The 52,952-nt window shown below is 68.5% G+C and carries 59 protein-coding genes and 1 riboswitch (1 of these 60 cut by a window edge); of the genes, 17 read left to right on the top strand and 42 right to left on the bottom strand.

Translation table 11 applies throughout. The features are described 5' to 3' along the window. The 3 genes in view from SNE35_RS23005 to pcaH are tightly spaced (at most 9 nt apart) and all read right to left on the bottom strand, a layout consistent with a single transcriptional unit that may run on beyond the window. Positions 1 to 418, bottom strand: the 5' portion of a protein-coding gene (locus SNE35_RS23005) for a 3-oxoacid CoA-transferase subunit A (protein WP_320425365.1). It extends 287 nt beyond the left edge of the window; only the first 418 of its 705 coding nucleotides appear in the window; it begins with the start codon at positions 416 to 418; its stop codon lies off the left edge, out of view. 9 nt (positions 419 to 427) lie between these two features. Further along, positions 428 to 1,054 (bottom strand): protocatechuate 3,4-dioxygenase subunit alpha, encoded by a 627-nt coding sequence (gene pcaG / locus SNE35_RS23010; protein ID WP_320425366.1) that lies wholly within the window; start codon positions 1,052 to 1,054, stop codon positions 428 to 430. After that, entirely contained in the window at positions 1,051 to 1,812 is a 762-nt protein-coding gene (pcaH, locus tag SNE35_RS23015; RefSeq protein WP_320425367.1) for a protocatechuate 3,4-dioxygenase subunit beta, read from the bottom strand. The genes pcaG and pcaH overlap by 4 nt, the downstream gene beginning before the upstream one ends. A gap of 105 nt (positions 1,813 to 1,917) precedes the next feature. On the opposite strand from pcaH, the gene SNE35_RS23020 reads away from it, so the two are divergent. From SNE35_RS23020 to SNE35_RS23030, 3 genes are all read left to right on the top strand, one after another. Next, positions 1,918 to 2,736, top strand: a complete 819-nt coding sequence (locus tag SNE35_RS23020) for an IclR family transcriptional regulator domain-containing protein (protein WP_320425368.1) — start codon at positions 1,918 to 1,920, stop codon at positions 2,734 to 2,736. A 73-nt stretch (positions 2,737 to 2,809) separates the two neighbouring features. Further along, positions 2,810 to 3,577 carry a hypothetical protein gene (locus SNE35_RS23025; protein ID WP_320425369.1) on the top strand — a complete coding sequence of 256 codons (768 nt, stop codon included), beginning with the start codon at positions 2,810 to 2,812 and terminating at the stop codon, positions 3,575 to 3,577. Then, positions 3,574 to 3,906, top strand: coding sequence for a hypothetical protein (locus SNE35_RS23030; RefSeq protein ID WP_320425370.1), 333 nt, complete (start codon positions 3,574 to 3,576; stop codon positions 3,904 to 3,906). The genes SNE35_RS23025 and SNE35_RS23030 overlap by 4 nt, the downstream gene beginning before the upstream one ends. Before the next feature lie 3 nt (positions 3,907 to 3,909). Here the strand turns inward: SNE35_RS23030 and SNE35_RS23035 are convergent, their stop codons facing one another. The 5 genes from SNE35_RS23035 to SNE35_RS23055 form a co-directional block, all read right to left on the bottom strand. Further along, positions 3,910 to 5,394 carry an MmgE/PrpD family protein gene (locus tag SNE35_RS23035; protein ID WP_320425371.1) on the bottom strand — a complete coding sequence of 495 codons (1,485 nt, stop codon included), beginning with the start codon at positions 5,392 to 5,394 and terminating at the stop codon, positions 3,910 to 3,912. 107 nt (positions 5,395 to 5,501) lie between these two features. Further along, positions 5,502 to 6,320 carry a transporter substrate-binding domain-containing protein gene (locus SNE35_RS23040; RefSeq protein WP_320425372.1) on the bottom strand — a complete coding sequence of 273 codons (819 nt, stop codon included), beginning with the start codon at positions 6,318 to 6,320 and terminating at the stop codon, positions 5,502 to 5,504. Continuing rightward, complete coding sequence (locus tag SNE35_RS23045) at positions 6,317 to 6,763, bottom strand: SRPBCC family protein (protein ID WP_320425743.1); 447 nt, start codon at positions 6,761 to 6,763, stop codon at positions 6,317 to 6,319. Before SNE35_RS23045 ends, SNE35_RS23040 begins: the two co-directional genes overlap by 4 nt. 58 nt (positions 6,764 to 6,821) lie before the next feature. Beyond that, positions 6,822 to 8,231: an MFS transporter gene (locus SNE35_RS23050; protein ID WP_320425373.1), complete on the bottom strand. Its 1,410-nt coding sequence runs from the start codon at positions 8,229 to 8,231 to the stop codon at positions 6,822 to 6,824. 53 nt (positions 8,232 to 8,284) lie between these two features. Continuing rightward, positions 8,285 to 9,043, bottom strand: a complete 759-nt coding sequence (locus SNE35_RS23055; protein ID WP_320425374.1) for a sensor histidine kinase — start codon at positions 9,041 to 9,043, stop codon at positions 8,285 to 8,287. 149 nt (positions 9,044 to 9,192) lie between these two features. Here SNE35_RS23055 and SNE35_RS23060 point away from each other — a divergent pair, with 149 nt between their 5' ends. The 3 genes from SNE35_RS23060 (at position 9,193) to map (ending at position 13,755) form a co-directional block, all read left to right on the top strand. Next, complete coding sequence (locus tag SNE35_RS23060; protein WP_320425375.1) at positions 9,193 to 12,459, top strand: amidohydrolase family protein; 3,267 nt, start codon at positions 9,193 to 9,195, stop codon at positions 12,457 to 12,459. An 11-nt stretch (positions 12,460 to 12,470) separates the two neighbouring features. Further along, complete coding sequence (locus SNE35_RS23065; RefSeq protein ID WP_320425376.1) at positions 12,471 to 12,878, top strand: DUF6869 domain-containing protein; 408 nt, start codon at positions 12,471 to 12,473, stop codon at positions 12,876 to 12,878. Between the two features lie 130 nt (positions 12,879 to 13,008). Next, on the top strand, positions 13,009 to 13,755 hold the full coding sequence (gene map / locus SNE35_RS23070; RefSeq protein WP_320425377.1) for a type I methionyl aminopeptidase: 747 nt from the start codon (positions 13,009 to 13,011) through the stop codon (positions 13,753 to 13,755). A gap of 191 nt (positions 13,756 to 13,946) precedes the next feature. On the opposite strand, the gene SNE35_RS23075 is transcribed toward map, so the two are convergent. Next, positions 13,947 to 14,990 carry an AI-2E family transporter gene (locus tag SNE35_RS23075; RefSeq protein ID WP_320425378.1) on the bottom strand — a complete coding sequence of 348 codons (1,044 nt, stop codon included), beginning with the start codon at positions 14,988 to 14,990 and terminating at the stop codon, positions 13,947 to 13,949. Positions 14,991 to 15,059: 69 nt separating this feature from the next. Here SNE35_RS23075 and SNE35_RS23080 point away from each other — a divergent pair, with 69 nt between their 5' ends. Then, positions 15,060 to 16,469 (top strand): DUF3943 domain-containing protein, encoded by a 1,410-nt coding sequence (locus SNE35_RS23080; protein ID WP_320425379.1) that lies wholly within the window; start codon positions 15,060 to 15,062, stop codon positions 16,467 to 16,469. A gap of 3 nt (positions 16,470 to 16,472) precedes the next feature. On the opposite strand, the gene SNE35_RS23085 is transcribed toward SNE35_RS23080, so the two are convergent. Genes SNE35_RS23085 through flgB form a run of 14 tightly spaced genes read right to left on the bottom strand, consistent with a single transcriptional unit; the run spans position 16,473 to position 26,878 of the window. Then, positions 16,473 to 17,516 carry a hypothetical protein gene (locus SNE35_RS23085; RefSeq protein ID WP_320425380.1) on the bottom strand — a complete coding sequence of 348 codons (1,044 nt, stop codon included), beginning with the start codon at positions 17,514 to 17,516 and terminating at the stop codon, positions 16,473 to 16,475. Between the two features lie 32 nt (positions 17,517 to 17,548). Next, on the bottom strand, positions 17,549 to 18,427 hold the full coding sequence (gene flgL, locus SNE35_RS23090) for a flagellar hook-associated protein FlgL (protein ID WP_320425381.1): 879 nt from the start codon (positions 18,425 to 18,427) through the stop codon (positions 17,549 to 17,551). 11 nt (positions 18,428 to 18,438) lie between these two features. Continuing rightward, positions 18,439 to 19,854, bottom strand: a complete 1,416-nt coding sequence (gene flgK / locus SNE35_RS23095) for a flagellar hook-associated protein FlgK (RefSeq protein WP_320425382.1) — start codon at positions 19,852 to 19,854, stop codon at positions 18,439 to 18,441. A gap of 58 nt (positions 19,855 to 19,912) precedes the next feature. Further along, the gene (locus SNE35_RS23100; RefSeq protein ID WP_320425383.1) at positions 19,913 to 20,266 is read right to left on the bottom strand and encodes a HepT-like ribonuclease domain-containing protein; all 354 of its coding nucleotides are present in this window, start codon (positions 20,264 to 20,266) and stop codon (positions 19,913 to 19,915) included. Further along, positions 20,263 to 20,553, bottom strand: coding sequence for a nucleotidyltransferase family protein (locus SNE35_RS23105; protein WP_320425384.1), 291 nt, complete (start codon positions 20,551 to 20,553; stop codon positions 20,263 to 20,265). The genes SNE35_RS23100 and SNE35_RS23105 overlap by 4 nt, the downstream gene beginning before the upstream one ends. A 26-nt stretch (positions 20,554 to 20,579) precedes the next feature. Next, positions 20,580 to 20,879 (bottom strand): rod-binding protein, encoded by a 300-nt coding sequence (locus tag SNE35_RS23110; RefSeq protein WP_320425385.1) that lies wholly within the window; start codon positions 20,877 to 20,879, stop codon positions 20,580 to 20,582. Then, positions 20,879 to 21,994, bottom strand: a complete 1,116-nt coding sequence (locus SNE35_RS23115) for a flagellar basal body P-ring protein FlgI (protein WP_320425386.1) — start codon at positions 21,992 to 21,994, stop codon at positions 20,879 to 20,881. The genes SNE35_RS23110 and SNE35_RS23115 overlap by 1 nt, the downstream gene beginning before the upstream one ends. 10 nt (positions 21,995 to 22,004) lie before the next feature. After that, complete coding sequence (gene flgH / locus SNE35_RS23120; RefSeq protein WP_320425387.1) at positions 22,005 to 22,655, bottom strand: flagellar basal body L-ring protein FlgH; 651 nt, start codon at positions 22,653 to 22,655, stop codon at positions 22,005 to 22,007. A 1-nt stretch (position 22,656) separates the two neighbouring features. Then, the gene (gene flgG, locus SNE35_RS23125) at positions 22,657 to 23,445 is read right to left on the bottom strand and encodes a flagellar basal-body rod protein FlgG (protein WP_320425388.1); all 789 of its coding nucleotides are present in this window, start codon (positions 23,443 to 23,445) and stop codon (positions 22,657 to 22,659) included. A 23-nt stretch (positions 23,446 to 23,468) separates the two neighbouring features. Next, positions 23,469 to 24,206 carry a flagellar basal body rod protein FlgF gene (locus SNE35_RS23130; protein ID WP_320425389.1) on the bottom strand — a complete coding sequence of 246 codons (738 nt, stop codon included), beginning with the start codon at positions 24,204 to 24,206 and terminating at the stop codon, positions 23,469 to 23,471. Between the two features lie 12 nt (positions 24,207 to 24,218). Next, positions 24,219 to 25,433, bottom strand: coding sequence for a flagellar hook protein FlgE (locus tag SNE35_RS23135; protein ID WP_320425390.1), 1,215 nt, complete (start codon positions 25,431 to 25,433; stop codon positions 24,219 to 24,221). A 13-nt stretch (positions 25,434 to 25,446) separates the two neighbouring features. Beyond that, on the bottom strand, positions 25,447 to 26,100 hold the full coding sequence (locus SNE35_RS23140) for a flagellar hook capping FlgD N-terminal domain-containing protein (protein WP_320425391.1): 654 nt from the start codon (positions 26,098 to 26,100) through the stop codon (positions 25,447 to 25,449). Between the two features lie 2 nt (positions 26,101 to 26,102). Next, a complete protein-coding gene (gene flgC, locus SNE35_RS23145) occupies positions 26,103 to 26,510 on the bottom strand; it encodes a flagellar basal body rod protein FlgC (protein WP_320425392.1) in 408 nt (135 codons plus the stop codon). Next, entirely contained in the window at positions 26,507 to 26,878 is a 372-nt protein-coding gene (flgB, locus tag SNE35_RS23150) for a flagellar basal body rod protein FlgB (RefSeq protein WP_320425393.1), read from the bottom strand. The genes flgC and flgB overlap by 4 nt, the downstream gene beginning before the upstream one ends. Before the next feature lie 82 nt (positions 26,879 to 26,960). Between flgB and flgA the strand changes: the two genes are divergently transcribed. Further along, the gene (gene flgA, locus SNE35_RS23155; protein ID WP_320425394.1) at positions 26,961 to 27,599 is read left to right on the top strand and encodes a flagellar basal body P-ring formation chaperone FlgA; all 639 of its coding nucleotides are present in this window, start codon (positions 26,961 to 26,963) and stop codon (positions 27,597 to 27,599) included. A 14-nt stretch (positions 27,600 to 27,613) separates the two neighbouring features. On the opposite strand, the gene SNE35_RS23160 is transcribed toward flgA, so the two are convergent. From SNE35_RS23160 to fliE, 17 genes are all read right to left on the bottom strand, one after another. Next, a complete protein-coding gene (locus SNE35_RS23160; RefSeq protein ID WP_320425395.1) occupies positions 27,614 to 28,255 on the bottom strand; it encodes a glycoside hydrolase family 73 protein in 642 nt (213 codons plus the stop codon). Beyond that, positions 28,242 to 28,667 (bottom strand): flagellar protein FlgN, encoded by a 426-nt coding sequence (locus SNE35_RS23165; protein ID WP_320425396.1) that lies wholly within the window; start codon positions 28,665 to 28,667, stop codon positions 28,242 to 28,244. The genes SNE35_RS23160 and SNE35_RS23165 overlap by 14 nt, the downstream gene beginning before the upstream one ends. Then, positions 28,664 to 28,963: a flagellar biosynthesis anti-sigma factor FlgM gene (locus SNE35_RS23170; protein WP_320425397.1), complete on the bottom strand. Its 300-nt coding sequence runs from the start codon at positions 28,961 to 28,963 to the stop codon at positions 28,664 to 28,666. The genes SNE35_RS23165 and SNE35_RS23170 overlap by 4 nt, the downstream gene beginning before the upstream one ends. Continuing rightward, positions 28,960 to 29,943 (bottom strand): flagellar motor protein MotB, encoded by a 984-nt coding sequence (locus tag SNE35_RS23175; RefSeq protein ID WP_320425398.1) that lies wholly within the window; start codon positions 29,941 to 29,943, stop codon positions 28,960 to 28,962. The genes SNE35_RS23170 and SNE35_RS23175 overlap by 4 nt, the downstream gene beginning before the upstream one ends. After that, positions 29,933 to 30,865, bottom strand: coding sequence for a flagellar motor stator protein MotA (gene motA / locus SNE35_RS23180; protein ID WP_320425399.1), 933 nt, complete (start codon positions 30,863 to 30,865; stop codon positions 29,933 to 29,935). Before motA ends, SNE35_RS23175 begins: the two co-directional genes overlap by 11 nt. A gap of 17 nt (positions 30,866 to 30,882) precedes the next feature. Beyond that, positions 30,883 to 31,590: a FliA/WhiG family RNA polymerase sigma factor gene (fliA, locus tag SNE35_RS23185; RefSeq protein ID WP_320425400.1), complete on the bottom strand. Its 708-nt coding sequence runs from the start codon at positions 31,588 to 31,590 to the stop codon at positions 30,883 to 30,885. Positions 31,591 to 31,611: 21 nt separating this feature from the next. After that, on the bottom strand, positions 31,612 to 32,079 hold the full coding sequence (locus SNE35_RS23190) for a flagellar basal body-associated FliL family protein (protein WP_320425401.1): 468 nt from the start codon (positions 32,077 to 32,079) through the stop codon (positions 31,612 to 31,614). Between the two features lie 4 nt (positions 32,080 to 32,083). Then, the gene (locus SNE35_RS23195; protein WP_320425402.1) at positions 32,084 to 33,181 is read right to left on the bottom strand and encodes a flagellar hook-length control protein FliK; all 1,098 of its coding nucleotides are present in this window, start codon (positions 33,179 to 33,181) and stop codon (positions 32,084 to 32,086) included. Between the two features lie 11 nt (positions 33,182 to 33,192). Then, on the bottom strand, positions 33,193 to 33,504 hold the full coding sequence (gene fliT, locus SNE35_RS23200) for a flagellar protein FliT (RefSeq protein ID WP_320425403.1): 312 nt from the start codon (positions 33,502 to 33,504) through the stop codon (positions 33,193 to 33,195). Beyond that, the gene (gene fliS / locus SNE35_RS23205) at positions 33,497 to 33,889 is read right to left on the bottom strand and encodes a flagellar export chaperone FliS (protein WP_320425404.1); all 393 of its coding nucleotides are present in this window, start codon (positions 33,887 to 33,889) and stop codon (positions 33,497 to 33,499) included. Before fliS ends, fliT begins: the two co-directional genes overlap by 8 nt. A 7-nt stretch (positions 33,890 to 33,896) precedes the next feature. Continuing rightward, the gene (gene fliD, locus SNE35_RS23210; RefSeq protein WP_320425405.1) at positions 33,897 to 35,291 is read right to left on the bottom strand and encodes a flagellar filament capping protein FliD; all 1,395 of its coding nucleotides are present in this window, start codon (positions 35,289 to 35,291) and stop codon (positions 33,897 to 33,899) included. 70 nt (positions 35,292 to 35,361) lie between these two features. Next, positions 35,362 to 35,775 (bottom strand): flagellar FliJ family protein, encoded by a 414-nt coding sequence (locus SNE35_RS23215; protein WP_320425406.1) that lies wholly within the window; start codon positions 35,773 to 35,775, stop codon positions 35,362 to 35,364. Next, positions 35,772 to 37,085 carry a flagellar protein export ATPase FliI gene (gene fliI / locus SNE35_RS23220; RefSeq protein ID WP_320425407.1) on the bottom strand — a complete coding sequence of 438 codons (1,314 nt, stop codon included), beginning with the start codon at positions 37,083 to 37,085 and terminating at the stop codon, positions 35,772 to 35,774. The genes SNE35_RS23215 and fliI overlap by 4 nt, the downstream gene beginning before the upstream one ends. Then, the gene (gene fliH, locus SNE35_RS23225) at positions 37,082 to 37,747 is read right to left on the bottom strand and encodes a flagellar assembly protein FliH (protein ID WP_320425408.1); all 666 of its coding nucleotides are present in this window, start codon (positions 37,745 to 37,747) and stop codon (positions 37,082 to 37,084) included. Before fliH ends, fliI begins: the two co-directional genes overlap by 4 nt. Next, positions 37,747 to 38,751 (bottom strand): FliG C-terminal domain-containing protein, encoded by a 1,005-nt coding sequence (locus tag SNE35_RS23230; RefSeq protein ID WP_320425409.1) that lies wholly within the window; start codon positions 38,749 to 38,751, stop codon positions 37,747 to 37,749. The genes fliH and SNE35_RS23230 overlap by 1 nt, the downstream gene beginning before the upstream one ends. Further along, positions 38,748 to 40,442, bottom strand: a complete 1,695-nt coding sequence (gene fliF, locus SNE35_RS23235; protein ID WP_320425410.1) for a flagellar basal-body MS-ring/collar protein FliF — start codon at positions 40,440 to 40,442, stop codon at positions 38,748 to 38,750. Before fliF ends, SNE35_RS23230 begins: the two co-directional genes overlap by 4 nt. Before the next feature lie 50 nt (positions 40,443 to 40,492). After that, positions 40,493 to 40,810 carry a flagellar hook-basal body complex protein FliE gene (fliE, locus tag SNE35_RS23240; protein WP_320425411.1) on the bottom strand — a complete coding sequence of 106 codons (318 nt, stop codon included), beginning with the start codon at positions 40,808 to 40,810 and terminating at the stop codon, positions 40,493 to 40,495. A 594-nt stretch (positions 40,811 to 41,404) separates the two neighbouring features. Next, positions 41,405 to 41,517: riboswitch (cyclic di-GMP riboswitch) on the bottom strand. A 341-nt stretch (positions 41,518 to 41,858) separates the two neighbouring features. Between fliE and SNE35_RS23245 the strand changes: the two genes are divergently transcribed. The 9 genes from SNE35_RS23245 (at position 41,859) to SNE35_RS23285 (ending at position 49,856) form a co-directional block, all read left to right on the top strand. Further along, on the top strand, positions 41,859 to 42,725 hold the full coding sequence (locus SNE35_RS23245; RefSeq protein ID WP_320425412.1) for a FliM/FliN family flagellar motor switch protein: 867 nt from the start codon (positions 41,859 to 41,861) through the stop codon (positions 42,723 to 42,725). 26 nt (positions 42,726 to 42,751) lie between these two features. Then, positions 42,752 to 43,108: a FliM/FliN family flagellar motor switch protein gene (locus tag SNE35_RS23250; protein WP_431312779.1), complete on the top strand. Its 357-nt coding sequence runs from the start codon at positions 42,752 to 42,754 to the stop codon at positions 43,106 to 43,108. Between the two features lie 10 nt (positions 43,109 to 43,118). After that, the gene (fliP, locus tag SNE35_RS23255) at positions 43,119 to 43,862 is read left to right on the top strand and encodes a flagellar type III secretion system pore protein FliP (RefSeq protein WP_320425413.1); all 744 of its coding nucleotides are present in this window, start codon (positions 43,119 to 43,121) and stop codon (positions 43,860 to 43,862) included. 1 nt (position 43,863) lies between these two features. Then, complete coding sequence (fliQ, locus tag SNE35_RS23260; RefSeq protein ID WP_320425414.1) at positions 43,864 to 44,136, top strand: flagellar biosynthesis protein FliQ; 273 nt, start codon at positions 43,864 to 43,866, stop codon at positions 44,134 to 44,136. A gap of 3 nt (positions 44,137 to 44,139) precedes the next feature. Further along, positions 44,140 to 44,922 (top strand): flagellar biosynthetic protein FliR, encoded by a 783-nt coding sequence (locus SNE35_RS23265; RefSeq protein ID WP_320425415.1) that lies wholly within the window; start codon positions 44,140 to 44,142, stop codon positions 44,920 to 44,922. Next, a complete protein-coding gene (gene flhB, locus SNE35_RS23270) occupies positions 44,912 to 46,033 on the top strand; it encodes a flagellar type III secretion system protein FlhB (protein ID WP_320425416.1) in 1,122 nt (373 codons plus the stop codon). The genes SNE35_RS23265 and flhB overlap by 11 nt, the downstream gene beginning before the upstream one ends. 394 nt (positions 46,034 to 46,427) lie before the next feature. Next, positions 46,428 to 48,527 carry a flagellar biosynthesis protein FlhA gene (locus tag SNE35_RS23275; RefSeq protein ID WP_320425417.1) on the top strand — a complete coding sequence of 700 codons (2,100 nt, stop codon included), beginning with the start codon at positions 46,428 to 46,430 and terminating at the stop codon, positions 48,525 to 48,527. A 28-nt stretch (positions 48,528 to 48,555) separates the two neighbouring features. Beyond that, a complete protein-coding gene (locus tag SNE35_RS23280) occupies positions 48,556 to 49,203 on the top strand; it encodes a glycosyltransferase family 32 protein (RefSeq protein ID WP_320425418.1) in 648 nt (215 codons plus the stop codon). Beyond that, positions 49,200 to 49,856, top strand: a complete 657-nt coding sequence (locus tag SNE35_RS23285) for a class I SAM-dependent methyltransferase (protein ID WP_320425419.1) — start codon at positions 49,200 to 49,202, stop codon at positions 49,854 to 49,856. Before SNE35_RS23280 ends, SNE35_RS23285 begins: the two co-directional genes overlap by 4 nt. Positions 49,857 to 49,860: 4 nt before the next feature. Here the strand turns inward: SNE35_RS23285 and SNE35_RS23290 are convergent, their stop codons facing one another. Both SNE35_RS23290 and SNE35_RS23295 read right to left on the bottom strand, forming a co-directional pair. Further along, the gene (locus SNE35_RS23290; protein WP_320425420.1) at positions 49,861 to 51,813 is read right to left on the bottom strand and encodes an O-linked N-acetylglucosamine transferase, SPINDLY family protein; all 1,953 of its coding nucleotides are present in this window, start codon (positions 51,811 to 51,813) and stop codon (positions 49,861 to 49,863) included. Between the two features lie 75 nt (positions 51,814 to 51,888). Next, positions 51,889 to 52,794 carry a flagellin N-terminal helical domain-containing protein gene (locus SNE35_RS23295; RefSeq protein WP_320425421.1) on the bottom strand — a complete coding sequence of 302 codons (906 nt, stop codon included), beginning with the start codon at positions 52,792 to 52,794 and terminating at the stop codon, positions 51,889 to 51,891. Between the last annotated feature and the right edge of the window lie 158 nt (positions 52,795 to 52,952).

A 52,952-nucleotide genomic window follows, 5' to 3' on the forward strand; every position in this document is an offset into this window, starting at 1 on the left:
TCTCGCGCGTCTCCTTGCCCTCGGCGAGCTTGGTGCCGTAGCCGGTCGGCGTGAAGAAGCCGCCGATGCCGGCACCGGCGGCGCGGATGCGCTCGGCCAGATTGCCCTGCGGCACCAGCTCCAGCTCGATCTGGCCGCTGCGGTACAGGCCATCGAAATGATGGCTGTCCGCCTGGCGCGGGAAGGAGCAGATGATCTTCCTCACCCGCTTCTTGGCCAGCAGCGCGGCCAGGCCCGTGTCGCCGTTGCCGGCGTTGTTGTTGACGATGGTCAGGTCGCGCGCGCCCTGCTCGATCAGTGCCTCGGTCAGCTCATTGGGCAGGCCGGCGGTGCCGAAGCCGCCGATCATGACGGTGGCGCCGTCGGGTACGTCGGCAAGCGCGGCGTGGACGCTGTCGTGGATCTTGTTGATGGGCATATTGCGGCCTCAGATGTCGAAGAAGACGGTTTCGTTGTCGCCCTGGATGCGGATGTCGAAACGGTAGACCGTGCGGCCGTCCACGACTTCCCGTTGCGCGACCAGCGTTGCGCGGCGGGCTTCCCACTCGATCAGGTTCAGCACCGCGTCCTTCCTGTTCGCCTCGGCCTCGTCGCTGAAATAGATGCGCGTGTTCAGGCCCAGGTTGATGCCGCGGGCGACGATCCAGACGTTGATGTGCGGCGCCATGAAGCGGCCGTTCCGGCCGGCGACGGGACCGGGCTTGATCGTCTCGAAGTGATAGACACCGGTCTCGAAGTCGGTGCAGCCGCGGCCCCAGCCGCGGAAGTTCGGGTCGATCGCCTTGCCGGCCTGCAGGTCGCCGGGATGGTCGTACTTGCCCTCGGCATTGGCCTGCCAGATCTCGATCAGCACGTCCTTCAAGACTGTGCCGATGCCGTCGAACACACGACCCTCGATGCGGATGCGCTCGCCCTGGGTCTGGTCGTTGACCAGCACCGGGCCGAAGTTGCTCTCGAAGATGTCGAAGCCCGCGGCCTGCGGCGCCAGCCCGATGTGGACGTAAGGGCCGGCCGTCTGCGAGGCGGTCTCGCGCTTGATCTGCGGCGCGTTCATTTGGCACCTCCACCGTTCACGGCGTTCTCGAACAGCGTGGCGCGCTGGCCGCGCAGCACGATGTCGAAGCGGTAGGCGCGGCTGTCCAGTTGCACGAAGGCGCTGGTGTCCTGCAGCGCGACCAGGCCGCGGATCTGCTCCTCGTCGGGGATGGTGCGCAGGATCGGGCAGGTGGCGATCAGCGGATCGCCCTCGAAATACATCTGCGTGATCAGGCGCTGCACCCAGCCGCTGCCGCTGATCGCGTAGTGGATGTGGGCCGGGCGCCAGTCGTTGACACGGTTGCGCCAGGGGTAGGGGCCGGGCTTGATCGTGCGGTAGGCGTAGTAGCCGTTCTCATCGGTCAGCATGCGGCCGCAGCCGCCGAAGTTCGGGTCCAGCGCGCCGATGTAGCCGTCCTTCTTGTGACGGTAGCGGCCGCTGGCGTTGGCCTGCCAGACCTCCACCAGCGCGTTCTTCACCGGCCGGCCGAGTTGGTCCTGCACGAAGCCGTGGACGATCACGCGCTCGCCGACGGGCAGGCCGTCCTTGGCGTAGTTCATGATCAGGTCGTTGTCGAGCGGGCCCAGTTCCTCGGCGCGGAACTGCGGCGCGGTGACTTCGGACAGCGACTGCTGCAGCGAGATCAGCGCCAGCTTCGGCGAGCGCAGCACGCTGGTCTTGTAGCCCGGCGCATAAGCCGGCGGATGCGAGGTGGTGTCCCGCATCATGTATTCGGCGTCAGGCGCCGGGGCTCTGCCGGTCAGGCTCATCGTCATGTCTCCATCCGATCCACGACCAAAGTCTAGTGAGCCGCCATTCTTGCCACAAGTGCGATCATCGAATTACAGTTCGATAATCGAACATCAACCGAAGGACGAGAGATGGCCCAAAGCGACGGCGCGGCACCTGAAGCAGCCTCCGACGAAAGCCTGGCCAACGAGGGCGCTGGCGACCCGAACTTCATGACCTCGCTGGCCCGCGGCCTGCAGGTGCTGCGCGCCTTCTCGGAGTTCCGCCGCCAGCTGACGATCGCGCAGGTGAGCCAGGCCACCGGCATGTCGCGCGCGGCGGCGCGCCGCTGCCTCTACACCTTGCAGAAGCTCGGCTACGTGGCCGAGGACGACCGCCGCTTCTCGCTGCGGCCGCAGGTGCTCGCGCTGGGCCACGGCTACCTGTCGTCGACGCCGCTGGCGGTGGTCGCGCAGCCCTACCTCGACAGCGTCAGCCGCACGCTGCGCGAATCGTGCTCGATCGCGATCCTCGACGGCGAGGACATCGTCTACATCTGCCGCTCGGCCGAGACGCGGATCATGTCCATCAGCCTGATCGTCGGCACCCGGCTGCCGGCCTACTGCACATCCATGGGCCGCGTGCTGCTGGCCCAGCTGCCGCCGCCGGCGCTGGAGCAGTACCTGTCCACCGCGCAGTTGGTTGCGCGCACCGGCCAGACCAGTACCTCGCCGGCACGGCTGCGCAAGATCCTGGCGGAGACGCGTGCGCAAGGCTACGCGATGATCGACCAGGAACTGGAGGTGGGCCTGCGCTCGATCGCCGTGCCGATCCGCGACCTGCGCGGCCAGGTGATCGCCTCGATCAATGTCGGCGCGCATGCGGCGCGCGTGAGCCTGGAGGAGATGCAGACCCGCTTCCTGCCCGCGCTGCAGGGCTGCGCGGCAGAGCTGGGGCAACTGCTGGTGTAGCGGCCGGGCATCCGGCTTGCCGCATCGAAGGACGATGCTGAGCCTTGCCCTTCGTATGACGGCCCTGTTGACCATGGCGCTCTGGACCGCCAGCGCCGCCGCCGAGGACGCCCTGCCCGCCGTCACCGTCAGCGGCACGGCGACCGCCGCGGTCGAGAAGTCCTACCGCCGCATGCTGCGCGGCATGGACCTGTTCGAGCGCGAACGCGCCGCACTGGCCCCCCAGGCGACGCTGCGTTTCAAGCTGCTGCCCCGCAAGCCCGGCACCAACATGGACCACCTGACCTTGGAGATCGACGGCAAGAGCTTCGATGAGCAGTTGCCGGTCGCGCCGGACCACACCTTCACGCTGCCGCGCGATGCCCGCGCCGAGGCCGAGGACGCCGTGGTGACGCCGAACCGGCGCAAGCTCTCGATGACCTGGCGCACCGAGATCCGCACGCCGGGCCTGGCGGCGGGCGAACGCCGCCTGGGCGACCTGCGCCTGGAATGCCTGGTCGGGATCGAGGCGGGGCTGGTGTCGAACAGCGACCCGCTGGGCCGCATCGCGGACCTGTTCACGAGCCCGCGCAGCTACTGCGGCCAGGCCGATGCGCGCTATCTGTTCTTCGCCGAGCGGCCGCTGTTCGCCGTGACCCTGGTCAGCGGCGCGCGGCGCGAAACGCTGCCGATCGACAAGCTCTACGCGACGGCCAGCGACGACCCCGGCCTGAAGCACGACCTGCCCTATTGCGACTGCGAGGTGCTGGTCGACCGCAGCTACTTCCTGCCGCTGGGCGACAAGAGCTGGCCGGACGACACGCGGGTGGAGTTCGAATACATGGACGATCCGCCGCCATGAAGCGCCTGCTGCTTTCCCTCGTCCCGCTCGCTCTGGCGGCCGGCTGCGCAGGCCCCGTGACGACCGAAGCGCCCCGCGCGCCCGACGGCGAATCGCTGGCGCCCGAGGCCGCGCAGTCTCGCGTACCCCCCGGCGCCACCCAGGCCGAGGTGGCCGCCGCGCTGGGCCCCGCCCTACAGGTCGACTTCGACAACGGCCATGCCGTCTGGGCCTACCGCTGGCCCGATGCGGCCGAGCCACGCAACACGCGGGCGGCGAGCGAACTGGTGATCCTGTTCGACAGCGCGGGCCGCGTGCAGAAGCTGCGGCTGCGGCCCGGCTACCGCTGAGCGCTATCGCTGCAGTGCGCCCACACGCAGGATCTCGCCCGCGTCCTTCAGCTGCCAGCCGTTCCAGCACAGGTCCATCAGCTTGCGCGTCTGCGCGGCCGGCAGGATGTCCTCGGCCTGGCCGGAGAACTTGTCCTCCAGTTGCTTGTCCGACATCGGATGCAACTGGCTGCCCACCGCGTGCTCGATGAACAGATGCAGCTGGCGGCCGTCCTGCAGCAGCACGGTCATGTCCACCTGGTCGGCCTTGATCGCCGGGTCGACGATCGCCTCCACCTTCTTGCGCAGCGCGATGACGGTCGGGTCCTGCACCGTCTTGTCGCTGAAGGCCTGGTCGCCGCCACGGCCGGTCACCAGCGCTGCCGCCACCGCGTGGTAGACGCTGAACTTGCCTTCCAGGCCCATGCCGGGCTCGGTCTTGCCCATCAGGTTCAGCACCAGCGGATGGACCTTCAAGGTGACCGCCTTGATCTGCTCCGGCTTGAGCTGGTTCGCTTCGCGCAGCTGGATGGCCGCGTCGATGGCCGGGTGGGCGACGATGCCGCAGGCAAAGGGCTTGTAGGTGTTCAGCCCGATCTCGTAGCGCTCGCCGAGGCCGCGCGTCACTTCGCTCCAATCGTGGCGCGAGCTGGCAGCCTGGCCCCAGCCGTCGAAACCTTCGATGGCCACCTTCGAGGCCGTGTAGCCCTGCTCGGCCAGCAGCGCCGCGAGCATGCCGTTCTGCGCCGCCTTGCCGGGGTGGAAGCTCTTGGTGTCGGAGCCGAACTGCACCTTCAGGCCCACCGGCTGCGAAGCCGCGATGCCCAGCGCGTGGATCATCCGCTCCTCGTCCAGGCCCAGCACGCGGCCCACTGCTGCGGCGGCGCCGAACACGCCGGTGGTGCCGGTGATGTGCCAGCCCATCGCGTAGTGCTCGGGGAACACCGAGTTGCCCATGCGGCATTCGATCTCGCCGCCCAGCACCAGCGCGTGCATGAAGTCGGCGCCTGAGACCGGCCGGTATTCGGCGAAGGCCGTCAGCGCCGAGGCCACGGGGCCAGCCGGGTGGATGATGGTCTTCAGGTGCGTGTCGTCGAAGTCGAGCACATGCGAGCTGATGCCGTTGATCAGCGCGGCGTTCAGCGCGTCGAAGCGCTCGCTGCGGCCGAACAGGCCGGCCTGCGCCGGACCCGAGAAGGGCTTCAGCGCCTTGATCGCGCGCTGCGGCGCGTCCTGCCGCGAGCCACCGACGGCGCAGCCGACCCAGTTCATCAGGGTGCGCGCCGCTTCTTTGCGCACCGCATCGGGCAGCTGCTGCAGCGGTGCGGTGGCGGCGTAGTGGGCGAGGATGCGCGTCACCGGCTCGGGCGGCGGGCCCTTGGGCGCGGCGCCGGGCGGGGCGGCCTGCGTGGCAGTCTGGGCCAGCGCCTGGCCGGCGCCGAGGCCGGCAGCCAGTGCGCCGGCGGTGCCGCGCACCAGCATCTGGCGGCGGTCGAATGTGTTGCTCATGGGTCTCCTCCAGGGATCGGGTGCGAGCGATCATCCCTGGCACTCAGCGCCGCAGCGCTTGTGGAAACCCACAACGCGGAAGACCGCGTGCGCTCAGCGCCCTGCTCTCAACGCCCGGCAGCCGGCGCCACGGCCGCCCCTTCGATGCCATGGCGGCGCAGGCTCTCGGCGACGAAGCCGGAGCTCTTCATCGTCTCGATGAAGTCCGCCAGCCAGGCCTGCGCGGCATGCCGCCCCTTGGGCACGGCCACCGCCTGCTCGATGACCATGAAGCGGCCCGGCAGCAGGCGCAGCGCGGCCCGGTCCGCGAGGCGCCGCGCATCGGCCTCGAGCTGCTGGCGGACGCCCGCGGCCACCTCCAGCCCCTCGGCCAGGAACAGGTCGGTGACGGCCGGCGAGGTCGATGCGCGGACCAGCGCTGCCTGCTTCAGTTCGCGTGCCAGGTAGAGGTCGTAGGCGCTGCCGCGGCCGACGGCGACGCGGGTGCCGGCGCGATCCACCTCGCTCTTGTCCCGCAGCGGCGAATCGGCGCGCACGAGGTAGGCGCCTTCGATGATCACGTAGGGCGGCGTGTAGTCGAGCCCGGCGCCACGCACCGGATCGATCGCGACGAAGGCCATGTCCACGCGGGCCGCGGTGGCGGCCTCGACGACCAGGCCGGCCGAGGGGAACTCCACCAGCTCGAGCTCGACGCCCAGGCGCCGCGCCGCTTCGCGCGCCAGGTCCACCGACACGCCGACCGGCGCACCGGGCCGCTCGCCACGCGAGGCCAGGATCGGGTTGCCGAAGTTGATCGCCGCACGCAGGCGGCCGGTGCTGCCCAGCTCGGCCCGAGCGGCGGCCGCGTCCGGCCCGGCGGCGCAGGCGCCCAGCACGGTGGAAAGCCCGGCGGCGCAGAAGGCGCGGCGGCTGTTGAACGAACTCATCCCGGAATCGTCGGCTCGACCAGCTGGATCAGCAGCTGCAGCGACTCCTGCCAGCCGAGGTAGCACATCTCCGCCGGGATCATCTCCGGGATGCCTTCCTGCACGGCGCTGAACTCGGTGCCGCAGAAGACCTCGCGCAGGGTGATCGTGGTCTGCATCTGGCCGGGCAGGTTCGGGTCGTCGAAGACGGCGGTGTAGCGCAGCTTCTCGTTGGGCACCAGTTCCAGGTACTCGCCGCCGAACGAGTGGCCGTTGCCGCTCGTCAGGTTGGTGAACGACATCTTGTAATGCCCGCCGACCCGCGGCTCCATCTGGTGCACGGTGCCGAAGAAGCCATGCGGCGGCAGCCACTTGGCCAGGGCGTTCGGGTCCAGGAAGGCGCGGTAGATGCGCTCCGGCGGGGCCTTGATGACGCGGTGCAGGCGGACGGTGTTGGTCATGATCGGGGTCTCCTTCGGTGGTTGATGCAGGGACGACGAACGGCGAGCCCTGGAATCGACATCAGGCCTTGGCTGTCATGACGGCTCCGGCATCATGCGCGAGCCTCATCATCCAGATCGACGAGCCCGCCATCAGCGCGGCCGAGATCGCGAAGCCGATCTGGAAATCCACCAGCGACAAGGCCTCGCCGCCGCCCAGCCGCTGGGCCAGCGCCACCGCCAGCGTCGCGAAGGCCACGCTCAGCGCCGAGGCCACCTGGGCCGAGACGGCCGACAGCGTCGTCGCGCCGCCGCGCGCCGTGGCCGGGATGTCGGCGAAGGCGATCGTGTTCAGCGCGGTGAAGTGCATGGACCGCGTCATGCCCGCCAGTACCAGCAGCACGCAGATCGCCGGCAGCGGCCAGGCCGGCGCCAGCAGCGCGCAGCCCGCCAGCGTCGCGGCGTGGGCGAAGCCGTTGAACACCAGCACCTTGCGGAAGCCGTGCTGCTTGAGCATCCAGGTCGTGGCCGCCTTCATCGCGAGGTTGCCGCCCATGTAGACCAGCAGCATCAGCCCGGCCTTGAAGGCGCTGTCGGCAAAGCCGATCTGGAACATCAGCGGCAGCAGGAAAGGCGCTGTGTTGATGGCCACGCGGCCCCAGAAGCCGGCGCTGAGCGTCGAGAGGACGAAGGTCGGCTGGCGCGCCGACTGCAGGTTCAGGATCGGCGCCGGATGGCGGTTCGCATGGCGTACGGCGAGCCAGCCGATCACGAGACCTGCCCCCACCAGCGCCACGCCGGTGGCGCGCTGGCCCGGCGCATCGGCGATGAAGGCCAGGCCCTGCAGCAGGGTCACCAGCGCCGCCGAGGTGACGACGAAGCCGAACAGGTCGAAGCGCTGCCGCTCGCCCTGCGGCACGTGCGCCGGCACGTAGCGCAGCACCAGCCACAGGCCCAGGGCACCGATCGGCAGGTTGATGAAGAAGATCCAGTGCCAGCTCGCATAGGTGGCGATCAGCCCGCCGAGCGGCGGACCGACCACCGGGCCGATCAGCGCGGGCCAGACGATCAGGCCCAGCGATTCGATCAGCCGGTTCTTCGGCGTCTCGCGCAGCACGACGAGCCGCCCCACCGGCGACATGAAGGCCGCCGCCGAGCCCTGCAGCACGCGGCTGGCGATGAAGGTCCAGAAGCTCGGGCTCAGGCCGCACAGCAGCGAGGCGAAGGTGAACACGCCCACCGCGGTGGCGAAGACGCGGCGCGAGCCGTAGCGCTCGCTGGCCCAGCCGGCCATCGGCACGAACACCGCCAGCGCGATCATGTAGGCGCTGATCGCCACCGACAGCGCCAGCGTGGTCTCGCCGAAGCTCCGAGCGATGCTGGGCAGCGCGGTGACGATGATGCTGCCGTCCAGCGTCTCCATGAAGAAGGCGGCGGCGACGATCAGCGGGATGCGGTTCTCGGTGACGAAGGTCTTCAGGCGCTGGTACATCGGCGGCGGAGCTCGGACGGCGGAAAAACGGCGGATAGGACCGCGGCATTCTCCTACGCGCCGGAAAGCGGCAGCAGCAGCGTGACGCGGCAGCCTTCGCCCGGCGCGCTGTCTACCTCGATCTCGCCGCCCAGCGGCCCGGTGACGAGCTGGCGGACGATGTGCATGCCCAGGCCGCTGCCGCCCTGGCCGAGCGCGGTGGTGAAGAAGGGCTCGTAGATGCGCGCCAGCGTGGCGGCGCTCATGCCGGCGCCGTCGTCGCTGAATACCAGGCGGACCCGCTGGCCATCGCCATCCCATCCGGCGCTGAGCCGCATCAGCCCTTCGCTGCGGCCGGCGAAGGCATGCGTCAGCGCGTTGTTCACCAGGTTGCCGAGCACCTGCTCCAGCGCGCCGGGATGGCTGTCCACGCGGATGCCCTCGGGCACCTCAAGCTCGATGCGGAACGGCGTCTTCGCCAAGGTCGGCTGCAGGACGGCCAGCGTGTCTTCGATCGTTGTGCGCAGATCGAACACACGGCGGCCGGCGCTGCCCTGCTCCGTCGCGATGCGCTTGAAGTTGCCGATCAGCAGCGCCGCCTGCTGCAGCGCCCGCTCCAGCAAGGCCGTGCCGGACTGCATCGCCTGCAGGTACTCGTTGAAGCGCTGCTTACGCAGCGGGCCTTCGGCGGCCTCGCGCAGCAGCTTCTCGGTGTCGCCCTTCAGCGTGGTGGCGACGATGAGGCCGTTGCCGATCGGCGTGTTCAGCTCGTGCGCGATGCCCGCGACGATGCTTGCCAGGCCGTCCAGCCTTTCTTCAGAAGACTGCGCCATGCCTTGTTCCTCCTCGGGAAAGTACAGCATGCCATCGACATGCACGCAAGCTAAGCTCGCGCCTTCCGCCTGGCGACCAGGCCTAACGCCGATATTCCATGCCTTCCTTTCGCGCCGGTTCACACCTGACCCCTTCACTGACCGCCCTGATGGCCGCCCTCGCGCTGGCCCTTCCGGCGTACGCCGCCGACAAGCCGAGCTGGGACGTCAACCACCCGCCCGGCCCGGCGCGCACAGTGAACCTGGACACGCATAGCGGCACCTGGATGAGCGTGGACGTCAGCCCCGACGGCCGCACCCTCGTCTTCGACTTGCTGGGCGATCTCTACCTGCTGCCGATCGAAGGCGGCGAGGCCCGACCGCTGACGCACTCGATCGCCTGGGAGCAGCAGGCGCGCTTCTCGCCGGACGGCAAGACCATCGCCTTCCTGAGCGACGCCGGCGGCGGCGACAACGTCTGGCTGATGGATGCCGACGGCAGCCACCCGCGCGCACTGACCAAGGAAGACTTCCGCCTGCTCAACAACCCCGTGTGGCACCCGAGTGGCCAGTACATCCTGGCGCGCAAGCACTACACCGGCACCCGCTCGCTGGGCTCGGGCGAGATCTGGATGTACCACCTGGACGGCGCGGGTTCGGCCAAGGGCGTGCAGCTCAACGAGAAGCCGAACTGGCAGAAGGACCTGGGCGAGCCGGCCATCTCCCCGGACGGCAAGTACCTGTACTACTCGCAGGACACGACACCGGGCAAGTCCTTCGAATACAACAAGGACAGCAACGGCGAGATCTTCAAGATCATGCGCCAGGACCTGGGCAACGGCACGGTGGAGCCCTTCGTGCAAGGCCCCGGCGGCGCGATCCGGCCGACGCCCTCGCCCGACGGCAAGTACCTGGCCTTCGTGCGCCGCGTTCGCATGCCCGGCGGTAGTGGCGACGCCCAGCAGAGCACGCTGTTCCTGAAGGACCTGGTCACCGGCGCCGAGACGCCGGCCTGGGGCGGCCTGGAGCGCGACATGCAGGAAGCCTGGTCGGTCAACGGCGTCTACCCGGCCTTCGCCTGGACGCCGGACGCGAAGCAGATCGTCGTCTGGGCCCAGGGCAAGCTGTGGAGGGTCGACCCGTTCAAGGGCACGGCCGCCGACATTCCCTTCCACGTCAAGGACACGCGCGAGGTGCGCGAGGCGCTGCGCGTGCCGCAGGTGGTGGCGCCGGACCAGTTCGCCGTGCACCAGCTGCGCTGGGCCAGCGTGGCGCCTGACGGCAGCCGCGTCGTCTACTCGGCGCTGGGCCAGCTCTACCTGAAGAACCTGGCCAAGCCCGATGCCGCACCGCGCCGCCTGACCAAGAGCGAAGACAGCTTTGAGTTCTTCCCCAGCTTCTCGCGCGACGGCAAGCGCATCGTCTACGCCAGCTGGAACGACAAGAAACTCGGCGCGGTACGCGTGATCGACCTGGCCTCGGGCCGCGAGACCACCGTGACGAAGGCGCCCGGCAAGTACCTCGCGCCGCGCTTCTCGCCGGACGGCAAGAGCGTCGCCTACGTGAAGACCAAGGGCGGCTACCTGACGACGCCCTGGTTCGGGCTCGATACGGGCGTCTACCTCGCGTCGACGGACGGCAGCGGCACGCCGCTGCGCCTGTCCAAGGACGGCGAGGCGCCCCAGTTCGGCGCGCGCAACGATCAACTCTTCATCACCCGCCACGCCTCCACCAGCGAGGTGGATTCGCAGCACAAGCTGGTCCGCATCGACCTGGCCGACCGCAGCGAAACCGAGGTGGCCAAGAGCGAGTTCGCCAGCGAATACGCGGTCTCGCCGGACGGCCGCTGGCTCGGCTTCGTCGAGCGCTTCCACGCCTACGTGACGCCGCTGCCGGCGGCCGGCAAGCCGATCACCGTCGGCGCCAAGATGGACGCGCTGCCGCTGCGCCAGCTCGACGTCAATGCCGGCGAGTACATGCACTGGAGCGGCGACAGCCAGTCGCTGCACTTCATGCTGGGCGACGAGCTGTTCACCGCCGCGCTGAAGGACGCCTTCGAGCCCGGCAAGGCCGCCAAGGACTACAAGCCCGCGGAGCACGGTACCAAGATCGGCTTCATGCAGGCCAGCGACAAGCCGGCCGGCCGCATCGCCATCACCAGCGCGCGGATCGCCACGATGAACCCGACCGACGAGGTGATCGAGGACGGCGTCATCGTCGTCGACGGCAACCGCATTGCGGCCATCGGCAAGGCGGGCGAGGTGAAGGTGCCGGCCGACGCCAAGCGTGTCGACGCGAAAGGCAAGACCATCATCCCGGGCCTCATCGACGCGCACTGGCACGGCCCGATGGGCGAGGCCGATTTCATCCCGCAGCAGAGCTGGGTCAACTACGCCTCGCTCGCCTTCGGCCTGACGACCTTGCACGACCCGTCCAACCGCAACAGCGAGGTGTTCACCGCGTCGGAGATGCAGCGCGCGGGCGCCATCGTCGGGCCGCGCATCTACTCCACCGGCACCATCCTCTACGGCGCCAAGGCGCCGTTCACCGCGCTGATCGACAGCTACGACGACGCGCTGACGCACCTGAAGCGCCAGCAGGCCGAGGGCGCGATCAGCGTCAAGAGCTACAACCAGCCGCGCCGCGACCAGCGCCAGCAGATCATCGCGGCCGCGCGCGACACCGGCATGATGGTGGTGCCCGAGGGCGGCTCGCTGTTCGAGATGAACATGAGCATGGTCGTCGATGGCCACACCGGCATCGAACACGCCGTGCCCGTGCCCAAGGTCTACGACGACGTCAAGCAGCTGTGGGGCCAGACCGAGGTCGGCTACACCCCGACCCTGGTCGTCGCCTACGGCGGCCTCGACGGCGAGCACTACTGGTACGCCAAGACCGACGTCTGGCGCCACCCGCTGCTCAGCAAGTACGTGCCGCCCACGCTGCTGCAGGCCCGCAGCGTGCGCCGCGAAACCGCGCCGGACGAAGACTGGAACGTGATCCAGGTCGCCAAGACCGCCACCGAACTGTTCCGCGCCGGCGTGCGCGAAAACATCGGTGCCCACGGCATGCGCGAAGGCCTCGCCGCCCACTGGGAAATGTGGACCTTCGCCCTCGGCGGCATGACCCCGCTCGAAGCGCTGCGCACCGCCACCGCCAACCCGGCCCACTACCTGGGCCTGGACAAGGACATCGGCTCGCTGGAGGCCGGCAAGCTCGCCGACCTCGTCATCATCGACGGCGACGTGCTCAAGGACATCCGCCAAAGCGACCGGGTCAGCCAGGTGATGCTGAACGGCCGCCTCTATGACGCGAAGACGATGAACGAGACCGTGTCACGCGAACGGGCGCGGCAGCCGTTCTTCTTCGATGGGGCCGATGGCAAGAGCATGCCGCTGGATGCGGAGGGCTTGGGGAATACGCATGGGGATGATTGAGGGTAGTCGGAATGGAATCACCGCTGCCCGTTCATCGCGTCCTTGACGAGTGGATCACTTGGGCCACTTGGCAATGTGATCCGAAGAACGAAGGCAAGGCGAATTCCGAGTTGATCGGATTCGATGAGTTCGACTGGATTGTCCGAAAGCATCCCGAGCAAGCCTGGCAGTGCATCCTCGCTGTCGTCGCTGACGCCCGGTGCGAGCCGTTTCTTGGCTTGCTGGCCGCTGGACCCATGGAGGATTTGCTCGGCTACCATGGTCCCGCGTTCATTGACAGAGTAGAGAGCGAGGCTCGGGCGAATCAGCTATTTGCCTGGATGCTTGGCGGTGTCTGGCAGTGTCAAATTACAGATGAGATCTGGGCACGAGTGCAAAAAGTCTGGGACCGCCGAGGATGGGATGGCGTTCCGAAATGACCTCCAGCTTCAAGTCAATCATCTGGTTTTGCCAGCCACATTCCGCAGGTGAGTTTCGGTCTCCGTCTCCGAGTGACAGCAGTCGCAGAGCACCGCTCCTCCCATCTTCCTCAAATCCGAAAGCCGCCCCATGACCATCGAAACCCAAGACGACGTCATCGCCCTCCAGCGCATCGGCCGCATCGTTTCCCTGGTGCTGCAGCGGATGCTCGATGCCGCCGAGCCCGGCATGAGCACGCGCGAGCTGGACAGCATCGGCGCGCGGCTGCTGGAGGAGCACGGCGCACGCTCGGCGCCGCAACTGGCCTATAAGTTCCCGGGCGCGACCTGCATCAGCATCAATGAAGAGGCGGCGCACGGCATTCCCGGGGACCGGGTCATTCGCGCCGGCGACGTGCTGAACGTCGACGTCTCCGCGGAGCTGGACGGCTACTTCGCCGACACCGGCGGCACGACGGTGGTGCCGCCGACGACAGCGGTGAAGACCCGGCTGTGCCACGCGACGCGCACCGCGCTGGCCGAGGCGATGAAGGCCGCCCGGGCCGGACAGCCGATCAACGGCATCGGCGCCGCCATCGAGCGCACGGCCAAGGCCTATGGTTTCAAGGTCATCGAGAACCTGGGCAGCCACGGCGTCGGCCGCTCGCTGCACGAAGAGCCCGAGTACATCGCCGGCTACTTCGACCCCGCGGACCGGCGCGTGCTGCGGGAAGGCATGGTCATCACGATCGAGCCCTTCCTGTCGACCAAGAGCCGCATCGTCACCGAAGCGTCCGACGGCTGGACGCTGGCCGGCGTGCGCGGCAACCTGTCGGCGCAGTACGAGCACACGATGATCATCACCCAGGGTGCGCCGATTGTCGTGACGCAACATTGAACAGGAATCTACCGTCCAACAAGGCAAGCGCCTAAGCCGCTTGTCGGCGCCAAAGCTGCCAGCGCGATGTAGCCATAGGCAAAGGCCCGCCAGGGCCGCCAGGGCCGCCCCGCGCGACTTCCGCCGATCCGGCTCCGCCGGGCGGCCGGGAGTGCCCCCTTAAGGGGGCCGGCGAAGCCGATAGGAGTGGTTCAATCCAGCCAACCGACACGCCGCAACTCACCCTTGAAGAAGGCGTAGAGCACCGGCGCGAGCACCATCCCGGTCACGCCGAACAGCGCCTCGAAGGCGAACAGCACGATCAGCAGTTCCCAGGCCTGCGCGCCGATCTGCTGGCCCTGGATGCGGGCGTTCAGCAGGTACTCGAGCTTGTGGACGATCACGAGGAAGGCCAGCGCGGCGATGGCGGCGTTCGGCGACACGGTCAGCGCCAGCAGGCAGATCATCGTGTTGGTCACCAGGTTGCCGATCACCGGCAGCAGGCCGCAGACGAAGGTGGCCAGCACCAGGGTCTTCGAGTACGGGATGGGCCAGCCCGCCAGCGGCGCCACCACCAGCAGGAAGATGGCGCTGAGCACGGCGTTGACGCCCGCGATCTTGGCCTGCGCGGCGGCGACGCGCTCGAAGGCATTGCCCAGGCGCCGCCACAGGCCGAACCAGCAGGCGGCCAGCGGCGCGCCGCCCTCGGGCGGCGTGGTGGCGCTGCGCATCGCGGCCAGCACGCCGATCAGCCAGCCGATCAGGGTCATCAGCAGCAGGTGCAGCGCGTGGGTGCCGGCACCGGCCAGCACCTGCGCGTGCGTGCGCATCGTGCCGGAGATCGTGGCCTTCAGCAGCTCGACCGAATCGGGCAGGTGCTCGGCCAGCATGGCCGGCAAACGTTCGCGCAACTGCTTCAGCGCGACGTCCAGAGAATCCATCAGGCCCGAGATCGACTCGCTGCCCATCGCGCGGCGCGCGCCCTCGATCACGCCGCCGACGACGATCAGCGAGATCAGCGCCATCACCAGGCCGGCGAGCAGCTCGTGCCCTTCGTCGCGCCGGCGCAGGATCACGCGGCGCAGCCCGCGCAGCACGAAGCGCGTCAGCGAGTAGGCCAGCAGCCCGGCCAGAAGCGCGATCAGCGAGCGCGTGCAGGCCAGTACCGCCAGCGACAGCACGAAGCCCAGAGCCACGCCGGCCTCGGCCGCGCGCGGAGAGAGGGGGATGCGTGAGGGAAAGATGTCCTTGTCCATCGGGCCACTGTAGCTGCTGCGGGCAAGCCGCTTGCCGGGGCTGGCGTGTCGCCCCGATCCAGAACAAAAATGACGCCTCGACAACTGCTCCTGCCGGTCCTGCTGCTCTGCTGGCTGTCCGCGGCATGGGGCGAGGACAGCCCGCCGGCCGCCGAGGCCAGCAGCCTCTGGCTGCCGGCCGCCGAGATCTTCGGCTTCGACTTCGCGCTGAACCGCTACAACCACCGCTTCAGCGGCACGCAAGACTACGACGTCTCGCTCTCCACCATCCGCCGCAACCTGCACAGCGCCTGGGTCGTCGACAACGACCCGTTCCGCATGAACCAGCTGGGCCATCCCTACCAGGGTGCGATGTACCACGGCGCCGGGCGCGCCACCGGGCACGGCTACTGGACTTCCGCCGCCCTCACCTTCGCGGCCAGCGCCGGCTGGGAGATCGCCGGCGAGGCCACGCCACCGTCCAGGAACGACCAGGTGGCCAGCGGCATCGCCGGCAGCTTCCTCGGCGAGCCGCTGTTCCGCATCGCCCGCCTGGCGATGAAGCCCGGCAGCAGCGTGCCCGCCGGCTGGCGCGAATGGGTGGCCGGCGCGATCGATCCGCCCGTCGCGCTGAACCACGGTCTGTTCGGCAATCGCTACGACGACCTGTTCGACGATCACGATCCCGCCTACTACGGCCGCCTGCACATAGGTTTCGGCAGCATCACGACGCATCCGTCCGACACACTGGGTTCGTTCAAGACCCGCGTCGCCGAGCTGGATCTGGCCATCGACTACGGCCTGCCCGGCCAGCCCGGTTACACCTACAAGCGCCCGTTCGACTACTTCAACTTCCAGGCCAGCCTGGCCAGCGTCGGCGGCATCGAGAACCTGAGCACGCACGGACTGCTGCTGGGCACGGACTTCGCGGCCGGCGACAACTACCGGGGCCTGTGGGGTCTGTTCGGCAGCTACGACTACCTGGCGCCGCAGATCTTCCACGTGTCGACCACGGCGGTGTCCATCGGCACCGTCGGCCAATGGTGGGTGGGTCGCCATGTGGCGTTGCAGGGCTTCGGCCTGGCGGGCATCGGCTACGCGGCCGCCAGCACGACGAACGACCGCCAGCTCACCAACGACACCGACTACCACTACGGCATGGCGCCACGCGCGGCGCTGTCGCTGCGGGCGATCTTCGACGGCCGCGCCTCGCTGGACCTGGCGGCGCGCGAGGTGTCTCTGGGCCGCATCGCCAACCGCCGGGCCGGCAGCGACGACATCGCACGGATCGAGACGGCCTTCACCTGGCGACTGGCGGGCCAGCAGGCGATCAGCGTGGGCTATGTGCGCGATTGGCGCCACGCCCGCTACGCGCCGCCGACCGGGGATCGCCGCCAGGTGCTCGGCACCTGGAGCATCTACTACACGCTGCTGAGCCACCAGGGCTTCGGCGCGGTGGAGTGGCGTGACAGCGCGTCGGGTAACGCGTCGGCCGAATAGGAATCAGGGGCTCAACAGCGCGCGCACTTGGTCGCGGCGCAGGCCGCGCAGCGCGGGGGCCAGCTGGGCGTAGTTCTCGTAGGCCGGCTCGGCCGCCTTGGCCTCGAAGGCCTGGGCCATGCCGAGCAAGACCTGACCCTGGCCGGCAGCACCTGCCGGCTCGGCCAGCTTTGCCGCGGAGCGCTTGCGGTCCAGTGCATCGCCGGCGTCGCGCAGCAGGGCCTGCGCGGCGATCACGCGGCCAAGCGTCTGGCGCTGGGCCTGTGCGCCGTCCAGGCTCCAGGTGGCCGGCTGGATCGCATCGGGCGGGGTATCGAGCTTGACGCGCACGCGCTGGCCGCTCGGGAAGCGGCGGCCGTCGCCTTTCACGCTCAAGCCATCGCGCAGCGAGGGCCACTGTGACTCGGCGCTGCTCCATTGCAGCCGGCCGGCGACAATCGCCACGCGCAGCCCGGCGGGGGCAAGCGCCTGATCCAGCCGCTGGACGGTGGTGTCGGCGCTCTGGTCGGGGTCGATGGGCACCGCCACCGGCGAGCCGGTGCCGGGCACGGCAAAGCTCAGCGTCTCGTGGCCTTCCTGCGTGAGGTTCGCGAGATCCAGGCCGCGCAGCGTAAAGACCTGACGGGCCTGGCCGGGCTCGCGCACCTGCAGCTGCGCGTCCACCATGCCGCCGGCCTGCCCGCTGCGCTGGCGCCAGATGGTGCTGACCTGCTGAAGAGCCGCAGCCGCAGTTGCCGCTGCGGTGGGGTTGGCGCTACCGCCGCCCAGCAGGCCGGCCAGCGATTGCTTCAGGCCTTGCAGCTGCTGGCCGAGTTCGCCGAGCCAGGCCTGCGCCTGCTGGCCCGCGGACACGTCCTGCTGCAGCTCTGGGTCGAGAAAAGGACTGCCCGCCCCCGCCGACCCAACACGTACCGGGCTTGGCGAAGGCAGCGGCCCTTGCCGTGCGGCCACACCCCGCAGTGCCGACAGCGGCGCGACGGCAGCGACCACGCCACCGGTGCTGGTGCTGGTCGGAACCGTCGTCGGAGTTGTCGAGAGTGCGGCCACGGGGCGGGGTCAGATGTCCTGAAGAAAGTCGATCAAAGCACGTTGAACAGGCTCAGCCCGCTGACGCGGCCGTAGGCCTTCTGCGTCGCCTGCACGGCCAGCGTGTAGCTGTTCAGCCGCGTGGCGGCCTCGGCGTAGTCGAGCTGACCCAAGGTCAGCGCCGCCTGCTTGTTCGAGAGGCTGATCGCGTCCTGATTGTCCTGCAGCGTGGACAGCACATTCTGCAAACCGCCGAGGCTGCCGATCTTGCCCGTGACGGAGTTCATGGTGCCGTCGAGCAGATCGATCGTCGCCGCCACGGTCGGGTGCGCGGCATCGGCCGTCACGCCGGACTTCAGCAAGGTGGAGAGCTGGTCGAGCTGCTTCACCAGCGCCGCCATCTCGGGCAGCGGCACGTTGGCCGGCACCGTCACGCCAGTGCCGACGGCGACCTGCTGCGTTGCCGTGTTGCCCTGGTAATTGAAGCTGGCATCGATCGTCGGCTGGTCGGTCGCCGTGCCGGAGAAGACCGAGCGGCCCTCGCTGTCCTGGCTGTTGGCGGTGTGCAGCAGGCTGTCGCGCAGCGAGTCCAGCGAACCGGCCATCGCCTGCAGATCGGCCTGCGTGTTGCTGCCGTCGGCGGCCCAGACCAGCAGATCACGGGCCTGCAGCATGTCCTGCTTCATGCTGTCCAGCAGGGTCTCGTTGTTCGTCAGCCGCGACTTCAGCGCATCGATATTGCTCTGGTACTGAGTCATCGACGCCTCCTCGCGCGACAGACGCGACAGCCGCATGCTGGCGATCGTGTCGTCCGAGGGCTTCTGCACGCGCTGGCCCGAAGCCATCTGCTGCATCACCAGCGCGAGGCCCGAGTTGGCCGTCTGCAGGGCGCTGTTCATGGTGGCGTGGAACTGGGTGCTGGCGATACGCATGGTGTCTGGCCTTACATGATTTCAAGAGTGCTGTCGAAGAGCTGATTCGCCACGGCGATCACCTTCATATTGGCCTGGTACATCTGCTGGAACTGCACCAGGTTGACGGCCTCCTCGTCCTGGTTGACGCCGCTGGTGGACTTCCAGCTCTCCTCGGCCTGGTCGCGCACCGTCTGCGCCGTCTTCTGCGCGGCGATGTTCTGCTGGCTGGCCACGCCGAGCTTGCCGATCAGCTGCGTGTAGGCGTCGCCCAGCACCACCTGGCTGCTCGTGGGCAGCGGCTTGCCATTGCTGTCGAAGGTGGTCAGCGTGATCGGCTTGCCCTGCAGCGCGATCAGCTTGGTGAGGTTCTGGCTGTCGCCGGCGGCCGTGGGATCCAGCGAGAAGGCCAGCTCCGCCGGGCTGATGCCGGCCAGCTGCAGCTGACCACCGTTGGTGGCCGGGTCGACGAACAGCGGCTTGCCGGTGCCCAGGGTCACCGGCGTCTGCGTCGGGTCCGCGCCCTGCGCGAGCTGTGCGTTGAAGGCGTTGGCGATGCCGGTGGCCATCTCGCGCACCGTCGTCTGCAGCGGCACGAGAGTCTGGCTCTCGAAGTTCTCCAGGCCGCCGAGCTGGCCGCCGAAGTCGGTGCCCAGCACGGTGAACGAGGTGTTGGCGAACTTGAGGCTCAGCGAGTGCGTGCCGTTGCTCAGGTTGTTGACCGCGAGGCTCGCGGCATCGCCGCCGACGACCAGCGGCTGGCCGCTCTTCAGCGAGACATTGGTCGTGCCGTCGGCCTGGTTGACCACCTGGACGCCCACCAGCGCGGCGAGCGCATCGATGTTCTGGTCGCGCGTGTCCTGCAGGCCGGAGGGATCGATGCCCACCGCCTTGTTGGCGCCGATCTGCTTGTTCAGCTCGGCGATGCTGGCGGACAGCGTGTTGATCTGCGTGACCACCGCATCGCGCTGCGCCGCCACCGCCGACTGCTGGTTCTGCAGCAGCTGCTGCAGGCTGGAGAAGCGCTTGGCCAGCCCGTCGGCGGCCGTCAGCACCTGGGCGCGCAGCGGCGTCGAATCGGGCTCCACGCTGGCGGCGTTCAGCGCCGCGAAGAACTGGTCCATGCCGGCATTGACGTTGGACGTGTCGTCCGACATCACCTGCTCCAGCTGGTCCAGGTAGGGCTGCGACGCATCGGCCTTGCCCAGGTTGGACGCCGCCTGCCACATCTGCAGGTTCTTGAAGCCGTCCGAGAAGCGCTTCAGCGAGGACACGGTCACGCCGCCACCGGCGGCCGACGCGCTACTCGCGTTGCCGCCCACGCTGGTCAGCACGACACCCTGGCGCGAGTAGCCCGGCGTCATCACGTTGGCGATGTTCTGGCTGGACGTGCCGAGCGCCGCTTGCGCGGCCTGGGCACCCGACAGGGCGTTGAAGAGAAGGCTCATGGGAAGACGGTCTCGTAAGGGGCTTCAAGAGCCCAAGGCGACCGGGGCCGCCAGAAACTTAAATGGATGCGCGCAGCGCGGAGATCTGGGCGATCAGGGCCGGCAAGGCGGTCTCGACCGTGTTCCAGACGACGTCCAGATTCGTGTCGAAGTAGCCGTGGGCGATACGGTTGCGCATGCCGCGCATGCTGCGCCAGGGGATCTCCGGATGCGCCGCGACAATATCGGCATGGCCGTCCATCAGCTTCGTCGCAGCTTCGCCGACGATGATCAAGCTCATGATGACGGCCTGCTGTGTGCGCTTGTCGGCCAGGAAATCGGCCTTGGCCATGCCATCCACGAAGCTGCATGCATCGGCTGCCGCCTGCTGCATATGCGCCAGATAGTCGGCCACGCGCGGGGCCGTACTCATACGGGCAGCGCTTCCGCCAGAACCTGCTCGCGAAACTTGGGCGGCAGGTCGGCCGGCGTCAGCAGGTCGACCTTCAGGCCCAGCAGCGCTTCCAACTCATCCTGCAAACCGCCGAGATCGAACAGCGTCGCATCGGGAAGCGCATCGACCAGAAGGTCCAGATCACTGCCGTCCTGGTCCGTGCCATGGACGACCGACCCGAAGACGCGCGGGTTCACCGCACGGAAGCGGCGGGCCGCTTCTCGCACGGCACCACGCTTCGTTTCGAGGGCGTCCGAGGGTCGCATGCTTGCTGGTCTTGGCAGTGTGGCTGTCATGGTACGCGATTGCCCGGCAGCAGCTGCTTCAGGATCACGTCGGCGATGCCGAAGGCGTGCTGGCCGGCGATCGAGTCGGCCATCTGGTTGTCGGCGAAGTCCTGCATGTCTTCGTTGACCTTGTCCTTGAACGGGCTGTCGTCGCCGGCCAGCTCGCGGGTCGAGGCGCGCATCTTGTGCAGCATCTGGCCGATGAAGAAGGATTCGAACTTCTCGGCGGCCTGGGTCGCCTGCGCGCGGACCTTGGCATCGTCGCCGTCGGGTTTCGGCGTCAGGGAATCGTCGATCTTCATCATCAGATCACCTGCAACTCGCCTTCGATCGCCCCGGCCTGGTCCAGCGCCTGCAGGATCGACATGATGTCGTCCGGCGTCGCGCCGATGCTGTTGACCGTGTCGATGATGGCCTGCAGGCTGGTGCCGGCCTGCCACTTGAACATGCGCCCGCCGGCCTGCTCGACCTGCACCCGCGACTGCGGCGTGACCTGGGTCTTGCCCTGGCTGAAGGGCTGGGGCTGGCTGACCTGCGAGCTTTCGCTGATGACCACCTTCAGGCTGCCGTGCGAGACGGCCGCGGGCCGCACGCGCACGCCATCGGAGATGACCACGGTGCCGGTGCGCGAATTGAAGATCACGCGCGGGTTGTCTGCCCCCACGTCCACCGCGATGCCTTCCAGCTGCGCGACGAAGGCCACACGCTCGGTGGGGTTCGCCGGCGCCTGCACCTCGACGCTGGTGGCGTCGCGCGTGCTGGCGATCGATTCGCCCGAGCCCGTGAATCGCGAGTTGATCGCGTTGACGATGTTCGTCGCCGTCTGGAAGTTCGGGTGCCGCAGGCTCAGGCGCACACTCGGCGTGGTGTCGAAGTCGGTGGCGATCTCGCGCTCGATCGTCGCGCCGTTCGGGATGCGGCCCGCCGTCGGCGTGTTGACGGTGACGCTGGAGCCCGACTGGCCCTGCGCGCTGAGGCCGCCGACGACCAGGTTGCCCTGGGCCAGCGCATAGATTTCCCCGTCGGCAGCGCGCAGCTCGGTCAGCAGCAGCACGCCGCCGCGCAGGCTCTTCGCGTCGCCCATCGAAGACACGGTGATGTCGATCGCCTGGCCGCGCCGGTAGCCCGGCGGAAACATCGCGCTGACCATCACCGTCGCGACGTTCTTGGACTTCGCGTCCACCTTCTCCGGCAGCTTGAGCCCGAACTGCTTGAGCATGTTCGACACCGACTGGCCGGCGAACTTGACCTGCGTGCTGTCGCCACTGCCGTTGAGGCCGACGACCAGGCCGTAGCCCAGCAGCTGATTCTCGCGCACGCCCTCGACGCTGACGAGCTGGCGGAGCTGTTGGGCGGCATTGGCGACGTTCGCGGCGTTCAGGCACAGGGCCAGGCCCAGGAGGCAAAGCAGTTTTTTCATGAGGATCCGATCAGAACGGCATCCAGGCCGACGCAAAGAAGCGCGTCAGCCAACCCGGCGTGTTGGCCTCGGCCAAGGTGCCCTGCCCCGCGTAGACGATGCGCGCGTTGGCGATGCGCTGCGAGGACACGCGGTTTTCCGAGTCCACGTCCGCGCCGCGCACATAGCCCGACAGGCGGATCATTTCCTCGCCCTGGTTCAGGGTCAGGCTCTTGTCGCCGTTGACGCGCAAGAGGCCGTTCGGCAGCACCTCCAGCACGACGACGGTGATCGCGCCGGTGAGCGCGTTCTGCTGTGAGCTGGCCGAGCTGCCGTTGAAGTCGCGGTTGCCGCCGATGCCCAGGTCCAGCAGGCTCTTGCTCTTCAGCGAAGCGGTGAGACCGACGTTGCTGCCCTTGCCGAAGGTGGTGTCGGCCTTCTTGCTGGCCTGCGTGGTCTCTTCCAGCGTCACGGTCAGCACGTCGCCGGGGCGGAAGGCGCGGGCGTCGGAGGTCAAGGTCCAACCGCGCTGCGAGGCGAACACGCCGCCGGAGACGCCGCGTGCCATCTGCGGCACCGGCTGCGCGTCGAGCGGCTTCAGCTCGGCCTTGGGCGTCGGCGGCGGCTGGATCGCCGCGCAGCCGCTCAGCAGGGCAAGGACAAAGGCAAGAGCGGCCTTCATGTCAGCGCACAGCCTGGGACAGGTACTGCAGCATGTTGTCCGCCGCCGAGAGCACCTTGGTGTTCATCTCGTAGGTGCGCTGCGCGGCGATCATGTCGACCATTTCCTCGACGACCTGGACGTTCGAGCCCTCCAGCGCGCCCTGCTTGATCGTGCCGAGGCCGTCCACGCCGGCCGTGCCTTCGTTGGCGGCGCCGCTGGCGGCGGTCTCCTGGTAGAGGTTGTCGCCCAGCGCGAGCAGGCCGGTCGGGTTGGCGAAGTTGGCGAGCTTCAGCTGGCCCAGCTGCGACGGCGTCGAGCTGCCGGCCAGCGTGGCGGCGACGGTGCCGTCCTCGCTGATGTTGATCGAAGTTGCATTGGCGGGGATCGTGATCTCCGGCTGCAGCTTCTGGCCCTTGGCGTTGACGAGCTTGCCGTCGGCATTGATCTGCAGCTGGCCGGCGCGGGTGTAGGCCGGCTTGCCGTCCGGGCCTTCGACCTGCAGGAAGCCCTGGCCGACGATGGCCACGTCCAGGTTCTGGCCGGTCTGCTGCAGGCTGCCGGTCGTGAAGACCTTCTGCGTGCCGACCAGGCGCGTGCCGTTGCCGAGCTGCACGCCGGTGGGCGAGGCGCTGCCGTCTTCGGCCTGCGCGCCGGGCTGGCGCTCGACCTGGTAGAACAGGTCTTCGAACATCACGCGGTCGCGCTTGAAGCCGACCGTGTTGACGTTGGCCAGGTTGTTGGCGATCGCCTGCAGCTTCGCGTCCTGCGCCTGCACGCCGGTCTTGCTGATCCACATTGCGGGGTTCATGTCGATTCCTTGTCTTGCTTGCGTTATTCGCGGATGAGTCGGTTGCCCGCATCGGCCATCGAGTCGGCCTTGTTGAGCAGCTTCATCTGCACTTCGAAGTCGCGGTTCAGGCTCATCGTCGCCACCATCTCCTCGACGGCCGAGACGTTGCTGCCTTCCAGGTGTCCGCCCTTGACCTGCACACTGGCATCGGCCGACAGCGTGCCGCCGTCGCGCGAGACGAGCAGGCCGGCCGCGTTCTTGGTCATCTCGCTCATCGAAGGCTTGACGAGCTTGAGCTTGTCGACGACCTGCATGTCGGTCTGGCCCGGCACCTGCACGGAGATCGAGCCATCGGCGCCGACGACGACGGCCGTGTGCTCCGGCGGCAGGGTCACCGCGCCGCCGTCGCCCATCACCGCGCGTCCGCCCAGCAGCAGCCGGCCGTCCGCATCGGTCGTGAAGTTGCCGCTGCGGGTGTAGGCCTCGCCGCCGTCGCCGTTCGGGTCCTCCACGGCGAACAGGCCGTCGCCCTGGATCGCCACGTCCAGGTCGCGGCCCGTGGTCGTCTGCACGCCCGGCTTGGCGCTGACCGCATCGGCCTGCAGCTCGCTCATGTGGCGCGCGGCATAGCCGTAGCCCTTGACGGCCTGCGTGCCGGCCATCTCGAGGTTGGCGCGGAAGCCGCCGGTCTCGAGATTGGCGAGGTTGTTGGCGTGCACCTGCTGGGCGCGCATCGCGCGCTCAGCGCCGGACATCACGGTGTAGATCAGTGCGTCCATGTCAGCGGCTTATCAGTTGATGGCCTGCATCAGCGTCTGCATCATCTCGCTCTCGGCCGACAGCACCTTGGTATTGGCCTGGTAGCTGCGCTGGGCGGACATCAGGTCCACCAGCTCGCCGGTCATGTCCACGTTGGACTGCTCCAGCGCGCCGGCGCTGAGCTTGGACGATCCGCCCGCGCCCGGTGCGGCCATCAGCGGCGCGCCGCTGGCGCCGTTGGCGGCCCAGCTCGTGTTGTTGATCGCCTGCAGCGCGCTCTCGTTGGCGAAGGTGGCCAGCGCGACCGTGCCCACCGTCTGCGACTTGCCGTTGCTGTAAGTGGCGATGACGCTGCCGTCTTCCGACAGGCTGGTGCCGGTCAAGGTGCCCGAGGGGTAGCCGTTGGCATCGTTGGCCAGGGTCGTCGTGTCGCCGGCGAACTGGGTCGTGCCGGTGTAGTCGATGGCCACGTTCAGCGCGTTGGCGCCGCCCATGCTGCCGGCCGGGACGGCCAGCGTGCCCGTCGTCGCGCTGCTCAGCTGGCCCTGGCTGTCGAAGGTCAGCGTGGGGCCGGCGGTGGCGGCCGCACCGTCGAAGCTGTAGTGCACGTCGACCTGGTTCGCGCCGCTCTTGACGAAGTACTGCGTCACGCTGTGCTTGGCGCCCAGCGAGTCGTAGAGGGTCGAGGTGATCGAGCCGCTGAACGAGGTCGGATCGTTCTGATCGAAGGTGGCGGTGGCCGGCACGCTCCAGTCGGAGGACAGGTTGCCGGTGAACTTCAGCTTGTCGCTGGCCTGCGCGGCGATCTGGCCGTTGGGCACCTTCAGGTCGCCCAGGGCGCCGAGGCCGCCACCGGTGACCGGCTGGCCAGAGGCGTCCAGGATCGCGGCGTAGCCCTGCAGCTTGCGGCCCAGCGTGTCGACCACGAAGCCGTCCTTGTCGACGTTGAAGCTGCCGACGCGGGTGTAGACCTGCTGGCCCGAGTTGTCCTTGACGGCGAAGAAGCCGCGGCCCTGGATCACGGCGTCCATGCCGCTGCCGGTGTTCATCAGGCCGCCGCCCTTGCCGATCGACTGGGTCTGCGACGACGCCTCGGCGCCGTTCGCCGCGGTGCCGGCATAGACGGCCGAGAAGTTCGTGCGGCTGGACTTGAAGCCCACCGTGGCCGAGTTGGCGATGTTGTTGGAGATGGTTTCCAGGCTGGCGCTGACGGCGTTGATGCCGGACATGGCGATTTCGAAGCTCATGGCGATTCCTTGCTCAGTTGGGCTTGCCGTTGAATTGGGTCAGGGCGGAGGGGTCGACTTCGGCGAGGCCGGCACCCAGGGACAGCACGGCGCCGTTCGCGCCGAGCTTGACGTTGGTCAGCGTCGCCGACACCTCGATGCCGGCGGTCTCCTTCGCGCCGGTCTCCACGCGCACCGCGTAGTAGCCGGGCGCGATGCCCAGCTTGGCCGGGTCCAGCGTGTAGTCGTTCTGGCCGGAGACCAGCTTGCTCAGCGGCACGCGCTGCTCGACGCCGTCGACGCCGGTCAGCACCAGCGCGCCGGCATCGGCCGCCGTGGCCAGCGTGAAGTGGGTGGAGACCGGCGTGGTGCCGAGCTTCAGCGCATCGACCTGGGCCTGCACATTGGTGCCGACCTGGCCGCCCAGCGCCAGCATCTGCAGGCTCTGCATCATGCTGTTGCCGGCGCCGCCCTGGTCGGCCAGCTTCTGCAGCGCTTCCATCTGGCTCAGCTGCGTCAGCTGGTTGACGAAGGCACTCGGGTCGCTGGGCGACAGCGGGTCCTGGTTCTTGATCTGCGCCACCAGCAGCGTGGTGAACATGTTCTGGATGTCGTTGCCATTGCTGGCGATGGCACCGTTCGAGCTGCTGCCGCTGCCCGAGCTGTTGTTGTTGACGGCGGTCGTCATGATCAGTTATCTCCCAGGCGCAGAAGCGCCGTTTGCATGGACTTGACGCGGCCGAGCACCTCGACGTTGCTCTCGAAGGCGCGCGAGGCGGACAGCATGTCGGTCATCTCGGCCACCGAGTTGACGTTCGGGTAGAACACCATGCCCTGCTCGTTGGCGAGCGGATGACCCGGCTCGTAGACCTGGCGCAGCGGCTCGGTGCTGTCGATCACGTCCATCACCTGCACGCGGGAGCCGCTGCCGTCGCCGCTGGCGATCGCGGCGAAGACGGGCTTCTTCGCGTGGTACGCGTCGGCCTCGGTGCCGGCGGCGGAGGTGGCGTTGGCCAGGTTGCTGGCGATGGTGTTCAGGCGCGTGGTCTGGGCCGACATGGCCGAGCCCGCGATCTCGCTGATGGCTTTGAAACTCATTGCCCGTTGATGGCCTTGGCGAGGCCCTTCAGTTGGATGTTGATGAACTGCAGGCTGGTGGAGAAGTCCGACGCGTTCTGCGAGAACTGCGCCTGCTCGACACCCAGCTCCACGGTGGAGCCGTCCTGCGCCGGGTGGAAGGGCACGCGGTACTTGAGCGCGTCGTCGCCGGTGTCCAGCGAGAGGCCGCCGTCGGCGCCATCCGCATTCACGCGCTCGCTCAGCGCGGAGGCAAAATCCATGTCGCGCGCCTGGAAGCCGGGCGTGCTTTCGTTGGCGATGTTGGACGCCAGGATCTTGGTCCGTTCGGCGCGCAACTTCAGTGCCTCCGGATGGATGCCGACCGCTTTGGTGAAATCAATACTCATGCTTCTTGTTCCTTCTCGCGTGTCACTACTGCTTGCCTGTGTGCTGTGCTTCAACGCTCGTGCCGCAAGCCTTGAGGAACAGGTGGCCGACTTCGCGCGCCAGGCCCTGGTCGAGCAGGCGCAGCGCGAAGGCCTCGTCGAGCCGCAGGCGCAGGTGCGCGTACTGCCGGCCCTGGGATCGGCCGCCGCCCAGCGCCGTGCCGCGGCGCAGTGCAGCAAGCCCTGGAGCCTGCAGGCGCAGGATCTGCGCTCGCCGGCCCGCTTGCGTGTCAGCGCGAGCTGCGCGTCCAGCGCCGCTCCCGCCATCGATTTCGTCTTGAAGGGCGAGCTGAGCGCCGAGGTGCTCGTCGCCGCCGTCGCCCTGCCCTCCGGCCGCGTGCTGGCCGAGGCCGACCTGCTGCGTGAACGGCGCGACATCACGTCCAGTTCCGACGCCGTGTCGGATGCGGATACCGCCACCGGCCAGGCGCTGCGCAGCCCGCTGCGTGCCGGCCAGGCGCTGAGCCGCCGGCAGCTGGTGGAGGCCATCCTGGTCAAGCGCGGCGAGGCGGTGCGCATCGTTGCGCGCAACGGCGAGATCGAGGTGCAGGCCGCCGGCGAGGCGCTGGACGCCGGCGCCCGCGCCGCGACGATTCGCGTGCGCAACGTCAACACGGGCCGCATCATCAGCGCGCGCGTCGTGGGCCCCGGCGAGGTTGCCCCGGCGAGTCTCGGCCAGTAGCGTCGTCTTCATCATCACTTGCCGCCCTGGATCCGGGCCGCCACGCGGGCCAGCTTGTCCGCATAGGCGGGGTCGGTCGCATAGCCGCCGCGCTGCAGGCCCTGCGCGTAGGCCGCGGCGTTGTCGCCGCTGTGCAGCACGCCCTGATAGCGCGGGTTGCTCATCATCAGCGCGGTGAAGTCGCGGAAGGACGAGGCGGCATCGGGGTAGGCGCGGAAGGCCTCGCTGCGCTGCACGGCCTCGCCCTGCTCGTATTCGGTCGTCGTGGCCTGCGCGACATCGCCGCGCCAGCCGCCGGTGGCCTTGATGCCGAACAGGTTGCCGCCCGCGGTGGACTTGCCCCAGCCGGTTTCCAACGCCGCCTGCGCGGAGATCAGGTCCGGCGAGACGCCGAGCCGGGCGCCTGCCTCGCGGGCCAGCGGCGCGATGCGATCGAGGAAGGCCTGCTGGTCCGCGTCGGGCGTGCCGGCATCTGCGGCCGGTGCCGCATGCGGTGCCGGAGCAGCGAAGCCGGTGCCGGAGCCGTTCTCGATGAAGCTCGTGACCTCGGCGTGCAGCTCGCGGTAGAGGCCGCTGGTCGAACCATTGGCTGCCGGGCCGGTCGTTGTGCCGGGCTGCTTGTTCAGCGGCAGGAAGCCGAAGTCAGAGTTCAGCATAGGTGTCCTGGTTGCTGCCCAGCAGGCGTTGCATCAGCGCGTGCTGCTCGACGATCAGCTCGCAGTTGCGCGCGTTCAGCTGCTTGGCCAGTTGCACCGCCTGCTCCAGCGCCTGCCAGGCGTCGCGCAGCACGCTGGCGGCCTTGCTCGGCAGGCGCTCCAGCGCCTCGTTCATCGAAAGCTCGTGCTTGCGGCCCAGCATCGTCGCGACGAGCCGGCGGCGCTGATCGCGGCGGCCGTCGAGTTCGTCGACCAGCGCGGTGACCTGCGTGGCAATGCCCTGCAGCTCGTCGCCGCGCTGCTGGGTGATCGCGGCGAGCTGATCGTCGAGCAGGCCGTGGAGCCGCGCGTAGCTGCGCAGGTCGGCCTGCATGTCGGTCAGCAGCAGTCGCAGGATGTCGGCGAGGTTCACGCCTTGCCTCCGTGATAGCGCTGGATCAGCGCGGCCAGCCGGCCGGCGTCGAACTTGATCTCGCCGCGGGCCAGCGCGTCGCGCAGCTCGGCGACCTTGGCCGCGTCGATGTCGTCCGGCAGCGCCGCCAGCGCATCGCGGGCCGGCTTCAGCAGCGCCGATTCGGCGGCGCTGGCGCGGTCGATCTCCGCCGGCGCCGTCACGGGCGCGGCCGGTGCCGCCGCCGCCACGGGTGCAGCCGGATTGATGGGGTTGCTGCCGTTGATCTTCATGCGATCACCTCTCGTTGTCTTCATGGCCGCGCCGCTCCCTTCAGCAGCGCCTCGCTGCCGGGGCCGGTGGCGTCCAGGCCCTCGGTCACCGGGTAGGACTGCGCCGGCGTGCCGAACATCTGCGCGAAGGCGCGCGACTGGCCGGTGGTCAGCACCAGCAGCTCGATGCGACGGTTCACCGCCGCGTCCGGATGCACCGCGTCCAGCGGCGCGCGTTCGGCCATGCCGGCCACCTGCAGCACGCTGCCTTCGCGCATGCCGCCTTCCAGCAGGTGCAGACGCGCGGCCATCGCGCGGTGGCTGGACAGCGCCGAGTTCGAGAAGCCGGTGCTGCCGGCGTCGACGTAGGGCGTGGCATCGGTGTGGCCGATGATCATCAGCTGGTTGTCGATCTGCGCGAACACCGGGCCCAGCTGGCGCAGCAGGTGCTTGAAGCGCGCGTTGGGCATAGCGCTGCCGCGCTCGAACATGCCGTTCCGGTCGGTGTCGTGCAGCATCAGGCGCAGGCCCTGCGGCGTGATCACGCCTTGCACGTTCTGGCCCAGGCCCTCGCGCTCGGCCATGCGCTCGATCAGGTGCGACAGCTCCTTCATGTCGGCCGGCGTGTCGTAGCGCGACTTGCTCAGGCGCGGGTCGGCGTCGGGGTTGTCGGTGTCGCTGCTCTGCTGCGACTTGCCCTGCACCTGGCGCTCGCCGTGGGCCGGCACCGGGTTGCGCTCGATCATGCTGCCGCGCGAGCCGGCGGCCAGCGAGTTCGTCAGGCCGTTGCCCTCTTCCACCAGGTTGGCACCGGCCGAGCGCAGCACTTCGGTCAGGCGCTCGGAGTTGCGCGAGGCCAGCAGCCACAGCACCAGGAACAGGCACAGCAGCGCCAGGCAGAAGTCGGCGAACGCCACCTTCCAGGCGCCGCCATGGGCTTCTTCCTCGTGGCGGCGGCCGCCGCGCTTGACGATGGTGGCGTGGGCGTCGTGCCCACCCTTGGCCAGTTTCAGGTCAGGCTGCACGGCGCTCTCCAGGCTCGCGGTCCGTCGCGCGGCGGCGCGGCGTCGCTTCGGAATCGCCCGGGTTCTGCATCTTCTCGATCCAGCCCTCCAGCACCGCGAAGCTCGGCTTGATGTTGAGCTGCACCAGGCGGCGGCCCGCGTCGATGGCCAGCAGCGGCGGCTTGCCGGCCACGTGCGTCACCAGCACGACCTTCACCGACTCCAGCGTGGCCAGTTCCTCGTGGACGATCTGCTTCATCATGTTGGACAGCGGGTCCAGCACGGCATAGCAGAAGAAGATGCCGATGAAGGTGCCTACCATCGCGGCCGCCACCATCATCGCGATCTCACCGGAGCCCGCGCCTTCGGCCACCGAGCTCATCGCCATCACGATGCCCAGCACCGCGGCCAGGATGCCGAAGCCCGGCATCGCCTCGGCGATCTTGTGCAGGCTCTTGGCCGGCTGGCCCATCTCGTCGTGGATGGCTTCCAGTTCCTGCTCCAACACGCCTTCGAGCTCATGGGCGTTGATCTTGCCCATCGCCATCAGGCGGAAGTTGTCGACGATGAAGTGCAGCAGCTTGGGCTCCTCCAGCACCATCGGGTAGCGCTTGAACAGTACCGACTCGTGCGGTGCCTCGACGTGCGCGTCCAGCGCCTTCAGGCCGCCGGCCGCCGTCTGCAGCAGCTCGTACATCAGCAGCAGCAACTGGCGCTGGAATTCCTCGCCGCTCTTCTTCTTGGGCGTCAGCACCTTCTTCAGCTGCAGCAGCATCTCGGACAGTACGTGCTTGGGGTTGCCCAGCACGATGGCGCCCAGGCCAGCGCCGACGATGATGACCAGCTCGACCGGCTGCCAGATCACCGCGAAGCTGCCGCCGTGGAAGAAGAAGCCGCCGAAGATGCAGCCCAGGACGATGAAGATGCCGATGAACGGTTGCATGTTTGCTAACTTCCCATTCAAGCGGGCTGGAGAAAGACTTTCATCTTCCTCAGCGCGCCCTTGTTGATCTGCGAGACACGGGCCTCGGTGAGGTCCAGCACCGCGGCGATTTCCTTCAGGTTCAGCTCGTACTCGTAGTACAGCTGCACCACCTTCTGCTCGCGCTCGTCCAGGCAGCGCAGCGCCTGCTCCAGGCTGCGGCGCACCATCAGCTGCTGCTCGGGCGACTGCACGTCGCTGGCCACATTGCTGAGTTCCTGCACCAGCTCGTCGAAGCTCGCCAGTTCCTCGGCGCCCTCGTCCTGCTGGAAGGCCAGGTACTCGGCCGCCGTGATGCCCAGCACCTGGATGATCTCGGCCTCGGCCGGCTCGCGGCCCAGCTTGCGGCGCAGCTCGCGCACGCCGTCACGCAGCTTGTGGCTCTCCTGGCGCACCGAGCGCGGCCGCCAGTCCTGGCGGCGCAGCTCGTCGAGGATGGCCCCGCGCACGCGCAGCGCGGCGAAGGCGCCGAAGCCCTCGTCCGGCTGGCCGTAGCGGCGCAGCGCTTCCAGGAGCCCCATCAGGCCGACCTGCTCCATGTCCTCGCGATCCATGATCGCGCTGACCTGGCTCTTGAGCTGGCGCACGACGCGCTTGACCAGCGGCGCATAGGCGGCCAGCGCCTGCTGCTCGTCGACGACGGCGGCAGCGGGCGCAGCGGTGGCGTAGGCGGTCTGCATCAGCATGGCGTGGGTCTCGTCGCCGGCCTATTCGATGATCAGCTTGCCGATGAGCGCTTCCGCGAACGGAGCCTCGCGGTGCTCGGCGGCGTAGGCGTCGCCGTAGGCCTTGTTCAGCTCGGCGGCGAACTGCTCGACCGTCATCGACGTGGCGGTCTCGACCGTGTAGCTGGACAGCGCCTTCACGGCCACGGTGCGCAGCAGCGGCAGGTGGTCCTTGGTGCGCTTCTCGCTCTCGGGCAGCGCCTTGAACACGAGGTCGATCGCCATGTAGTGCGTGACGGCCTCGCCATGCTGGTTGCGCAGCATGATCAGCACCTTGTCCAAGGTCACGTAGCGGTAGTCGGGCCCCGGCTTGGGCGCCTCGTGCTTTTCAGCCTCGGCCTCCGTGGCCGGCTTGGCGGACTTCATCGCCCACCAGACGGCGCCACCCGCGGTGCCTGCCATCAGCAGGCCGACGACGGTGGCGATGATCGCGATCTTGATCTTGCTCATGGGCTCAGCTCAGGGCGAAAGAAGAGGTGGATTCGTCGCTGGCCGCGAGCGCGCGGCCAGGGCGCTGCGAATCCTCATCACGCTGCTGCCAGGGCTGGCGCGGCGCGCTGCCGTCGCGGCCGGTGCTCGCGGCACCCGTGTCCGGCGCCGAGGCGCTGACCTGCACGACGACTTCGCCGCCCTGGCGCTGCTGCGCCAGGTTCCAGCGCATGCCTTCGCTGATCTGCTGCAGCTGGTGCACGACCTCGCCGTGCGTGGCGCTCAGGTTGACCTGCAGGGAGCCGGTCGCGTCCTGGCGGATCGCGATGTCGACGCGGCCCATCTGCGGCGGCTCCAGGCGGATCGTGGCCGTGTCGCTCTTGGTGGCGAGCTGCAGCTGGATGCGATCGCCCAGCGCCTGCATCAGCGGCGACTGCCATTGCTGCGCATCGCCGTGCGGCAGGCGCAGCACCGGGGCGGCCTGCGGGAGGCTGAACTTCGTGTCCGTGCTGACCGTGGCGTTGTTGCCGGCAAGAACCGGCAAGGCCGGTGCGGCAGCGCCGTCGTCGTCCTTGGCGGCCGGCTTGGCATCGACGCCGGCATCGGGCACAAAGGGCTTGGCTTCGATCACCTGGGCGGTGGTCGAAGCCGGAGCGGAAGCAGTCCTGGCGGCGACATCCGGTGCCAGGTCTTGCGCGACCGGGGCTGGAGCAGCAACCGATACCAGCACCGGGATCGGCGCGGCGGCGGGCAGCACGACGGCCGGCGAGGCGGCCTGCTCGTGCTCATGCTCGTCATCGGCAGCGGCCTTGTGCGGCACAGCGGCCGGCGGCTGCATCTGCAGCGCCACGGCCAGCGCCTGGGGCAGCGTGCCGGCCAAGTCGGCGGGCTGGTCTGTCGTTTCGGGCGCGGCATCCACTTCGGCGGCCACGGGCGCCTGCGGCTCGGCCGGCGCGGCCGGCACCGGCTGCTGGTTCGCCAGCATCTGCTCGGCGAAGCTGAGCAGCGCGGCGAGCGGATCGGCCGACGCGTTGCCGGTCGCAGCTGCCGCAGGTGCAGTGGCAGCGCCAGGCAGCGCGGCAACGCTCGTCGGCTCGGTGGGGGTCATGGTGAGGGTCTTCATCCGGATGTCCATCACAGGCCGCTGTCGCCCCACTGGTTGCTCTGCGAGTAGGCCTGCCAGCGGCCTTGCTGGCTGTTGATGCGGACCAGGGTCTGGCCCAACGTCTTCACCTCGGCGCCGCACTGGGCGGCCACCTGGCGGTGCACGGCGCGCAGGCGTTCGACGGCCTGGCGCTCGGCATCGCTCAGATCGGGCGGCGGGGCCAGCTGCGCGGCCAGCGCGGCGATCTCGGCGTCCACGCGCTTGATGCCCTGCCAGTCGCGGCGGGCGCCGGCCTGCTGCAGGCGCTGCGCCAGCGCGTTGATGCGGGAGGCCTTATCCACGGGCTTCCTGCCCCTGCACGGCCACCCAGCCGTTGCGCAGCGTGTGGATCAGCTTGCTGACCTCGTCGATCAGCGCTTCGTTCAGGTCGACGCCGGCGCGGTAGAGGCGCTCGGCGCAGTATTCGTAGAGGCGGGCGAGGTTATCCACGACCTCGCCGCCGGTGTCAGTCTCCAGGGCACTGGAGAGGCCCTGGATGATGGCCACGCACTTGTCCAGGCTGCGCGCCTTCAGCTCGTAGCGCTGGGCCACGACATGCCCGCGGGCGCGGGCCAGCTCGTCGAGCAGGCCATCCATCAGCACGATGACCAGTTGCACCGGCGAAGCCTGCGCGGTCTGGGCGTTGAGATTGACGGACTGGTAGCTTTGATAGGCGTCGTGGCTCATGTGTTTTCTAGCTCGTGCCCAGGGCGGCGAGCATGCTGGTCGTCTGGTCCAGTTGCGACTGCAGCTGCTGCAGTGCGGTGAACTGGGTGAGGTAGCGGGCGTAGGCCGCGTTGTATTGATCGTCGAGACGGGTCTGGCGGTCAGAGATGGACTTCTGCATCGTCTGCACCGAGTCCTGGCGCTGCTTGATCTGGCCGCTGGCGCTGTTGGTCCACTGGTCGGCCAGCTTGCTCAGGTCGCCGAACAGCGCGCTGCCGGTGCCTGCGGTCACGCTGCTGCCGGTGCTGCCGAAGAAGTCGTCCAGCGCCGCCGGCTTGGTGGCCAAGGTGGCATTGAGCTTGGTCGCGTCCAGCGTCATCACGCCGTCGCGGTCGATGCTGATGCCCAGGGTCCGCAGGCTCTGGCCGCCATAGGTGTTGCGCACCATGCTGGCCAGGCGGTCCTTCAGCGACTGCACGCCGGAATCGCTGGCGAAGGCCGCCGCGGCGGTGTTGTTCTTCGGGTCGGCGTTGGCCGTCAGCGTGTTCAGCGTCTTCTGCAGCGCGTTGAAGGCGTCGACGAACTTCTGCACATTGGCCTGCGTGCCGGAATCGTCCTTGGCGACCGTGAAGGTCACCGGTGCGTCGCTGGGGCCCTGGGCCTGCGTCAGGTTGATCGACACGCCGTCGATCACGTTCAGCGTGTTGCTGCCCTGCTGGATCTTGACGCCGGTGTCCTTGGCGCCCATCCAGACGATGGCGTCCTGCGCGGCCACCAGCTGGTTCGGCGCGGCCGACAGCGCGGTCTTCAGGCCGCTGGCCGGCAGGCTGCTCGCGTCCAGCGAGATCGCGCCGCCGGCGCCGCTGACGCCGGAGGACAGCATCAGCTGCGTGGTGCCGCCGCTGCTGACGACCATGGCCGTCAGCGAGCCGCCGTTGCCGGAAGCCTGGTTGATCGCGCGGGCGATCTCGGTCTGCGACAGGGTGCCGTCGCCATCGGTGTCGGCGCTGCTCAGGTCGACGTTGAAGTTGGTGCCGTTGGCGAGCGACACGCCCAGCGAGCCGCCGGCCGAGACGGGAATGGCCGGCAGGTCCTGGAAGGCCACCTGGTTCTTCGTCGCCAGCTGCTGCACATACATCTGGTAGCTGCCCGGCAGCGCGCCTGCGCTGGCCGTGGCGGTGCCGATCGCGCTGTTGCTGAAGCTGGCGCCCAGCTGGCTCAGCGACTTCTTGGTCGACAGGCCGGCGAGCGCGCTGCTGAAGGTGTCCAGCGCGGACTTCAGCTGGGTCAGGCCGGTCGTCGTGGCCTGCGCGGCCTGGGTCTGCGTGTCCAGCAGGCTCTGGGTCTGCTGGGTGTAGGCGGTGGCGAGCTGCTGTGCGGTGGTCGCCGGGTCGAGCGTGCTGGCGCTGATGCTGCTGGTCATGACGGGATCCTTTCCGGGTTGCTGGTTCCCGAGGAAAGGGCGACCGTTGTGGCCACGGGCTTAAATCCGCTCATGGGGCGGCCCTCCGCAGCCACACCTGGGTCGCCAGGTCGTCCTGCTGCTTCTGGGCGCGGCGACCTTCGGCCAGCAGCGCCTTGGCGCGGTTCTGGCGCAGCAGCTGGTCCAGCACCTCCTGCTCGCGCGCGGCAGCGCTGACGGCCTGCTGCGCCTGGCTGGCCTCGCTGCGGCGCAGCGCGAGTTCCTGGTGCTGCTGGTCGGCCAGCTGCAGCAGCGACTGCTTGTAGGCGATGGCATTCAGCGCCAGGCCGGCATTGCTGCCGCCGCCGACGCCGTGGGCCAGCGCCTTCAGGCGCTCGATGTTCGTCTCCACGCGGCTGCACATCGCCAGGCAGGCGGCCAGCTCGGCCTGGCGTAGCTCCAGCTCGCGGCCACGCAACTCGATCAGCAGGCTCAAGTGCTTCATGCGAGCAGCGCCTCCAGTTGGGCCAAGACCTGCTGCATCGGCGCCGCTTCGCGGGTGCCCTGCTGCAGGAAGGCCTCGATGCGCGGCATCAGCTGCACGGCGCGGTCGGTCTGCGGATCGGAGCCGGGCACGTAGGCGCCCAGCGGCAGCAGCTCGCGCACCTGCTCGTAGCGGGCCATCAGCTGCTTCAGCTGCACGGCGGCGGCCAGTTGCGGCTTGCCCGCCACCAGCGCAGCGCAGCGGCTGATGGACTGGCCGATGTCGACGGCCGGGTAGTGGCCGCGTTCGGCCAGCGAGCGGCTCAGCACGATGTGGCCGTCCAGGATGGCGCGCGCGGTGTCGACGACCGGATCCTGCTGGTCGTCACCCTCGGCGAGCACCGTGTAGATGGCGCTCATGCTGCCGTTCGGGTGCTCGCCGTTGCCGGCGCTCTCCACCAGCTCGGGCAGCATCGAGAAGACGCTGGGTGGGTAGCCGCGCGTGGCCGGCGGCTCGCCCAGGGCCAGGGCCACCTCACGGCGGGCCATCGCATAGCGGGTCAGCGAATCGACCAGCAGCAGCACGTGCAGGCCCTGGTCGCGGTAGTAGGCGGCGATCGTGTGGCAGAGCTCGGTGGCCATCAGCCGCATCAGCGGCGATTCGTCCGCTGGGGCCAGCACCACGACCGAGCGCGACAGGCCGGCGGGGCCCAGGCTCATGTCGATGAACTCGCGCACCTCGCGGCCGCGCTCGCCGATCAGGCCGACGACGACCACGTCAGCCACCGTCTGCCGCGTGATCAGGCCCAGCAGCACGCTCTTGCCCACACCGGAGCCGGCCATCAGGCCCACGCGCTGGCCGCGGCCCAGGGTCAGCAGGCCGTTGATCGAGCGCACGCCCACGTCCAGCGGCTCGTGCACCGGGGTCTTGCGCAGCGGGTTGACCTTGGGTGGCTGGCTGGGCAGCGGCGTGTCGCCGCCGAGCCGGCCGAGCCCGTCCATCGGCTCGCCGAGGCCGTTGACGATGCGGCCCAGCCAGCTGGTGCCGATCATCTGCGGCGTGCGCTCCGGCGCGGGCAGCACGCGCGCGCCGGTCATCAGCCCTTCCGGCTTCTTGAACGGCATCAGGTAGGACACCTCGTTCCTGAAGCCGACGACCTGGGCCGCCATCCACGGCTGGCCCGGGCCCATCTCGATCATGCAGCGCTGGCCGGTGCGCAGCGCGCAGCCGACGCTCTCCAGCAGCAGGCCGGTGACGCCGACGAGGCGGCCGGTCGGCGTGGCGACCGGCACATCGTCCAGCTCCAGGCGGCGCAGCGCTTCGGCGATCACGGCTGGCCTCCCGCGTCCATCAGCTGGTTCGAGACCTGCTCCATGCAGGCCGCCAGGCGCTGGCGGCAGCCGGCGTCGGCCTCGCGGTCGCCGGCCTTGACGCGGCATTCGCCGCTTTCCAGCCGCGCATCGGCCAGCAGCGTCCACTGTGCGGCGCGCTCGGGCGCCAGCTCGGTGATGCGCTGCAGGTCTTCGGGGTTCAGGTGCACCTCGATCGACCCATCGCGCGCCGGCGGCATCGCGGCCAGCGTCTCGTCGACGAGGGCCAGCAGCTGCGTCGGCTGCAGGGTCAGCTCGCAGCGGATCACCTGGCGGGCCACGCGGGCGACGAGGTCGACGACCTCCTTGCGCTGGGCGGCCTGGTAGTCGGTCTTGAGCTGCTGCAGCTCGGCGAACAGTGCGTCGACCGGCCGGGCGACGGGCTCGAAGCGCTGCTGCGCGTCCTTGCGGCCAGCGGCCATGCCGTCCGCATAACCCGTTACCCGAGCGGATTCATTGCCGGCCGCCACACCCTGGGCATGACCTTCGTCGTAGCCCTTGGCCAGGCCCTGCTGGAAGCCCTCGGCCACGGCGGCCTGGACATCGGCCATGCCGCTTTCCGAGCTCGACACATGGACCTGTGCCAAGGGCGGGAAACGGTGCGGACGCATCGTCTTGTTCATCACTCGACCGTCGCCTCGGCGAACAGCTGGATCTGGATCTCTTCGGCGTCGGCAAGCGCCTTGACGCGGGCCATCACCTCTTCGCGGGCCTGCTCGACGCGGCTCATCGGCACCGGGCCGGAGCGGCGGATCAGGTCCTCGAAGCTCTGCGCCTGGCGGCGCGGCATGGCGGCAAGGATCGCGTCGCGCACCGCGGGCTCGGCGCCCTTCAGCGCCACGGCCCACAGCTCCAGCGGCACCTCTTCGATGATGCGGGTCAGCGCGGCCTCGGGCTGGCGCGACAGCAGGAAGAAGTCGTACATGCTGACCTCGATCTCGCCGACCACCTCCGCGTCGTGCGCGCGCAGCAGCTCGACCATCTGCGCCCGGTCCTTGGGCATGCGGTTAATGATCTCGGCCGCCTGCTTGATGCCTTCCACCGTGGCGCCCTGCGCGCCCAGGCCGGTCAGGCAGCGCTCGACCAGCTCTTCCAGCTCGGCCAGCAGTTCGCCGTCCACCTCGGACAGGCGGGCCACGTTCAGCAGCACCAGGTCGCGGCCGGCGGCCGGCAATGCGTTGATGACCTCGCTGGCCAGCGCGGGCGGCAGGAAGGCGAGGAACACGGCCTGCATGCGCACATGCTCGTCGGCGATGGTGTCGGCCAGCCACTTGGGCGGGGCCCATTGCAGCCGCGCCATCTTGGGCCGGATCGCGTCGCCGTAGATGCTCTTGAGCACGCTCCCGGCGATGTCGCCGCCCAGCGCCAGGCCCAGCGAGCGCTGCAGGTAGCTGCGCGAGGCGCCGTGCACGCCGCTCTGCTGGCGGTAGTCGTCGAAGAAGCTCTGCAGCGAGACCTTGACGGAGTCCACCTTGATGCCGCTCATGCGCGACATCACCTGGGTCACCTCCAGCAGTTCCTCGCGCGACAGGCAGCGCAGCACGGCCGCGGCCGGCTCCTCGCCCATGCTCAGCAGCACGATGGCGGCCTGCTCGATGTGGCTCAGCTTGGTTTGTTCGGCGCTCATGCGGTTGTCACCTTCTTCTGAACCCATTGCTTGACGACCTCGGCCACGCGCTCCGGCTCCTTGGCGGCGAGCACCTTCAGGTGGTCAACCAGCACGTCCACGGGCGAGCCCGGCGGCGGCAGCTCGAAGTTCTCCAGCAGCGGCACCACGGGCATCGCGCTGCGGGCATCGCTGGCGAGTGCCGGCGTCGCGTTGGTGGGCTGAGACTCGTTGCCGAGTTGCGGCGCCGCGCCGTTCGTCTCGATCAGCGGCTCCAGCGGCGTGATCGCGGTGGCTGTCGGCGTGGCGGCGGGCGTCAACGCCTGCCTGGCCAGGCGCAGCGCCGGGCGGGCGATCAGCAGGTAGCCCAGCAGCAGCGCCACGCCGTAGCCGACGTAGCCGCCGAGGTCGATCAAGGTGTCCTTCTGCTCGTACCAGGGCTCGACGGCCGGGCGGCTCGGGAACGGCAGCGGCGTGACGCTCAGGCGATCGCCGCGCTCTGCGTTGACGCCCAGGCCCGCGGCCAGCATGGTCTCGATCTTCTTCAGCTCGGCGGGCGCCCATTGCTTGGCGCCTGCCGGCGCAGCGGCGTCGTTCAGCACCACTGCCACGTTGAGCCGGGCCAGGCGGCCGCGGCTGCGCTTGATCTGGGTGATGCTGCGGTCGTAGGCGTATTGCTTGGTCGTGGCGTTCTTGCGGGCGCTGGCGGCGTTGCCGTCGTCGGGGCCGGAGGCAGCGCTTGACGGCGCGTTCACCGGCCGGTTGCTCAGCGAGCCGGGCACGCCCATGGCGATGCGCTCGCGATCGGTTTCCTCGCGCATCGCCTCGTTGGTGACCTTGGGCGCATCGCCGTACTGCTCGCGCGTTTCCTGCACGCGATCGTTGTCGACCTCGGCGGTGACGCTGAGCTTGTAGTTGTCTTCGCCCAGGGTCGGCGCCAGGATGTCGCGCACATTGCGGCGCACTTCGTCCTCGAAGCGCTTGGCGGCGTCGCTACCCTGGGCGGCCACGCCTTCGGCGCCTTCGCTGAGGTCCACGCGGGCAGACAGCAGGTTGCCGGCCTGGTCCACCAGGCTCACGCGCTGCGGGTCCAGGCTGGCGACGCTGCCGGCCACCAGGTTGATCGCCGCGGCGATCTGCTCGTTGGACAGGCGCTGGCCGGGCTTCAAGGTGAGCACCACCGAGGCGCTGCTCTTTTCGCCGTCGTTGACGACGAACGAAGACGACTTGGCGATCGACAGGTGCACCCGCGCGCCCTCGACGGCGTCCAGCGCCATCATGCTCTGCGCCAGCTCGCCTTCCAGGCCGCGGCGGAAGCGCACGTCCTGCACGAACTGGCTGACGCCCAGCGGATCGTTGCGGTCCATCAGCTCCAGGCCGCCCGGCAGCTTGGCGACGACGCCCTTGGCGGCCAGCAGCATGCGGACGCGGCCGAGCTGGCTCTCCGGCACCAGCACCTGGCCGCTCTCCGGATGGACGCGGTAGGCGATGTGCTCGGCATCCAGCACCTGCATCATCTCGCCGGCCGCGACCTTCTCGCGCTGGCCGAACACCGGCCGGTAGGCCGACTGGTCGCGCCACATCAGCATCAGCGCCAGCGCCGTGCCGCCGACGGCCAGCGCCAGCAGCGGCACCAGGCTGCGCGCCAGGCCGGCCGGCATGGCGGGGAGCTTGGGCGCGAAGCCGAGGCGGGAGGACAGGGTCTTGAGCATGTGGGGTTCGAGGAGGAGTGGACGGGGTCAGGTCTTGCTGATCGACAGCGTCAGAGCTGCAGCTTGATGAGTTCGTCCATCGCGCCCATCACCTTGTTCCGCACCTGCATCAGCATCGAGAACGACAGGCTGGCGTCCTGGCTGGAAAGCATGGCGCCCACGAGGTCGTCGCTCTGGCCGCTGTCCACGGCGGCCATGCGGTCGGCGGCCGCGTGCTCCTTGCCGTCGACGCGCTGCAGCGCGTCCTGCATCGACTGCGCGAAGCCGCCGGATGCCGCCGCGCCGCCGTTTGCCGCCACGGGCGCGACCGCACCGCCGAGTTGCGCCGCATCGCCATCGATACGGCCCAGCGATTGCTGGATCGCCATTTCGAAAGCGTTTGCGGAAGGATTCGCTGGAATGTTCATCGTCGTCCTGGGTCGATAAATACCAGTTGCAGAGAAAATCGCAGGCAAAGCAAGGCCACGGCCTTTTATTCAAAGACCTGAAAATTGCATTACCTGGATTGCGACAGATATTTAATCTGGCGCGTCTTCTAGATATGTCGCAGGATTATTTGATTTCGACATTTCGGATTCGTGACGTGCATCCGAACAATCCTGCGACAAACCTCATGGAGGCGTATTTATAACCACCATGACTTCCCCTGGTTTTTCCGCCTGCGCAATTCGCGCGACAGTATTTAAGTTTTGATTCAAGGCCGACGCCTTGAGAGTGGGAACCGGGCTGATTTCAGCGCCGCAGGCACGGCCGATCCGGCTGCCGAGGCAGCAGACAGTGCGGATGGGAGGCGATGGCGCGGTGCTGGTTCATCTTCCGGATTCCCTCGATGTTCGGGTTCTTGTTCCAGAAGCACAGCTCTTGCTTGGCCAGGGGGGCCACAACGGATCGCGGGAACGATCCGGCAGACGATGAAGGCCTGCATAGGACTCGCGCGGCACACGAGCCCAACAGACTTCAGGTCTGGCAACCCCGCTATCGTGACCGGTTGAAGCGCCTCAGTGAGAGGCTTCGACCGGCTTTAGACCGGAGGCTTTGCGACCCCGGCTTTCGCTCGGGTGTGCCCTGATGTAGCGAACTGTATCTACGCTGCTGCACTGCCGCAAGCTTGCAGCAACATATTCAGGAATATTCGAAACGCAGCGTGACTTTGTGCACGCCCCGGCATGACCGGGCGCCGCGGCTCGGCCCCGTTCATTCGCTATGCGCACAATTATGTCGAAGCGATGACGGCTTTTGTGTATAGCTTTGACTATGGTTTCATGGCGACCGGAAATCAAGCGTGCTTAAGCGGAATGACTGGTATTTGTGTGAGTTATTTCCGGCGCAACGGATCTGATTAATTCGGAGGCAATTGAATTGACTTCAATACTCCTAGAATTCGCCCGCCTGCCCTTGTGGCGAAGATTCCGACCCATGACCGCCAAACTCAAAGTTCCGACCTCCTTTGCGCCGCACCGGCACACGGTGCTGGACCCGCGCAGCCTCGGCCGTCCGGTCCATCTGCTGAAGGACTTCGCGAGCGAACTGCGCAGCCTGATCGAAGACCTGTTTCGCCAGGCGCTGAACCGCCGTTACCGCGCGGGCTACGCGCTGGGCGAAATCGGCATCGAGCCCGCCGGCACGCCGCTGCCGCCGGGCGCCTGGCTCAGCGCCGAGCACCGCCCGGGCCGCCTCTCCTGCCTGCTGGAGCGCAGCCTGGTGCTGAGCGTCATGCACTACCGCTACGGCGCCCAGGCGCCGCAGGCGGGCACGGCCGACGCGGCGCCGGCCGAGACGAGCACCGAAGAGCGCCTCACCGGCCTGCTGGGCCAGCAGATCCTCCAGGGCCTGGCGACCCGCCTGATCGACACCGGGCCCGCCGCGGCCGCCGTGTCCTTCGCGCCCGCGCTGCGCCTGGCGCCGACGCCCGACGCCTGGCTGATCCGCGTGCCGGTGCGCGACGAGTCGCAAGGCCTGGACAGCACCCTGCTGCTGGCGATCGACGGTGCCTGGATGAACCAGCTGCTGCGCGAGCGCGAGCCGCACCGCGCGGCCACACCCGCCACCACCGCCCTGCCCCAGCCGCGAGAGCTCGCAGCCCGCCTGCCGCTGAAGCTGGCCGCACGCCTGCTGCAGACCGAGATGCCGCTGGGCGAGCTGATGGACCTCAAGCCCGGCGCCGTGATCCCGGTGAGCCTGAAGGCCACCGAAGTCCTCGTGGACGGCGAGCGCCTGTTCACCGCCAGCGTGGCCGAGCACCAGGGCAAGCTGTGCCTGACCTCGTTCACCGATGCCGATTAAGTAACTCGTTATCCACACACACCATCATGACCAACGACACGACCTCGCTCGATGCCCTGCTGGCCGACCTGCCGGTGGAAGACGCCCAGCCCGCCATCGTCGACGCCACGCCGGCCAAGCCCTCGCGCGACCTGCCCAAGCTGATGCGCAAGATCCCCGTGACCCTGACCCTGGAAGTCGGCGAGGCGCGCGTCTCGCTGGCCGACCTGATGGCGCTCGGCGCCGACAGCGTCGTCGAGCTGGACACGCTGGCCGGCGAACCGCTGACCTTGAAGGCCAACGGCTGCACGATCGGCCGTGCCGAGGTCGTCGTCGCTGGCGAGAACTACGGCCTCAAGGTGATCGAGATCGCCGGCCTGGACCTGGACAGCCTCGCCGGCTGACGAGCGCCCCATGAAGAAGACCCTGGGCCGGCTCGCCGGCCTCGGCCTGCTGCTGCTGGCGCACCCAGTGATCGGCGCGACGCTGAAGATCACCGGCGCGGCCGAGGGCGGAGCGGCGAACGAGTTCACCGTCAAGACGCAGGTCCTGATCATCATGACCCTGCTCGGGCTGCTGCCCGTGCTGGTGCTGATGATGACCAGCTTCACGCGCTTCGTGATCGTGCTGTCGCTGCTGCGCCAGGCGCTGGGCCTGCAGCAGGGCCTGCCGAACCGGCTGATCACCGGCGTGGCGCTGATCCTGACGATGCTGGTGATGCGGCCGGTGGGCGACCAGATCTGGACCGAGGCGATGCAGCCTTACGACCAGGACCGCATCGGCCTGGAGCAGGCGCTGAAGATCGCCGCCGCGCCGATCTCCCGCTTCATGCTCGCGCAAACGCACAAGAGCGCCCTCGCCCAGATCTCCGCGCTGGCCGGCGAAGGCAAGATCGACAAGCCCGAGGACCACGCCTTCACCGTCAAGCTTGCGGCCTTCGTGCTGAGCGAGCTGAAGACCGCCTTCCAGATCGGCTGCATGCTGTTCATCCCCTTCCTGGTGATCGACCTGGTCGTCTCGTCGGTGCTGATGGCAATGGGCATGATGATGCTGTCGCCGCTGGTGATCTCGCTGCCGCTGAAGCTGCTGCTGTTCGTGCTGGTGGACGGGTGGACCTTGACGGTGAACACACTGGTCACGTCGGTCAGGGCCTATTGAGATGTTGACGCCCGAAGTCGCCACCGACCTGATCAGCGAAACGCTGCACGTCGTCATGCTGCTGGTCACGCTGCTGGTCGTGCCAGGCCTCGTCGTCGGCCTGCTGGTGAGCCTGTTCCAGGCCGCCACGCAGATCAACGAGCAGACGCTGTCTTTCCTGCCCAAACTGCTGGTGACCCTGCTGGTGGTGGGCCTCGCCGGCCGCTGGATGGTGGGCTACCTGATGGACTTCTGCGTGTCGATCTTCCAGCGGGCTTCCACGCTCATCGGCTAGACGATGGACGAGATCCTGCCGTTCAACCAGTTGGTGACGATGCTGAGCGCGCTGTGGTGGCCGTTCTGCCGCGTGCTGGCCATGTTCAGCGCGAGCCCCATCGTCGGCGAGAGCATGGTGCCGGTCACCGTGCGGGTGCTGCTCTCGCTGGTGCTGGCCGTGGTGCTGATGCCGGCATCGCAGGCCACGGCGCAGGTCATCAATCCGCTGTCCATGCATGCGCTGGTGGCCACCGGCGAGCAGGCGATCCTGGGCTTCGCGCTGGGGCTGGCCTTCCATCTGGTGGTGTCGGTGGTGACGACGCTGGGCTTCCTGCTGTCCTCGCAGCTGGGCCTGTCGATGGCGGTGATGAACGATCCGATGAACGGTGCATCCAGCGACGTCGTCACCGGCCTGCTGAACGTGCTGTGCATGCTGACCTTCTTCTCGGTGGACGGTCACCTGTTGCTGACCGGGGTGCTTGGCGCGAGCTTCAAGGCCTGGCCGGTCGGCGCCGGCCTCAGCACGCTCGCCATGCAGACGGTGGTCTACAACGTCGCCTGGGTGCTCTCCGCCGCGATGCTGCTGGCACTGCCGGTCGTGTTCTCCACCCTGGTCGTGCAGATCGGCATGGGCTACCTGAACCGCGTGGCGCCGAGCCTGAACCTGTACTCGCTGGGCTTCTCGCTCGTCACGCTGTTCGGCCTCTTCATGTTGACGCAGGTGATGGTCCACGTGCCCGAGCACTACCTCGCGATGACGCGCAGCGTACTGGACATGATAGAGAAAGACCTGCATGTCCACTGACGCCGGCGACAAGACCGAGAAGCCTTCACAGCAGAAGCTGAGGAAGGCGCGCGAGCAGGGCCAGGTCGTGCGCTCGCGCGATCTCGCCACCGCCATCGGCGTGCTCGTGAGCTTCAAGCTGCTGCTGGCGCTGATGCCCGGCTACCTCGAAGACTTCCGCACGCTGTTCCAGCTCTCCTACGCACCGCTGGGCAGCGAAGGCGCGCTGGACAACCTGGGCTCCGCCTTGCCGCTCGTCGCGATCCTGCTGGTCGTGAAGATGGTGGCGCCGCTGCTGATCGTGCCCGCCGCGGCGGTGGCCGGCTCGCTGCTGCCCGGCGGCTTCGTGTTCAACATGGGCAAGTGGCTGCCCGACTTCGCGCGGCTCGACCCGATCGCCAACCTCGGCCGCCTGGTCAGTCCGAAGGCGCTGAGCGACCTCGGCGTGTCGCTCTTGAAAGCCGGCTGCCTGATCGCCGCGCTGATCCACGTCGGCCACGGCATGGCCAGCGACTACGCGGCACTGCAAGGCATGAGCCTGGACCGCGCGCTGCTGCGCGGCGCCGAGCTGATGAGCAGCGGCGTGATGACGATGGTGGCGGTGTTCCTGCTGTTCGCCCTGGTCGACGTGCCGCTGCAGACCTTCTTCTTCCTGCAGGGCCAGCGCATGAGCAAGCAGGAGATCAAGGAAGAACACAAGAGCATGGAAGGCCGGCCCGAGGTCAAGCAGCGCGTGCGCCAACTGCAGCGCGCGCTGGCCCGCCGCAGCGTGCGCCAGACGGTGCCCGATGCCGACGTGGTCGTGATGAATCCCGAGCACTACGCGGTGGCGCTGAAGTACGACGCGAAGCGTGCCGAGGCGCCGTTCCTGGTCGCCAAGGGCGTGGACGAGATGGCCTTCTACATCCGCGAGATCGCGCGGGAGCACGAGGTGCAGGTGCTGACATTGCCGCCGCTGGCGCGGGCGATCTACAACACGAGCCAGGTGCAGCAGCAAATTCCGGCTTCGCTCTATCAGGCGGTGGCGCAGGTGTTGAGCTATGTGATGCAGGTGGATGCGTTTCGGCGGGGGGCGCGGCGGTCTGAGCCGGAGTTGCCGGTGGATTTGCCGGTGCCGGTGGAGCTGACATGAACCTCGTTGCATTCGGCTTCTGCCACGGTGCCGGGTCTCGCCACGACGGGCGCCGCGCAGCGAGCGCCCCATCGAGGCGATGCGCAGCGAGCCGATCAGGCTTCGGGCCCCTTGTGCAGCCGCCGAGAAGCGCAGCGGCTTGGGACCGTGAGCGCAGCGAACCTCGTGATCTGACTTCGCGCCGTCTGTCTGAGCGGAGCGTAGCGCAGCGAGTTTGGCGCGGGGCCCAAGTCGCGAGCATCGCAGGGCACCCGCAGCGAAGCGGAGGGCGGCGGAAGCAGGGTCGCCTTTCTTTGCTTACTTTCTTTGGCGAAGCAAAGAAAGTGAGTCGCCCGCCGGGGCGAGACCCGGCACCTTGGCGAACGACTAGCGCGAAAAATTCAGAGCAACATCCATGAACTTCTTCCAACGCATCAGCGCCGAACTGAAGCGCCACCGCATCGCCAGCCCCCTCTTCCTCATGGCCATCCTGGCCATGGTGATCCTCCCGCTGCCGCCAATCCTGCTGGACGTGCTCTTCACGTTCAACATCGTGCTCGCGCTGGTGGTGATCCTGGTCAGCGTCAACAGCCGCCGGCCGCTGGACTTCTCGGTCTTCCCGAGCATCATCCTGGCCACCACCTTGATGCGGCTGACGCTCAACGTCGCGTCCACCCGTGTCGTGCTGCTGCACGGCCACGAGGGGACGCACGCCGCCGGCCAGGTGATCGAGTCCTTCGGCAACGTGGTCATCGGCGGCAACTTCGTCGTCGGCCTCGTGGTCTTCGTGATCCTGATGGTCGTCAACTTCGTCGTCGTGACGAAGGGCGCGGAGCGGATCTCCGAGGTGTCGGCGCGCTTCACGCTGGACGCTCTGCCCGGCAAACAGATGGCGATCGACGCCGACCTGAACGCCGGCCTGATCAACCAGGAGCGGGCGCAGCAGCGGCGCAAGGAGGTCGGCTCCGAGGCGGACTTCTACGGCGCGATGGACGGTGCCTCCAAGTTCGTGCGCGGCGACGCGATCGCGTCGATCCTGATCTTGCTGATCAACATGGTCGGCGGCGTGGCGATCGGTGCGCTGATGCACGACCTGAGCTTCGCCGATGCCTTCCGCCAGTACGCACTGCTGACAATCGGCGACGGCCTGGTCGCGCAGATCCCGGCCCTGCTGCTGTCGGCCGCGGCGGCGATCATCGTCACCCGCACCAGCGATTCGGGCGATTTCGAGGACCAGGTCGGCGAGCAGTTGCTGGCCTCGCCGACGGTGCTCTACAGCGCCGCCGGCGTGATGGTGATGCTGGCCGTGATCCCCGGCATGCCGACGACCACCTTCCTCGGCTTCGCCGCGGCGCTGGGCTATGCCGGCTGGCGGATGGCGCAGCGCGCCGGCCAGCGGCCGAAGTCGGCGGCCGCGGACACACCGGCGCTGGAGACCGCCCTGCTCACCGCGCCCGCACCCGAGCTGGACTGGCGCGCGCTGCCGCAGGTGGAGGCGCTGGCGGTGACGGTGGGCTACAAGCTCGTCTCGCTGGTCGATCCGGCGCAGGGCGCGCCGCTGCTCAAGCGGGTCAAGGGCATGCGCCAGTCGCTCAGCGAGGCGATGGGCTTGCTGATCCCGGCCTGCGTCGTCCGCGACGACCTGACCCTGAAGCCCTCGCAGTATTCGATCCTGCTCAGCGGCGCCGTCATCGCGCAGGCCGACGTGTACCCGGACCGGCTGATGGCCATCGCCTCGGCCCAGGTCTATGGCGAACTGGACGGCGTGCCGGGGCTGGACCCCGCCTACGGCCTGCCGGTGATCTGGATCGAGGCCGCGCAGAAGGCGCACGCGCTGGGCCTGGGCTATCAGGTCGTCGACGTGCCCAGCACGATCGCCACGCACCTGTCCAAGATCATCCGCGACCAGCTGGCCGAGCTGCTGCGCTTCGAGGACGTCTCCGCGCTGCTGGAGCGTCTGGCCGTGCAGTCGCCCAAGCTCTCGGCCGCGCTGGACAAGGCCTACACGCCGAGCCAGTTGCTGAAGATCCTGCGCCTGCTGCTGGCCGAGGGTGTGTCGATCAAGGACATCGTGCCGATCGCCAGCACCTTGATGGACAACGTGGAAACCACCAAGGACCCGATCCTCCTGGCCGCCGAACTGCGCGTGACCTTGCGCCGCCAGATCGTCGGCGGGCTGTGCGGCCCGGTCGGCGGCATGACGGTGTTCAACCTCGGCAACGAGCTGGAGAACCTGCTGCTCGGCGCGCTGAACCAGGCCCGCCAGTCCAACGCCAAGCTGGCGCTGGACAGCTTCCCGGTCGACCCGCAACTGCTCTCGCAGCTGCAGCAGCACATGCCCGCGGCGCGCGACACGATGAAGAACCAGGCCAAGGCACCGCTGCTGCTGGTGATGCCGCAGATCCGCCCGCTGCTGGCCCGCTACGCGCGGTTGTTCGCGCCGGGGCTGCATGTTCTTTCCTACAACGAGGTGCCCGAGATGCGAGAAATCAACGTCGCCGGCACGCTCGGATAACCCATTACTTCAACGGAGCGAGATCACGATGATCCCCCGCGTCATTCACACGATCTGGGTCGGCGACGAGTCGAGGCGCCCGGACAACTGCATCGCCACCTGGCGCAACAAGAATCCCGGCTGGCAGCTGAAGGTCTGGGGCAACAAGGAGCTGGCCGAAACGCCCTGGGTCACCAGCCGCCACATGCAGGCGATGGCCCAGCGCGAGCTCAACGGCGTGGCCGACCTGATGCGCTGGGAGATCCTCTGGCGCGAGGGCGGCTTCGTCGTCGACGCCGACAGCATCTGCCAGCGCCCGCTGGAACCCTGGCTGTTCGAGTGCGACGCAATGGCCTGCTGGGAGAACGAGGTGATCCGCCCCGGCCTGATCGCCGCCGGCTACGTGGCGGCCGCGCCGCGCAACCCCTTCTTCGCGAAGATGGTGCAGGACCTGATGAACATGCCGCAGGTGGACGACCGCATGGCCTGGCAGAGCGTGGGCCCGCTGTTCCTCACCGAATGCCACCGCCTCTACCAGTACGACCGGCTGACGATCTGGCCGAGCCACTTCTTCATCCCGCGCCACTTCAGCAGCGAAGCCCGCTACGGCGGCCGCGGCCATGTGTTCGCCGACCAGGAATGGGGCAGCACGCTGGGCACCTACGACCAACTGCACAAGAAGGCGATCGCGGCATGACGACCGAAGGCAACAACATCCTGCTGGGCGCGCCGAAGACGCCGGTCTCGCCGCTGGAGTCGGCGCACGCGCCCTACTTCACGCAGAAGATCCGCGTCGGCGAGGACCTGAAGGGCCGCAACCGCATCGAGGTGCTGCAGCAGATGTGCGCCGGCCGGCGCGTGCTGCACGTGGGCTGCGTGGACTGGCCGATCACCGACCTGAACCAGTCGCTGCACCTGCAGCTGGACAAGGTCTGCGCGCAGCTCGACGGCTTCGACATCCACGCGGAAGTGTTCGACCAGATGCGCCCGCACCTGAAGGGCCGGCTGTTCTCCGACTGGTCGCAGGTGACGGACCACTACGATCTGGTGCTGGTGCCCGAGGTGATGGAGCACGTCGGCAACGTTGAGGACTTCCTGAAGCAGCTCGAGGCCCTGCAGGCCGACGAGTACGCGATCACCGTGCCCGACGCCTACAGCTGCTTCCGCCGCCACTTCGACTACAGCTGCGGCGCGCAGACCTTCGTCGAGGCGGTGCACCCCGATCACAACTGCTGGTACACGCCCTACACGCTGGCCAACACGCTGCGCAAGTACACGAGCTGGCAGCTGGACGGGATGTTCTTCTTCAACCAGATGTCGCTGCTGGCGCTGGCGAGTACCCCGCGCTGAGGACTCAGGCCCCCGCCGCGAGGAAGTCCGGCGGCAGGCCGGCCGTGTGGCGCTCCCACATCCGCGTCAGCAGCGCCTCGAAGTCCCGCGCATAGCGCCGGCCGTCGAACAGCGGCAACTCATGCCGCTGCTCGCGCAATTGCAACTGCGCGCGGCGCAGCGCCGTCATGTCCTGCGTCATTGCCACCGCTTTGTCTACATAGGCCTGCACCGTCGGGCAGATGAACTGCGGCTGGCCGCAGGCGCTGACGAGGCTGGCGGCAACTCTCGAGGCGAAGGTGGAGCCCGGCAGGGTCAGCACCGGTACGCCGGCCCACAGCGCCTCGCTGGCGGTCGTGTGGGCATTGCAGGGCCAGGTGTCGAGGAACAGGTCGGCGCATTGCAGCCGGGCCAGGTTCTGCTCGGCGCTGAGCAGCGGCGCGAAGACCAGCCGCGACGCGGCCACGCCGCGCAGCGCCATCTGCTCGCGCAGGTTGGCCTCGGCCACCGGGTTCCAGGACAGCAGCCACAGCACGGCCTGCGGCGCGGCGCGCAGGATCCGGCCCCAGGCATCGGCCACCTCGGAGCTGATCTTCGCGCTCTGGTTGAAGCAGGCGAACACCGGCGCGTCCTCGGGCAGGCCCAGCTCGGCGCGGGTCGGGGCCAGCGGCAGCGCGCGGCGGCTGTCGTTGGGCTGGTAGCTGTGCGGCATCTGCGCGATGCGCTCGCTGAAGTGGCCGGCGTGCGCCAGCGGCGTGACGATGCGATCGCCGATCAGGTAGTCGATGAAACCCGCGCCGCTGGTGCCGGGGAAGCCGAGAAAGCCGACCTGCAGCGGTGCCGGCCGATGGGCCAGCGCGTGGAAGCGGGTGTCGCGCGTGTGGGACTTGAGGTCGATCGCGATGTCGATGCCGTCATCGCGCATACGCTGCGCCAGCTCGGCATTGCCGATGCGGCCCACGGCGCGGAAATGTTCGGCGGCGGCACGCACACGCTGCTGCAGCGCGCTGCCGTCCTCGGGGCTGTGGCAGTAGAGAAAGACCTCGAAGCGTTCGCGGTCGTGCAGTTCCAGCAGCTCGGTGATCAGCAACGCCGTCGCGTGGTTGTGGAAGTCGCCCGACAGGTAGCCGATGCGCAGCCGCCCTTCGCGCCGAGGCTGCGCCGGTGCCGGCAGCGGCGTGATGCCGGCGGCCAGCGCGGCGCTGTTGAGCCGCGCCACGCGCAGGTGCTGCGCCGGCCGCGCCGGAATGCTCAGCAGCGAGAAAGGCACGACGCGGCGCACCGCCTCGTCGCTGCCTTCGGTGAGCGCCTGCAGCAGCGCGGTCACGTGATCGGGCAGCTGGGCCCACTCGCCGGCGCGCTGCAGCTCGTGCACCAGTTGCGACAAGGCCAAGGTGCGGACTTCGCCGCTCTTGTCCACGGTGGCGGCCGTCTCGAAGCAGATCGCCGCGTCGCGTGGACGCTCGATCAGCTGGAAGGCAACGCCCAGGCGCTGGTGGGCCAGCGCGTTGAACATGTTCAGGTTCAGCGTCTGCAGGAAAACGGGGATCGCCTCGCCGGCGCGCTGCGCAGCCAGCAGGGCCTCGCCGTGCTCGAACAGCAGCTCGGCGTCGGGCGCGGCGGGCGCTGGGAAGTGGTCGAACAGCCTCGCGGCCTCGTCGCCCCGCTGCAGCTCGCGCAAGGTCTTGGACAACAGCCGGCAAGCCAGCGCGTTGTCCGGCTGCAGCGCCAGCGCCTGGCGGCCGCAGCGCTCGGCCTCGCCCAGCTCGCCGCGACCCAGCTTCAGGCTCGCCAGGCTCAGCCAGTACAGCGCGTCCTGCGGCGCCAGCTCGATCGCCTGCGCGTACTCGCGCGCGGCGATGCTCCATTGCTGCTTGGCCGCGGCCTGCTGGCCGGATTCCCAGCAGCGCTGGGCATGCTGGCTGAGCGCCTGCTGGCGCTTCGCGGGACGGCTGGGGATGGCTTGCGGCTGCGGCATGGTGCGGACTCGATCAATAACGGATGCGAAAAAAGCCAGGCACGCGGCCTGGCTCCGTTGTCACTGCCTGGGGAATTACTGCAGCAGGGACATGACCATGCCGGACATGCTGTTGGCCTGCTTCAGCATCGACGAGCCGGCCTGCATCAGCATCTGCTTGGTCGTCATCGTGGACGTTTCCGTCGCGTAGTCGGTGTCCATGATGCGGCCCTTCGCCTGCGAGACGTTGGTGCTCATGTTCTGCAAGTTGTTGTAGACGTGGTCGAGGCGGTTGGAAGCCGCGCCCAGTGCCGAGCGGACCGTGCCGACAGAGGCGATCGCCGTGTCGAGCGCGGTGATCGTGGCGGTGGAGCCGATTTCGGTACCGACCGTGCCGGCCGTGGCCGTGGTCTTGTAGGTGGCGCTGATGCTGCCCAGGTCTCCGGCGTCGTTGGTCAGCTGCGACAGCGAAGCCGAAGTGTCGACCTGCATTGTTTCAGCGGCGCTGGAGCCGATCTGGAAGGTCACGCCGCCGGTCTTGCCGAGCATCGAAGTGCCGCCGGTCACGCCCGCTGCGGTGGTGCCGACGCCGAACAGCGCCTGGCCGCCGAACGTCGTGTTCTTCATGATGTTGGTCAGTTCGCGGCCCAGCGAGTCGTACTCGGCTTGCATGGCGGTCTTGTCGGCGGCGGTGGCGGTGCCGTCGGCGCCTTGCGTTGCCAGGTCCTTCATGCGCAGCAGGATGTTGGTCGTTTCGCTGAACGCGCCTTCGGCGGTCTGCATCATCGAGATGCCGTTCTGCGAGTTGCGCATGGCAACGGCCTGGCCGCGGGTCTGTGCGTCCAGACGCGTGGCGATCTGCAGGCCGGCGGCGTCGTCCATTGCGGAGTTGACGCGGCTGCCGGTGGACAGGCGGGTCATCGACGTGGACAGGGCCTTCTGCGAAGCACCCAGCGAGTTCTGGGCGGACAGGGAAGCGGCGTTGGTATTGAGGCTCAACATGATGGGTAGCTCCAGGTTGGGTTGCTTGGCGGGGCATGGTGTCCTGCCCTCACCAGCACAAGGCGACACCGGCGCGGCGGAACTTAAACAGCCACCGCAAAAAAGTTGCTGGCGCTCAGGCGCGCTGTCGGAATCTCGTCAGGCCTCTCCGAATATCA

Source organism: Roseateles agri (assembly GCF_034043675.1).
Classification (GTDB): Bacteria; Pseudomonadota; Gammaproteobacteria; order Burkholderiales; family Burkholderiaceae_C; genus KK5.

Excerpts from the sequence above, each read along its gene's own strand:
- pcaG (WP_320425366.1), bottom strand. The coding sequence starts at position 1,054 with ATGAACGCGCCGCAGATCAAGCGCGAGACCGCCTCGCAGACGGCCGGC.
- pcaH (WP_320425367.1), bottom strand. The coding sequence starts at position 1,812 with ATGACGATGAGCCTGACCGGCAGAGCCCCGGCGCCTGACGCCGAATAC.
- SNE35_RS23020 (WP_320425368.1), top strand. The coding sequence starts at position 1,918 with ATGGCCCAAAGCGACGGCGCGGCACCTGAAGCAGCCTCCGACGAAAGC.
- SNE35_RS23025 (WP_320425369.1), top strand. The coding sequence starts at position 2,810 with ATGGCGCTCTGGACCGCCAGCGCCGCCGCCGAGGACGCCCTGCCCGCC.
- SNE35_RS23030 (WP_320425370.1), top strand. The coding sequence starts at position 3,574 with ATGAAGCGCCTGCTGCTTTCCCTCGTCCCGCTCGCTCTGGCGGCCGGC.
- SNE35_RS23035 (WP_320425371.1), bottom strand. The coding sequence starts at position 5,394 with ATGAGCAACACATTCGACCGCCGCCAGATGCTGGTGCGCGGCACCGCC.
- SNE35_RS23040 (WP_320425372.1), bottom strand. The coding sequence starts at position 6,320 with ATGAGTTCGTTCAACAGCCGCCGCGCCTTCTGCGCCGCCGGGCTTTCC.
- SNE35_RS23050 (WP_320425373.1), bottom strand. The coding sequence starts at position 8,231 with ATGTACCAGCGCCTGAAGACCTTCGTCACCGAGAACCGCATCCCGCTG.
- SNE35_RS23055 (WP_320425374.1), bottom strand. The coding sequence starts at position 9,043 with ATGGCGCAGTCTTCTGAAGAAAGGCTGGACGGCCTGGCAAGCATCGTC.
- SNE35_RS23060 (WP_320425375.1), top strand. The coding sequence starts at position 9,193 with ATGGCCGCCCTCGCGCTGGCCCTTCCGGCGTACGCCGCCGACAAGCCG.
- SNE35_RS23065 (WP_320425376.1), top strand. The coding sequence starts at position 12,471 with ATGGAATCACCGCTGCCCGTTCATCGCGTCCTTGACGAGTGGATCACT.
- map (WP_320425377.1), top strand. The coding sequence starts at position 13,009 with ATGACCATCGAAACCCAAGACGACGTCATCGCCCTCCAGCGCATCGGC.
- SNE35_RS23075 (WP_320425378.1), bottom strand. The coding sequence starts at position 14,990 with ATGGACAAGGACATCTTTCCCTCACGCATCCCCCTCTCTCCGCGCGCG.
- SNE35_RS23080 (WP_320425379.1), top strand. The coding sequence starts at position 15,060 with ATGACGCCTCGACAACTGCTCCTGCCGGTCCTGCTGCTCTGCTGGCTG.
- flgL (WP_320425381.1), bottom strand. The coding sequence starts at position 18,427 with ATGCGTATCGCCAGCACCCAGTTCCACGCCACCATGAACAGCGCCCTG.
- flgK (WP_320425382.1), bottom strand. The coding sequence starts at position 19,854 with ATGAGCCTTCTCTTCAACGCCCTGTCGGGTGCCCAGGCCGCGCAAGCG.
- SNE35_RS23100 (WP_320425383.1), bottom strand. The coding sequence starts at position 20,266 with ATGAGTACGGCCCCGCGCGTGGCCGACTATCTGGCGCATATGCAGCAG.
- SNE35_RS23105 (WP_320425384.1), bottom strand. The coding sequence starts at position 20,553 with ATGCGACCCTCGGACGCCCTCGAAACGAAGCGTGGTGCCGTGCGAGAA.
- SNE35_RS23110 (WP_320425385.1), bottom strand. The coding sequence starts at position 20,879 with ATGATGAAGATCGACGATTCCCTGACGCCGAAACCCGACGGCGACGAT.
- SNE35_RS23115 (WP_320425386.1), bottom strand. The coding sequence starts at position 21,994 with ATGAAAAAACTGCTTTGCCTCCTGGGCCTGGCCCTGTGCCTGAACGCC.
- flgH (WP_320425387.1), bottom strand. The coding sequence starts at position 22,655 with ATGAAGGCCGCTCTTGCCTTTGTCCTTGCCCTGCTGAGCGGCTGCGCG.
- flgG (WP_320425388.1), bottom strand. The coding sequence starts at position 23,445 with ATGAACCCCGCAATGTGGATCAGCAAGACCGGCGTGCAGGCGCAGGAC.
- SNE35_RS23130 (WP_320425389.1), bottom strand. The coding sequence starts at position 24,206 with ATGGACGCACTGATCTACACCGTGATGTCCGGCGCTGAGCGCGCGATG.
- SNE35_RS23135 (WP_320425390.1), bottom strand. The coding sequence starts at position 25,433 with ATGAGCTTCGAAATCGCCATGTCCGGCATCAACGCCGTCAGCGCCAGC.
- SNE35_RS23140 (WP_320425391.1), bottom strand. The coding sequence starts at position 26,100 with ATGACGACCGCCGTCAACAACAACAGCTCGGGCAGCGGCAGCAGCTCG.
- flgC (WP_320425392.1), bottom strand. The coding sequence starts at position 26,510 with ATGAGTTTCAAAGCCATCAGCGAGATCGCGGGCTCGGCCATGTCGGCC.
- flgB (WP_320425393.1), bottom strand. The coding sequence starts at position 26,878 with ATGAGTATTGATTTCACCAAAGCGGTCGGCATCCATCCGGAGGCACTG.
- SNE35_RS23160 (WP_320425395.1), bottom strand. The coding sequence starts at position 28,255 with ATGCTGAACTCTGACTTCGGCTTCCTGCCGCTGAACAAGCAGCCCGGC.
- SNE35_RS23170 (WP_320425397.1), bottom strand. The coding sequence starts at position 28,963 with ATGAAGACAACGAGAGGTGATCGCATGAAGATCAACGGCAGCAACCCC.
- motA (WP_320425399.1), bottom strand. The coding sequence starts at position 30,865 with ATGCAACCGTTCATCGGCATCTTCATCGTCCTGGGCTGCATCTTCGGC.
- fliA (WP_320425400.1), bottom strand. The coding sequence starts at position 31,590 with ATGCTGATGCAGACCGCCTACGCCACCGCTGCGCCCGCTGCCGCCGTC.
- SNE35_RS23190 (WP_320425401.1), bottom strand. The coding sequence starts at position 32,079 with ATGAGCAAGATCAAGATCGCGATCATCGCCACCGTCGTCGGCCTGCTG.
- SNE35_RS23195 (WP_320425402.1), bottom strand. The coding sequence starts at position 33,181 with ATGAAGACCCTCACCATGACCCCCACCGAGCCGACGAGCGTTGCCGCG.
- fliS (WP_320425404.1), bottom strand. The coding sequence starts at position 33,889 with ATGAGCCACGACGCCTATCAAAGCTACCAGTCCGTCAATCTCAACGCC.
- fliD (WP_320425405.1), bottom strand. The coding sequence starts at position 35,291 with ATGACCAGCAGCATCAGCGCCAGCACGCTCGACCCGGCGACCACCGCA.
- SNE35_RS23215 (WP_320425406.1), bottom strand. The coding sequence starts at position 35,775 with ATGAAGCACTTGAGCCTGCTGATCGAGTTGCGTGGCCGCGAGCTGGAG.
- fliH (WP_320425408.1), bottom strand. The coding sequence starts at position 37,747 with ATGAACAAGACGATGCGTCCGCACCGTTTCCCGCCCTTGGCACAGGTC.
- SNE35_RS23230 (WP_320425409.1), bottom strand. The coding sequence starts at position 38,751 with ATGAGCGCCGAACAAACCAAGCTGAGCCACATCGAGCAGGCCGCCATC.
- fliF (WP_320425410.1), bottom strand. The coding sequence starts at position 40,442 with ATGCTCAAGACCCTGTCCTCCCGCCTCGGCTTCGCGCCCAAGCTCCCC.
- fliE (WP_320425411.1), bottom strand. The coding sequence starts at position 40,810 with ATGGCGATCCAGCAATCGCTGGGCCGTATCGATGGCGATGCGGCGCAA.
- SNE35_RS23245 (WP_320425412.1), top strand. The coding sequence starts at position 41,859 with ATGACCGCCAAACTCAAAGTTCCGACCTCCTTTGCGCCGCACCGGCAC.
- SNE35_RS23250 (WP_431312779.1), top strand. The coding sequence starts at position 42,752 with ATGACCAACGACACGACCTCGCTCGATGCCCTGCTGGCCGACCTGCCG.
- fliP (WP_320425413.1), top strand. The coding sequence starts at position 43,119 with ATGAAGAAGACCCTGGGCCGGCTCGCCGGCCTCGGCCTGCTGCTGCTG.
- fliQ (WP_320425414.1), top strand. The coding sequence starts at position 43,864 with ATGTTGACGCCCGAAGTCGCCACCGACCTGATCAGCGAAACGCTGCAC.
- SNE35_RS23265 (WP_320425415.1), top strand. The coding sequence starts at position 44,140 with ATGGACGAGATCCTGCCGTTCAACCAGTTGGTGACGATGCTGAGCGCG.
- flhB (WP_320425416.1), top strand. The coding sequence starts at position 44,912 with ATGTCCACTGACGCCGGCGACAAGACCGAGAAGCCTTCACAGCAGAAG.
- SNE35_RS23275 (WP_320425417.1), top strand. The coding sequence starts at position 46,428 with ATGAACTTCTTCCAACGCATCAGCGCCGAACTGAAGCGCCACCGCATC.
- SNE35_RS23280 (WP_320425418.1), top strand. The coding sequence starts at position 48,556 with ATGATCCCCCGCGTCATTCACACGATCTGGGTCGGCGACGAGTCGAGG.
- SNE35_RS23285 (WP_320425419.1), top strand. The coding sequence starts at position 49,200 with ATGACGACCGAAGGCAACAACATCCTGCTGGGCGCGCCGAAGACGCCG.
- SNE35_RS23290 (WP_320425420.1), bottom strand. The coding sequence starts at position 51,813 with ATGCCGCAGCCGCAAGCCATCCCCAGCCGTCCCGCGAAGCGCCAGCAG.
- SNE35_RS23295 (WP_320425421.1), bottom strand. The coding sequence starts at position 52,794 with ATGTTGAGCCTCAATACCAACGCCGCTTCCCTGTCCGCCCAGAACTCG.